36 protein-coding genes and 2 pseudogenes are annotated in these 50303 nt (G+C 73.0%); 20 read left to right on the top strand and 18 right to left on the bottom strand.

The window, feature by feature from the left end; all coding sequences use genetic code 11:
• Positions 1-246 precede the first annotated feature (246 nt).
• Positions 247-2421, bottom strand: a complete 2175-nt coding sequence (locus AMK13_RS40430) for an NEW3 domain-containing protein (protein ID WP_079272962.1) — start codon at positions 2419-2421, stop codon at positions 247-249.
• Between the two features lie 402 nt (positions 2422-2823).
• Here AMK13_RS40430 and AMK13_RS40435 point away from each other — a divergent pair, with 402 nt between their 5' ends.
• On the top strand, positions 2824-3630 hold the full coding sequence (locus AMK13_RS40435; RefSeq protein WP_049649304.1) for a DeoR/GlpR family DNA-binding transcription regulator: 807 nt from the start codon (positions 2824-2826) through the stop codon (positions 3628-3630).
• Positions 3631-3654: 24 nt separating this feature from the next.
• Here the strand turns inward: AMK13_RS40435 and galK are convergent, their stop codons facing one another.
• Complete coding sequence (galK, locus tag AMK13_RS40440) at positions 3655-4800, bottom strand: galactokinase (RefSeq protein ID WP_074006476.1); 1146 nt, start codon at positions 4798-4800, stop codon at positions 3655-3657.
• Positions 4801-5065: 265 nt separating this feature from the next.
• Here galK and galT point away from each other — a divergent pair, with 265 nt between their 5' ends.
• Positions 5066-6172, top strand: coding sequence for a galactose-1-phosphate uridylyltransferase (gene galT, locus AMK13_RS40445; protein WP_074006477.1), 1107 nt, complete (start codon positions 5066-5068; stop codon positions 6170-6172).
• 107 nt (positions 6173-6279) lie between these two features.
• Here the strand turns inward: galT and AMK13_RS40450 are convergent, their stop codons facing one another.
• The 5 genes from AMK13_RS40450 to AMK13_RS40470 form a co-directional block, all read right to left on the bottom strand.
• Entirely contained in the window at positions 6280-8115 is a 1836-nt protein-coding gene (locus tag AMK13_RS40450) for an RICIN domain-containing protein (RefSeq protein ID WP_079272963.1), read from the bottom strand.
• An 86-nt stretch (positions 8116-8201) separates the two neighbouring features.
• Entirely contained in the window at positions 8202-10088 is a 1887-nt protein-coding gene (locus AMK13_RS40455; protein ID WP_074006478.1) for a DUF5107 domain-containing protein, read from the bottom strand.
• Complete coding sequence (locus AMK13_RS40460; protein WP_074006479.1) at positions 10085-10930, bottom strand: carbohydrate ABC transporter permease; 846 nt, start codon at positions 10928-10930, stop codon at positions 10085-10087. Before AMK13_RS40460 ends, AMK13_RS40455 begins: the two co-directional genes overlap by 4 nt.
• Positions 10931-10976: 46 nt before the next feature.
• Positions 10977-11942, bottom strand: a complete 966-nt coding sequence (locus tag AMK13_RS40465) for a carbohydrate ABC transporter permease (RefSeq protein ID WP_241853245.1) — start codon at positions 11940-11942, stop codon at positions 10977-10979.
• 2 nt (positions 11943-11944) lie between these two features.
• The gene (locus AMK13_RS40470) at positions 11945-13243 is read right to left on the bottom strand and encodes an ABC transporter substrate-binding protein (RefSeq protein ID WP_079272964.1); all 1299 of its coding nucleotides are present in this window, start codon (positions 13241-13243) and stop codon (positions 11945-11947) included.
• A 282-nt stretch (positions 13244-13525) separates the two neighbouring features.
• Between AMK13_RS40470 and AMK13_RS40475 the strand changes: the two genes are divergently transcribed.
• From AMK13_RS40475 to AMK13_RS40510, 8 genes are all read left to right on the top strand, one after another.
• Positions 13526-14530, top strand: coding sequence for a LacI family DNA-binding transcriptional regulator (locus tag AMK13_RS40475; protein WP_074006481.1), 1005 nt, complete (start codon positions 13526-13528; stop codon positions 14528-14530).
• Between the two features lie 134 nt (positions 14531-14664).
• Positions 14665-15423 carry a DeoR/GlpR family DNA-binding transcription regulator gene (locus AMK13_RS40480; protein ID WP_049649312.1) on the top strand — a complete coding sequence of 253 codons (759 nt, stop codon included), beginning with the start codon at positions 14665-14667 and terminating at the stop codon, positions 15421-15423.
• A gap of 348 nt (positions 15424-15771) precedes the next feature.
• Positions 15772-18438: a glycoside hydrolase family 31 protein gene (locus tag AMK13_RS40485; RefSeq protein WP_074006482.1), complete on the top strand. Its 2667-nt coding sequence runs from the start codon at positions 15772-15774 to the stop codon at positions 18436-18438.
• Positions 18439-18871: 433 nt separating this feature from the next.
• On the top strand, positions 18872-20782 hold the full coding sequence (locus AMK13_RS40490; protein ID WP_143204772.1) for an ABC transporter substrate-binding protein: 1911 nt from the start codon (positions 18872-18874) through the stop codon (positions 20780-20782).
• A 43-nt stretch (positions 20783-20825) separates the two neighbouring features.
• Positions 20826-21770, top strand: a complete 945-nt coding sequence (locus AMK13_RS40495) for an ABC transporter permease (RefSeq protein ID WP_079272966.1) — start codon at positions 20826-20828, stop codon at positions 21768-21770.
• A 134-nt stretch (positions 21771-21904) separates the two neighbouring features.
• Positions 21905-22744, top strand: coding sequence for an ABC transporter permease (locus tag AMK13_RS40500; RefSeq protein WP_074006483.1), 840 nt, complete (start codon positions 21905-21907; stop codon positions 22742-22744).
• Positions 22745-22763: 19 nt separating this feature from the next.
• Positions 22764-24818 carry an ABC transporter ATP-binding protein gene (locus AMK13_RS40505; protein WP_074006484.1) on the top strand — a complete coding sequence of 685 codons (2055 nt, stop codon included), beginning with the start codon at positions 22764-22766 and terminating at the stop codon, positions 24816-24818.
• An 80-nt stretch (positions 24819-24898) separates the two neighbouring features.
• Positions 24899-26014 (top strand): YncE family protein, encoded by a 1116-nt coding sequence (locus AMK13_RS40510; RefSeq protein WP_143204773.1) that lies wholly within the window; start codon positions 24899-24901, stop codon positions 26012-26014.
• A gap of 102 nt (positions 26015-26116) precedes the next feature.
• On the opposite strand, the gene AMK13_RS40515 is transcribed toward AMK13_RS40510, so the two are convergent.
• Positions 26117-26764, bottom strand: a complete 648-nt coding sequence (locus tag AMK13_RS40515) for a hypothetical protein (protein WP_143204774.1) — start codon at positions 26762-26764, stop codon at positions 26117-26119.
• 471 nt (positions 26765-27235) lie between these two features.
• Here AMK13_RS40515 and AMK13_RS40520 point away from each other — a divergent pair, with 471 nt between their 5' ends.
• From AMK13_RS40520 to AMK13_RS40530, 3 genes are all read left to right on the top strand, one after another.
• A complete protein-coding gene (locus AMK13_RS40520) occupies positions 27236-27868 on the top strand; it encodes a S1 RNA-binding domain-containing protein (protein ID WP_338016397.1) in 633 nt (210 codons plus the stop codon).
• A gap of 282 nt (positions 27869-28150) precedes the next feature.
• Positions 28151-28702: a hypothetical protein gene (locus tag AMK13_RS40525; RefSeq protein ID WP_074006488.1), complete on the top strand. Its 552-nt coding sequence runs from the start codon at positions 28151-28153 to the stop codon at positions 28700-28702.
• Positions 28703-29018: 316 nt separating this feature from the next.
• Complete coding sequence (locus tag AMK13_RS40530; protein ID WP_074006489.1) at positions 29019-29951, top strand: TIGR03619 family F420-dependent LLM class oxidoreductase; 933 nt, start codon at positions 29019-29021, stop codon at positions 29949-29951.
• 37 nt (positions 29952-29988) lie between these two features.
• Here AMK13_RS40530 and AMK13_RS40535 read toward each other — a convergent pair whose 3' ends face one another.
• From AMK13_RS40535 to AMK13_RS43930, 5 genes and pseudogenes are all read right to left on the bottom strand, one after another.
• Positions 29989-31467, bottom strand: coding sequence for a carboxylesterase/lipase family protein (locus tag AMK13_RS40535; RefSeq protein ID WP_074006490.1), 1479 nt, complete (start codon positions 31465-31467; stop codon positions 29989-29991).
• Positions 31468-31710: 243 nt separating this feature from the next.
• Positions 31711-31800 (bottom strand): annotated as a pseudogene (locus AMK13_RS42700) (IS5/IS1182 family transposase); the annotation flags it as partial.
• Positions 31801-32018: 218 nt separating this feature from the next.
• Positions 32019-33653 (bottom strand): hypothetical protein, encoded by a 1635-nt coding sequence (locus AMK13_RS40545; protein WP_074006491.1) that lies wholly within the window; start codon positions 33651-33653, stop codon positions 32019-32021.
• 137 nt (positions 33654-33790) lie between these two features.
• Positions 33791-34126 carry a hypothetical protein gene (locus AMK13_RS40550; protein WP_143204775.1) on the bottom strand — a complete coding sequence of 112 codons (336 nt, stop codon included), beginning with the start codon at positions 34124-34126 and terminating at the stop codon, positions 33791-33793.
• Positions 34107-34271 (bottom strand): hypothetical protein, encoded by a 165-nt coding sequence (locus AMK13_RS43930; protein WP_158077808.1) that lies wholly within the window; start codon positions 34269-34271, stop codon positions 34107-34109. The genes AMK13_RS40550 and AMK13_RS43930 overlap by 20 nt, the downstream gene beginning before the upstream one ends.
• A 351-nt stretch (positions 34272-34622) precedes the next feature.
• On the opposite strand from AMK13_RS43930, the gene AMK13_RS40555 reads away from it, so the two are divergent.
• The 3 genes from AMK13_RS40555 (at position 34623) to AMK13_RS40565 (ending at position 37590) form a co-directional block, all read left to right on the top strand.
• Positions 34623-35639, top strand: a complete 1017-nt coding sequence (locus tag AMK13_RS40555; protein WP_241853246.1) for a helix-turn-helix domain-containing protein — start codon at positions 34623-34625, stop codon at positions 35637-35639.
• A gap of 334 nt (positions 35640-35973) precedes the next feature.
• Positions 35974-36786: a hypothetical protein gene (locus tag AMK13_RS40560; protein WP_074006493.1), complete on the top strand. Its 813-nt coding sequence runs from the start codon at positions 35974-35976 to the stop codon at positions 36784-36786.
• A gap of 57 nt (positions 36787-36843) precedes the next feature.
• A complete protein-coding gene (locus AMK13_RS40565; protein WP_074006494.1) occupies positions 36844-37590 on the top strand; it encodes a hypothetical protein in 747 nt (248 codons plus the stop codon).
• Between the two features lie 160 nt (positions 37591-37750).
• On the opposite strand, the gene AMK13_RS44375 is transcribed toward AMK13_RS40565, so the two are convergent.
• Positions 37751-39934: a glycoside hydrolase domain-containing protein gene (locus AMK13_RS44375; protein WP_074006495.1), complete on the bottom strand. Its 2184-nt coding sequence runs from the start codon at positions 39932-39934 to the stop codon at positions 37751-37753.
• Between the two features lie 288 nt (positions 39935-40222).
• On the opposite strand from AMK13_RS44375, the gene AMK13_RS40575 reads away from it, so the two are divergent.
• A complete protein-coding gene (locus tag AMK13_RS40575) occupies positions 40223-41869 on the top strand; it encodes an FAD-binding oxidoreductase (protein ID WP_074006496.1) in 1647 nt (548 codons plus the stop codon).
• A 43-nt stretch (positions 41870-41912) separates the two neighbouring features.
• Here the strand turns inward: AMK13_RS40575 and AMK13_RS43935 are convergent, their stop codons facing one another.
• Positions 41913-42947 carry a hypothetical protein gene (locus tag AMK13_RS43935; RefSeq protein WP_074006497.1) on the bottom strand — a complete coding sequence of 345 codons (1035 nt, stop codon included), beginning with the start codon at positions 42945-42947 and terminating at the stop codon, positions 41913-41915.
• 314 nt (positions 42948-43261) lie between these two features.
• On the opposite strand from AMK13_RS43935, the gene AMK13_RS40585 reads away from it, so the two are divergent.
• Positions 43262-46030 carry a helix-turn-helix transcriptional regulator gene (locus tag AMK13_RS40585; protein WP_074006498.1) on the top strand — a complete coding sequence of 923 codons (2769 nt, stop codon included), beginning with the start codon at positions 43262-43264 and terminating at the stop codon, positions 46028-46030.
• On the opposite strand, the gene AMK13_RS40590 is transcribed toward AMK13_RS40585, so the two are convergent.
• Together AMK13_RS40590 and AMK13_RS40595 are read right to left on the bottom strand one after the other, a co-directional pair.
• Positions 45973-46575: a transglutaminase domain-containing protein gene (locus AMK13_RS40590; protein WP_074006505.1), complete on the bottom strand. Its 603-nt coding sequence runs from the start codon at positions 46573-46575 to the stop codon at positions 45973-45975. The genes AMK13_RS40585 and AMK13_RS40590 overlap by 58 nt on opposite strands.
• Before the next feature lie 128 nt (positions 46576-46703).
• On the bottom strand, positions 46704-47426 hold the full coding sequence (locus tag AMK13_RS40595; RefSeq protein WP_074006499.1) for a DUF4232 domain-containing protein: 723 nt from the start codon (positions 47424-47426) through the stop codon (positions 46704-46706).
• A 527-nt stretch (positions 47427-47953) separates the two neighbouring features.
• Between AMK13_RS40595 and AMK13_RS40600 the strand changes: the two genes are divergently transcribed.
• The gene (locus AMK13_RS40600) at positions 47954-48535 is read left to right on the top strand and encodes a hypothetical protein (protein WP_074006500.1); all 582 of its coding nucleotides are present in this window, start codon (positions 47954-47956) and stop codon (positions 48533-48535) included.
• A 171-nt stretch (positions 48536-48706) separates the two neighbouring features.
• Here AMK13_RS40600 and AMK13_RS40605 read toward each other — a convergent pair whose 3' ends face one another.
• Positions 48707-49906 carry a hypothetical protein gene (locus tag AMK13_RS40605; protein ID WP_079272970.1) on the bottom strand — a complete coding sequence of 400 codons (1200 nt, stop codon included), beginning with the start codon at positions 49904-49906 and terminating at the stop codon, positions 48707-48709.
• 137 nt (positions 49907-50043) lie between these two features.
• On the opposite strand from AMK13_RS40605, the pseudogene AMK13_RS40610 reads away from it, so the two are divergent.
• A pseudogene (locus AMK13_RS40610) lies at positions 50044-50262 on the top strand (IS982 family transposase); the annotation flags it as partial.
• Between the last annotated feature and the right edge of the window lie 41 nt (positions 50263-50303).

Consider the following 50303-nt stretch of genomic DNA (forward strand, 5'->3'; position numbering starts at 1 on the left):
TCAGGTCGAGGTCGCCGGGCTCGGTGTCGCCGCCGAGCCCGGCGATGCGCTCGCCCTCGACGGCGAGGCGGTCGCCCTCGACGACGCCGCCGGGCAGGACCAGCCGGGCACCGGCCAGGGTGGTGCGGTTCGTGACGGTCATGGATGGGTCCTGGATGCCGTTCGCGGGGAGGGGCGGAGTCTCGGGCGGGGGAACGCCGACCGCCCGGCCCACGGGAACCGGTCCGGTGGGCCGGGCGGCGCGGATCACGGCTGGACGGCCAGCGCGAACACGTGGATCGCCGCGGCGCGGGGCAGCGTGACGGAACGGATCGTCTTGCCGGGCGTCAGCGGGACGGTGTTGGTGAAGACGCCGTACCCGGTGCCGAAGTTGCCCGGCCCGGTGGGCGTGTTGCGGTGGTCCGTGGTGAACGCGGTCTTCGCGCCGTAGGCGTCGGTCGGGGTGCAGCACCAGTTGGGGAAGCCCAACTGGCCGCTGCTGGTGGTGCCGTCGGTGTAGGCGATGGTGACCGTGCCGGAGGCGAAGCCCGCTTCGGCGCCGAGGAAGCCCAGCGCGCTGCCCTGGCCGCTGAAGGTGATCTCCTGGCCTGCGGCCGACACGTTGTCGTTGGTGCCGGCGGCCGCGGACGGCCAGGTGAAGCTGAGGCCGTTGGCGTTGATCGTGGCGCCCGCGGTGGCGCCGACCAGGGCCAGGGCCTGCGCCGAGTAGCTGTTCCCGGCGCCGTCGAAGTCGCCGGGAGCGGTGTCGCTCTCGGCGGTGGCGCCGACGTTGTCGAACGCGGCCTCCAGCGACGGGTAGGGCACGGTCCGCACGATCGTCTGCTCACCGCTGACGGTGTCGACCCCGGCCGGCCGGGCCCGGTAGCTCGCGGTGGCGGTGATCGCCGTGGCCGTGGTGCCGGGAGCGCCCTGGGGGCCGTGCACCGTCACCGTGGCCGACGCGGTCGCGCCCGGTGCGATGCGCGGGAGCGTGACGGTCGCCGGGGTGACGGTCCAGTCGGCGGGGGCGCTGATCCGCACGCTGGTGTCGTTCAGCGCGACGGCGCCGTTGTCGGCCAGGGTGATCCGGTACGTCCCGGGCTCCTGGGCCGTGCTGACGTCCTGCCAGGTGACGGCGGTGGCGGGGGCCAGGCCGTGGGTCGCGCCGGGGTGGACCCGGTAGAGCACCGTGGCGTGCGGCGGCACGTTCGCGGAGATCACGCCGGCCGTCCCGACGGCCTTCTTCGTCACCAGGTCGTCGAGCCGGTAGCCGTCGGCGGCGGGCAGGCCCGCCCGGGCGGCGGTCGTGGTGATGGTCTGCGCGGTGTCGGAGGAGTTGAAGAGCGCGACCGCCCGGTCCCCTCCGGCCAGCGGCCTGCTCAGCACGTCGTAGCCGGTTCCGTGCTGGACGACCCGCCCCTGGACGCCCAGCCGGTCCTGGTCGACGGCGATGACGTCGCGATTGCCGAGCAGCTCCAGCGCGGCCGGGGAGAGACGGGTGAGGTCGGTGCTGGAGATCAGCGGCGCGGCCATCACGGCCCACAGCGAGATCTGGCTCTGCATCTCGTCCTGGCTGAGCCCGGAGTCGCCGGTGAGCAGGAAGTCGGGGTCGTTCCACCGGCCGGGGCGCTGCAGGTCGGCCAGTCCGACGTTGTAGCCGTAGTTGTACATGATCGACGCCCACTTCTCGGCGCCACTGGCCTGGCCGAGTGCGATGTCCGCGCCCTCCCGCCACAGGTTGCCGAGCGGCGCGGACCAGCGGATCACCGACTCCCAGTTCGTCGCGCCCTGGAAGTAGGCGGGCGCGGAGACCGAGAAGACCATCCTGCGGTGGGTGTCGAGCAGCGCCCGGCTCATCGCGGTGTAGGTGTCGCGGTAGCTCTGCTCCTCGGTCTCGCCGGGCTTGACCGGGACGTTGCAGCCGTCGAGCTTGACGTAGTCGACGGCCCAGGACGCGAACAGGTCCGCGTCCTGCTGCCAGTGGTCGAGGGAGCCCGGGTAGCCGCCGCAGGTGGCGGTCCCGGCGTCCTCGTAGATGCCGAACTTCAGGCCGAGGTCGTGGACTTGGCGTCCGATGTAGGCCATGCCGTGCGGGAACAGCCGCGGGTCGGCGACCAGGTTGCCCTGGGCGTCGCGCTGCTTGGACATCCAGCAGTCGTCGATGGTGACGGTGTCGTACCCCTTCTTCGCCAGCCCGGTGGAGACGAGGGCCCGGGCGTTGTCGAGGATGGTCTTCTCGTCGATCCCGCACTGGTAGTACGACCAGTCGTTCCAGCCCATGGGCGGTGTGGGGGCGTAGTTCGGGTACTCGGCGACGGTGCCGGACGGGGAGGGCTCCGCGGCGACCGCGGGCTGAGCCAGGAGCGTAGCGGTGGACACGGCGGCGAGCGCCGTACAGCAGGCGACGGTGGTACGGAGCCACCGGCGGAGGGCAGTTGACACGCTTCGACCTCACGGGATCTCGGGGTCAGGGCATGGATGGCTGCTGTTGGTCCCAGCCGGACCATTTGTACGGGGCCCTGCTCGCTCCTGACAAGATGACGGGCAGAATAAGCAATAACACGCACTCAATGGCAAAGTCCGAGCACGAGTGCACGTGGACCCGGCCCGGCCGAGCCGCCACCGGACGCAGGAGCGCGACCGGCCGACCGGTCGGGTCGGGGCCCGTTGGGGTCCTGGGATACTGGATCATGTCGCGGCCGACGGCTCCCCGGTCACCGACGCGAACGCCCCGGCGCCCCGCCCGGCCCTCGGCAGTGGCACCGGTACGTCCGGACCGCGGCAGGGTCGGCCTGCCGGAGGAAGCGGGAGCGGTCAGGCACCCGTTCGATCGAAAGGGCCTTCGTGGCTGATCAGAGTTTGCTCGCCCCGCAGCGCCAGGCGCTGATCCTGGAGGCCATCCGCAAGGCCGGCGCGGTGCGCGTCGCCGAGCTGGTCGAGCAGTTCGGCGTGTCGGACATGACGATCCGCCGCGACCTGGACGCGCTGGTCCGCCAGGGAGACGTGCGGAAGGTCCACGGCGGGGCCATCGCGGTGGGGACCGCCAGCACGGACGAACCCGGCTTCGACGTGAAGTCCGGGCTGGAGGAGAGCACCAAGGCCGCGCTGGCCGACGCCGCCGCGCAGCGGGTGGAACCGGGCAGCGTGGTGGCGCTGTCCGCCGGCACCACCACCTACGCGGTCGCCTCCCGGCTGCTGGAGGTGCCGGGGCTGACGGTCGTCACCAACTCCCTGCGGATCGCGGACCTGCTGTGGGCGGCGGAGAGCGACGGAGCGGAGACCGTTCCGTCGCTGCTGCTGACCGGTGGGGCGCCGACACGCTCCGCGGCCCTGGTGGGGGCTCTCGCGGACCAGACGATCCGCACCCTCCACGTGGACCTGCTCATCCTCGGCGTGCACGGCGTCAGCGAGCAGGCCGGACTCACCACCCCCAACCTCGCCGAGGCGCAGACCAACCGGGCCCTGATCGCCTCGGCCCGCCGCACCGTCGTGGTCGCCGACCACACCAAGTGGGGCGTGGTCGGCCTGAGCAGCTTCGCGGCCCTGACGGAGGTCGACTGCTTCATCACCGACGACGCCCTCCCCGCGGCGGCCCGCAACGCGCTCGCCGAGGCGGTCGGCGAACTCGTCGTGGTACCGGCCGCCGGCTGACCGGGGGCTCCGGGCCCCGCCCGGTCAGGCCAGTCGACGCGCCCCCGCCGAGGGGACGGCGGTGAAGGCGACGGGTGCGGCGAAGCCCGCGGAGCCGAAGGCCGACCGCACCGCGTCCGCGACCGCTGCCACGTCCGCCGCGGCCACCAGCGCGATGACGGAACCGCCGAAGCCGCCGCCGGTCATCCGGGCGCCCAGCGCCCCGGCGGCCACGGCGGCCTCGACCGCGAGGTCCGTCTCGGGGCAGGAGACCCGGAAGTCGTCGCGCAGCGAGGCGTGTCCGGCCGTCAGGACCGGCCCCAGCGCGGCGGTCCGCCCGCTGTCCAGGTGCTCGATCACCTCGGCCACCCGCCGGTTCTCGGTGACCACGTGCCGCACCAGCGGGGCGAGTTCCCCGGGGAGGCGCTCCAGGGCCGCGGTGAGGCCGGCGGCCGGCAGGTCGCGCAGCGCGGCCAGGCCGAGCAGGTCGGCGGCCCGCTCGCAGCCGGCCCGCAGGGCGGCGTAGGCGCCGTCGCCGAGGTCGTGCTTGACCCGGGTGTCGATCACCAGCAGCCGGAAGCCGGCCGCCTCCAGGTCGAGCGGGACGTGGCGCCGCTCCAGCGTCCGGGTGTCGAGGAGCAGCGCGGCACCGTCCGTGCAGCAGGCGGAGGCCATCTGGTCCATCACCCCGCAGGGCACGCCGACGAAGGCGTTCTCGGCCCGCTGGGCGACCAGGGCGAGGTCCGGCGCGGACAGGCCGAGCCCGTACAGGTCGTTCAGGGCGGCGGCCGTGGCGCACTCCAGGGCGGCGGAGGAGGAGAGCCCGGCACCGGCCGGCACGTCGCTGTCGACGGAGAGGTCGGCGCCGCCGATCGCGTGTCCGGCCTCGGCGAGGGCCCAGAACACGCCGGCCGGGTAGGCGGCCCAGCTGGTGACGACCCCGGGGGCCAGGCCGTCGAGCGCGAGGTCGGTGACGGTGCCGTCGCCCCGGGTGCTGTGGAACCGCACCCGGCCGTCCGCGCGGCGGCGGGCGGTGACCCTGGTGGTGTGCGGGAGGGCGATGGGCAGGACGAAGCCGTCGTTGTAGTCGGTGTGCTCACCGATCAGGTTCACCCGGCCTGGCGCGGCCCACACGCCGCTCGGCCGGGCGCCGTGGACGGCCTCGAAGTCGGTGGCGGCCCGGTCGATCATCTGCTCGGCTCCCGTACGTCGTGCGCGTGCGTCGTGGCGGCTCCCGTCGGTGCCTCCTTCGGCGGACGGGAGCCGATTTCGACATAATCAAACACCATCGGCCGCCGCAGTCAACACCTGCGGGTTTCGCATCGCGGCGCGGACCGGAAACGGTGCCCGATGCCTCGTCGGCAGGTCTACACCTGTTGACAAACGATCGAATATGTTTGATTCTGTTGGAGATCGGCGCAGACTGGCCGAACTCCCCCGCAGAAGGAGCACGGCGGTGCACAAGACCGCGACCAAGTTGGCCGACGGCCGCGAACTCGTCTACTACGACCAGGAGTTCGGCACGAACCGGAACGCCGTGGACGAACGCCCGCTGGAACCCTCCGCGAGCCTCTCCGAGACCCGCCTCGACCCGGTGCTCGGCGAGTGGGTGACCGTCGCCGCCCACCGCCAGCAGCGGACCTACCACCCCCCGGCCGGCGAGTGCCCGCTCTGCCCCTCCCGGAACGGACGGCTGAGCGAGGTCCCGGCGGCCGACTACCAGGTCGCGGTCTTCGAGAACCGCTTCCCCTCGCTCGCCCCGGACTCCGCCGCCCACGTCACCGCCCACGAGGACGACCCCCTGCGCACCCTCCGCCCGGGCACCGGCCGCTGCGAGGTGGTCTGCTTCGCCCCCGACCACGACGCCTCCTTCGCCGACCTGGACGAGGCCGGGGCCCGCCTGGTGCTGGACGCCTGGACCGACCGCACGGCCGAACTCTCCGCCCGGCCCGAGGTCCGGCAGGTGTACTGCTTCGAGAACCGCGGCGAGGAGATCGGCGTCACCCTGGCCCACCCGCACGGGCAGATCTACGCCTTCCCCTTCGTCCCCTCCCGCACCGCCCGGATGATCGGCCGCGCCGAGGCGTACCGGGCGAGCACCGGGCGGAACCTCTTCGAGGACCTCGTCGCCGCCGAACGGGCCGCCCCCGAGCGGCTGGTGCTCCGGGGCGGGCACTGGACGGCCTTCGTGCCCTTCGCCGCCCGCTGGCCGTACGAGGTCCACCTCTACCCCAACCGCCGGGTGCGCGACCTCACCGCGCTGAACGAGGCCGAGCGCGCCGAGTTCCCCGGCCTCTACCTCGACCTGCTGCGCCGCTTCGACCGGCTGTTCCCCGCTCCCGCCGGCTCCGCGCCGAACCGGACCCCGTACATCTCCGCCTGGCACCAGGCGCCGAAGGACGGCGGCGACGAACTCGCCCTGCACCTGGAGCTGTTCACCGTCCGGCGCGCTCCCGGCAGGCTCAAGTACCTGGCGGGTGTGGAATCCGGACTCGACGCCTTCGTCACCGATGTGAGTCCGGAGGCCGCCGCCGAGCGGCTGCGCGAGGCCGCGGCCGACTGACCCGGCCCACAGGAGGGCCCCGGCACGGCCGTCGATCGAGCCGTGCCGGGGTCGGGGTCAGGAGGTCGACCACCGCCGCGGCGGCGATCCGGTGTCCGGCTCCCGCGTCACCGCGGCGCCTGCGGAACGAGGGCGAGGGTCTGCTCGGCCGCCGTGCGGCCGCCGCCGACCGTGGAGCCGGTGGTGTCGCTCCAGGAGCGGGCGGGCACGGTCTCGGCGAGTCGGCCCGCTGTGCCGGACATGCCGATCACCAGACCGCTGTAACGGTTCACCAGCTGGCACCGGCCCTTCCCGGCCTTGCTGGGGAGGATGAACCACTGCTGCCCGACGGTGGCGCTCCCGCCGACGGCGCCGGTGGCGGTCAGCGCCGCGCCCCAGGCCCGGCCCGTAGTCGAGGTGGCGTCGACGCCCAGCAGCCGACCGGTGGCGGCGTTGACGATCCGGTAGGAGCCGTCGCCCTCGGCCAGGAACCGCCAGGACTCGCGGGCGGAGCCGGCCGCCCTGGCCGTGGAGGTGACGGCGGAGCCGCCGGCGCTCTGGGCGAGGACCCGGCCGTTGCCGCTCTGGATCCGGTAGGTCCTGGCCAGGTCGACCGGCGGGGCGGCCGGCGCGGACGAGCCGACGGTGAGCTCGACGTACTGGCCGTCCGAGCCGGCGCAGGCGAAGGAGCAGTACGACCGGAAGGTCCTGCCGACGATCGTGGTGCCGGTCAGGCTGGCGCTGTCCAGGAACCAGCGGTACCAGGAGGCGGTGTGGTAACCGCCGGTGTCGCCGAGCAGCGTCCACTTCTGGGTGGCCAGGTCCTTGGTGGCGTAGATCTGCTGCGGGGCGTTGCCGCTCTGGTCGACGGCCTGCGGAGTGCCGATGTAGAGGCCCAGGTAGGCGTCGTAGGCGATGTTCATGACGAACAGCGGCGTGCTCGGGGCGAGCGTGCCGGCCGCGATCTGCCGGCTGACGGTGCCGGGGTTGGCCGGGTCGTACTCCTTGGCCGGCGGGAGGTACCCGGTGGGGTTGGCGCCGTCGGCGGGCACCATGTCGCTCTCCAGGCCGCCGGCCCCGGGCTGCGACCACGCGCCGTCGTACCACTTCTGCCAGCTGCCCGGCGCCATCTTGGCGGACATCGGGGCCCGCGCGACGTGCTGCTGGAACGCGCCCCAGCTGCCGCCCTTGTCGACGATCCGGGAGCCGTAGAAGACGTAGAAGTATCCGGAGGCGGTGTCCACGAACAGTCGCTGGTCGCCGTCGCCGTAGGAGAAGGTCTGCTGCGGGAAGGCCGCGGTGTCACCTCGCGTGGTGCTGCGGGGCGAGGTGATCACGTGGTCCCTGATCGTCCAGGTCCGGCCCTGGTCGGTGGAGACGGCGTAGTCGATCGCGTCGTAGTGCAGGCCGTCGCCGAAGGGCTGGGGGGTGAACTCGTTGTGCACCAGCCCGTACCAGTCCCCGCTGTCCGGGTCGACCCAGACCCCGGCCAGGTCGCAGTAGTTCCGCTGGGCGTAGTGCGAACCCTGCGGCGCGTAGCTGGACTCCCGTCCGGTGGGGCTGTTGTTGCAGCGCGCCGTGGTGTCGTCGTTGCGGTCCGACGGGTCGGCGGGGTTGACGGCGTCGCTGATCGCGGCGGACCTGGTGGCGCTGTCGAAGTCCCGGCCGGTGAAGAAGTCCCACTGCCGGGAGTCGTTCGCGCCGTACAGCGAGTGCGACTGCTGGAAGTAGAACGTGCCGTCCTTGTCGGTGTAGGGACTGGCCTGGGTGTCGTCGGGGTAGGCGTACGAGCCGGTCCTGCCGACCGAGACCGTGTACGTCGCGGGGGCCGGCCTGCCGGCGGCGGGTGAGTCGGCGGACGGCCTGTCGGCGGACGCCGGTCCGGCGGCCAGGGTTCCGGCGGCGAGCGCCGCCAGGGCGGTGGCGGCGAGGACGCGGGCCCATCGGGTGGGTAGAGGTGGCACTGGTACTCCTCTTCCGTGGCGGGGCGCACGGTTGCGCCCCTGCTGTGGGGGTGCGGAACGGGAGAGTGGTCCGGGGCGGCGGGCGGTCAGCCGTCCGCCATGCGGAAGTCGTACTGCGGGGGCACCGGTGTGCCGGGGTGGACGGCGAGCCAGAGGGTGTCCAGGGAGAGCTCGCCCTCGCGCATGGTGTCGACCTGGATGCCCTCGGCCAGCAGCCGCCGGACCCGGTCGTCGTCGCCGAGGGCGTGCGCCGCCTCCGCCTCGGCCAGCCTGATCCGCCCGTGCGCCCGGTCGGCCGGGGAGAGCGCCTCGATCAGCGCGAGTGCCTCGGCGGGGCGCTCGGCGCGCCGCAGCGACTCCAGCGTCTCGATCGTCAACTCCCGTAGTTCCGGCCGGAGTCGGTGGGACGAGAGCAGGAGGTCGGCGGCCTCCCGCGGTTGCGGGGCGAGGAGGGCGAGCGCGCGCAGCGCCCACGGCGAGGCCTGGACGGCGACGGAGCGTTCGAACGCCTCGCGGGCGGACTCCCGTTCCCCGTCGGCCAGGCGCAGCAGCCCGAGCTGGTACAGCGCGTGCCAGTCCGTGGCGTTCGCCTCCAGCAGTCGCCGCCAGTGCGCCCCGGTGACCGGCTCGGCCGGCGGGTCGCAGACCGGGAGCGTGCCGGTCCTCAGGAGCCGCCGCCAGGGTTCCTGGGCGGCCGCCGGCTCGCCGAAGGGCAGGGCGGGCGAGGCGGGCAGGGCACCGGCCTCGATCTCCAGCGCGGCCCAGCCGTCGCCCTCGGACAGCACCTCCTCGGGCGCGCCGAACTCCCCGGCCCGGGCGTCGGCCCGCTCCAGCTCCAGCGGCGGGAGCAGCCGGTCCAGCGCCTGGCCGGCGGCCTTCCGGGCGGCGTCCCAACTCCCGTGCACCGCCGTGGGATCGGCCTGCAGCAGCCCGTACGCCTCGGTCCACGACCAGGTGGCGCCGGCGGGCATCGCCAGGTGCTCCAGCTGGGTGCGGGCCAGGCCCGCCTGGATCTCCAGGTAGGCGGAGTCCGGGCCGGAGAGCCACTCCTGCCAGTGCCTGCCGCCGGTGCCGGTGCCCCAGCAGAACAGCTTGCGTCCGCGCAGCCGGGCGGTGGAGGTCTGGACGAGCCCGGCGCCGGTGCCGTCCAGCGCGGCGATCCAGGGGCGTTCGCCGCCGGGGAGGTCGAGGAAGTAGTCCGCGGCGCGCGCCGCCCGGCCGGGGTAGCTGCGGTCGGCGCCGTCGGCCTCCGGGAAGGCCACCCGGCGCAGGTCGCTGACGTAGTCGCAGTGGAAGGCGTGGTCGGCCGGGCCGAGGACGCGCACGTCCCGGTCCTGGGGCACCGCGATGTTGGACCACCAGTAGACCGGTGTCTCGCTCGGCGCGGGGTTGTGCACGGCGATGCGGACGTAGAGCACCGGGGAGCCGGCGGGCAGCCAGCTGTCCATCCGCAGCACCAGGCGCCGCAGCCGCTCGAAGGCGTACATCCGCAGCACGGGGGTGCCGTCGGGCGCGCGCACCCGGACGGCGTGCAGCGGCTCGCAGGTCAGCGGCCAGTGCCCGGTGGCGCCGAGGTTCCACTCCACCCCGCCGGCCAGCCAGGCGTCGCGCAGGGCGAGGTTGGCGGGCTGCAGGATCCGGTTGCGGTGCAGCAGCTCCCGCCCGGTGGGGCGGTGGACCAGGGACCACAGCCGCCCGCCGAGGGAGGGCAGGAAGGTCGCGGTGAGGGTCTCGTTCTCCAGCACCACGCACGGGAGTTCGCGCTCGGTACGGACGCGGTCGTACCCGCTCTGTCGGGTGTACGGCAGCAGGGTGTCGGGCACCCCGTAGGCCAGGTTGCGGCGCATCTCGTCGTCGACCCCGGCGCCGGCGCCGGTCTGCCGGGGCAGGCCGTGCAGGATCGGCAGGGTGCCGCCGACCGGATCGGGGGTCCCGTCGATGCGGAGCGGGTCGGTGCGCAGGGTCGAGGTCACTTGCCGATCCCAACTGTCATGCCCTGGATGATCCGCGAGCCCATCCAGGAGAAGAGCGCGATCATCGGGGCGAGGATGATGCAGACCCCGGCGAACATCGTGCCGAAGTCCAGGCCGTTGAACTGCTGTGCCGCGACGAACGAGGAGAGCGCCACCGGGAGGGTGGTCGTTCCCTGGCTGTTCGTCAGGACGAGGGCGAACAGGGTCTCGTTCCAGGCGGTGATGAACTGCAGGAGGAAGGCGGTGACCAGTCCGCCCCGGGCGACCGGGAGCACCACCTGGACGAAGGTGCGCAGCGGGCCGGCGCCGTCCAGGACGGCGGCCTCCTCCAGCACGCCGGGGACGCCGCGGAAGAAGCCGGTCAGCAGGAAGACGGTGAACGGCATCGCCAGGCCGACGTAGACCAGCCCGAGGCCGAGGTCGCTGTCGGTCAGGTCCACCCGGGACAGGCCGACGAACAGCGGCACCACCAGGACCTGGCCGGGCACGCCGAGGCCCATGGCGAAGCTCATCGTCAGTGCCGAGGAGGTCCGCGAGCGGCGCCGGGCGAGGGCGTAGGCGCAGGGGGCGGCGAGGGCGACGGCGACCACGGAGGAGAGGCCGGCGGTGAGCACGCTGTTGAGGGCCGCCCGCGCGAAGCCGCCCTCGTCGAGCGCGGTGGTGTAGTTGCCGGTGTCCGGGCTGGTCGGCAGGCCGAAGCCGTGCCGCAGGATGTCGGGGCCGCTGCGCAGCGAGGTCAGCAGGATCCACAGGAGCAGCAGCAGGTCGGCGGCGACGACGATCCAGACGGCGGCCGTGCCGATCCTGCTCGCGGGTCCGGTGGGTCGGTTACTGCGTCGCACGGGAGGGACCTTTCCGGTTGGGTGCGGGGGGCCGGGACGCGACGGGTCAGTACTCGACCGGTTCGCGGCGCAGCAGGCGGCGCAGCACGACGGTGATCAGGGTGACCATGGCCAGGCTGACGATCGCGGCGGCGGTGGCCGTGCCCAGCCGGGGGACGGTGCCCTGCGGGAAGGCCTCGGCGTACACGTACACGGCGGTGTTCCAACTGCTCACCGGCGGATAGGCGTTGGTGCTGCCGCCGTAGAGCAGGATCAGCTCGAAGATCTTCACCGAGCTGACGGTCCACAGCACCGCGCAGACCGCGATGACGTCCCAGGCGCACGGCAGGGTGATGTGCCGGAAGCGCTGGAAGGGGCCGGCACCGTCGAGTTCGGCCGCCTCGTAGAGGTAGTCGGGGATCTGGTCGACCGCCGCCATGATGATGGAGGTGTAGTAGCCGGTCGCCGTCCAGACCAGGGTGCCCAGGACCATCGGGAGCAGGTTGTCCGTCGACAGCCACTTGGGCGGTGTGGTCACCCCGAAGACCTTCAGCGCCTGGTTGACCGGGCCGGTGGGCGAGAACAGGAATCCGGCGGCGATGCCGAAGACCATGCCGTTGACCAGCGAGGGGAAGAACAGCACCGACCGGGCGAAGAGCCTGGCCCGCATCTCGCGCAGCACCAGGGTCAGCGCGAAGCTGAGCACGAAGGTGATCGTGCCTCCGACGACCATCAGTTCGAGCGTGTTGAACAGCGAGGTGCGGAACCTCGGGTCCTGGAACAGCAGGAGGTAGTTCCGCGGGCCGCGCCACTCCATCTCGCCCATGCCGTCCCACGCGTACAGGCTGGTCCACAGGGCGTAGCCGACCGGGGCGACGAACAGCACCGCGTACACGATCAGCGCGGGGGCGGTGAAGGGCCAGAACACCCGGCGGCGCTGGCGCTCCAGCGGGCCGACGCCGGAGCGGACGGCGCGCTCGGGCCGGCCCGGGGCGGCGTCCGTCCGGGGCGGCTCCTCGATCGTCGTCGCCACCGTCAGCCCTGGGTCTGCCAGTAGGTGACCTGGTCGGCCTTGCACTTGGCGACGAACCGGTCGGCCGTGGTCCTGCCGTGCCAGAAGTCCAGGTAGTTCTCGTTCAGGACCTTGGGCAGCCAGCTGCCGGCCACCCCGTCGAAGGCGAGGCGCACGGTCGGGGCCTCCAGGGCCTTCTGGACGTCGGCCAGTTCGGCGGGGGCCGGGACGTCGCCGCGCGGGGTGAGGTTGCCCGCGGTGGTGGAGATCCCGGACAGGTGCTTCTTCTGCAGGAAGAAGGCGATGAACTTCTGCGCGGCGGCGGCGTTCCTGGCCCGCTTGGGGATGGCGAAGCCGAACAGGCCGGCGTCCGGGGTCTTCGCGCCGGGCGGCAGCATCGACGCCGTCCTCCAGCCGGGCGGGACCTGCTTGGCCACCTCGGCGGTGACGTAGTTGCCGTCCATGTAGAAGGCGGCCTTGCCGCCCGCCCAGTTGGTCTCCTGCGCGGGGTACTTGGTGGCGTCGTAGCCCTCGATCAGGTGGCCGCCCCTCACCAGCTGCTCCACCTGCCGCGCCGCGCCGAGGACCGCCGGGTCGTCCCAGGTCGCGCCGGTCCGGTCGGCGGCGAGCCGGGCGACGTTCACCCCCGCTCCGTCGAGCAGGTAGTCGAAGTACAGCGCGTTGCTCCAGGGATCCTCCCCCTCGGAGGCGACGCACGCCTTCCCGGCCGCCTTCAGCGCGTCGCAGGCCTTGAGCAGTCCGGCCCAGTCGGTGGGCGGACTCGGCATGGCGGCGGTGATCGCCGGGTCGGCCGCGTTGTAGAACATGGCGTTGGTGACGACCTCGTACGGGATCACGTAGTGGTTGGAGCCGGACGGGTCCTTCGGCAGCATGTCGAAGTACTTGGCCGGGAGGACCTGGGAGACCGGGACGTCCTCCTCGGGCACCCGCAGCTGCAGCACCGGCGAGAGGTCCAGTGCCTGGCCGGCCGCGGCGGTGGTGCCGTAGACCTTGTCGTCGGACTCGTCCCACAGGTCCGGGGCCCGGTTGGCGGCGATCGCCGGACCGATCTTCTTGGCGATGTCCCGGCCCGCCCAGGTGACGTCCACCTTGGCGCCGGTGGTGGCGGTGAAGTCGTCGATCGCGGCCTTCAGCACCTTGGCCTGCGGCTCGTCGGCGCGCCACATCGACCAGTAGGTGAAGCTGCCGGCGGCCTTCGCGCCGCCCTCCGAGCCGCTGCCGCAGGCGACCGCTCCGAGCGCGAGGGCGACGGCGGTGGCCGCCCCGACGACGCGGGCGGCGGGCATGGTCGTTCTCCCCATGGGTGGTTCCTCTCGGAGGCGCGAGATGCCGCGCGGACGTGTCGTCAGCCGGGGCCCGAGGACGGGGAGCGGCTGGATGGCTGGGACGATACGGTCGGGTTGACCGGTAAATCAAGAGTCCTTGCAAAAACCTGCTCAGGACTACGGGACCTCGACACCGTTCACGCAAGGAACTCTCAAGTGACGAGCCAGGGCGGTGGTTTGATCAATCTTGACGCCCCCTCACCGGTGCCCTACCTTTCACCGAAGGCAAGTTGACCGGTAAAGTCGAAGGATCCAGTCATGGTGACGATGCAGGACGTGGCCGAGCGCGCCGGGGTCACGAAGCAGACCGTCTCCAACGTCATCCGGGGGCGGGGGGCCGTGAGCCCGGCGACCGCGGCCCGGGTGCGCGCCGCGATCGGGGAACTGGGGTACACCCCCAACCTGGTCGCACGCTCCCTGGCCACCGGCGCCACCAGGACGGTGGGACTGTTCGTCCCCACCGTGACGGGCTCCTTCTACCCCGACATCGTCGAGGAGGTCGAGGACGTCCTCGACGCGAACGGCTACCACCTGCTGCTCTGCACCACCCGGCTCGACGGCGAGCGCGCCAAACGGCACCTGGCGGGCCTGACCAGCCGCTCGGTGGACGCCCTGCTGATCGCCGGCGACCGGGACCTGATCGACCACCTGCCGCTGCTGGCCGAGGCCTCCTTCCCGGTCGCCCTGTGCGCCTGGGAGACCGACGCCCCCGACCGCTTCCCGGTGGTCACCATCGACTACGAACGGGCCGGCTACCTCGCCGGGCGCCACCTGCGCGAACTCGGGCACGATCGCGTCGCGGTGCTCGCCAGCCCCGACCACGGCCCGCGGGTCGCGGGCTTCCGGCGCGCCTTCGCCGCCGACGGACTGACCGTCCCCGACGCCGCCGTCCACACGGCGTCCGAACCCACCCCCGCGGGCGGCTTCGCCGCGGCGACGGCGGCACTCACCGCCGACCCGACGATCACCGCGCTCTTCGCCACCCACGACGTCCTCGCCCTGGGGGCACTGGAGGCCGCCCGGGCCGAAGGCCGCTCCGTGCCCCGCGACCTGTCGATCGTCGGGCACGACGACAACCCGGAGGTCGGCGTGGCCCGACCGGCGCTCACCAGCGTGGCCATCCCCAAACGGGAGATGGCCCGGGAGGCGGTCGAGCTGCTGCTGCGCGCCCTCACCCGGTCCGGAAGCCCGGCCAACTCGATCCAGCTGCTGCGGCCCGAACTCGTCGTCCGGGACAGCACCGGCCCGGCCGACGGCCGCTGAACGGACCCGGCCCGGCTCCCCGGCGCCGCCCCGGCCACTGCATCGCGCCCGCGCCCGCGCCCGACGGTGCCACGCGGTTCCGCGCAGTTCCACGCAAAGATCGTCCCTCGCGCGCGCGGCACTAGACTTCCGCCATGCTCAAAGCCGACCGCACCTCCCGGATCCTCACGCACCTCACCGAGACGGGCAGCGCCGATGTGCACGAGCTGGCCGGGCTCCTGCGGGTGTCGGCGGCCACCGTCCGACGGGACCTCCAGGAGCTCCACGACCAGGGCCTGCTGCACCGCACCCGCGGCGGGGCGGTCACCGGCGCCGTCAACCTCGAACTGCCGCTGCGCCACAAGCACGGCACCCGGCAGGCGGAGAAGCGCCGCATCGCCCTGGCGGCCGAGCAGCTGGTGCCCGACGGCGCGGTGGTCGGCCTGACCGGAGGCACGACGACCAGCGAGCTGGCCCGCGTCCTGGCCGAACGCGGCGGGATCACCATCGTGACCAATGCCGTCAACATCGCGGCCGACCTGATCGTCCGGCCGGACATCCGCCTGGTGGTGGTCGGCGGCATCGCCCGGACCACCAGCTACGAACTGGTGGGGCCGGCCGCCGACCGGATGCTCGCGCAGTACCACCTCGACATCGCGTTCATCGGCGTGGACGGCCTGACCCCCCAGGAGGGCTGCACCACGCACGACGAGATGGAGGCCCAGACCGACCGGGCGTTCCTGCGCAGCAGCGCGCGGTCGGTCGTCCTGGCCGACAGCAGCAAGATCGGCCGGGTCACCTTCGCCCGGATCTGCCCGCTCTCCGACGTCCACGACCTGGTCACCGACGGCGAGGTCACGGCGGCGCAGGAGGAGGCGATCGCCGCCGACGGCGTACGGATCCTGCGCGCCTGACGCCGAGGCGCCGTCCTCACGGGCCCGGATCCCGAAGACCCGGCTCCCACCCGCACGCTGACGCCCGGCCGGTCCCACCGGCCGGGCGTTTCTGTCACCGCAACGGTTGACATGAACTCACTAAACCAGGAAGCTCTTTCGCATCTGCGCGAAATCACCTCCAATCAAGCATTTCCAATCAGTCGATCAAGCGCATACGAAGGCGGCAACCGCGGTGGACGACCGTGTGCCGGCGCTCCCCGCGGTGTGCGCCGTCGGCGCCTCCCCGCTCGCCCGGGCGAGTCCGGCACGCCCTGACCACCGGCCCCCCGACCACCCGCCCCTCGAACGCCGAACGGAGACACCACCGTGCGTCCACTCCGGCCCCACCTCCGCAGGGCCGCCCTCCTGGCGGCCCTGGCCGTCCTCCCCGCCCTGGCCGGGCCCGCCCTCCCCGCCCGCGCCGCGGCCCCCGCCTCCGCCGTCCTCGACCAGGGCCACCGGAGCGTCACCTGGCAGAGCCCGCAGTACGCCAAGGGCACCCTCGGCAACCCCGCCAGCTGTCCTCCGGCCACGCAGGACCCGGGCGGCACGGTCTGCGACCACTTCGACCTGACCGTGAACGTGCCGGCCGGGTACTGGGACGACAACCCGGAGGGCGGCGTCCCGGTGTCCGTCCGCTGGCAGAACCCCACCGACGACTTCGACCTCTACGTCTACGACGCCGGCGGCAAGCAGGTGGCCACCAGCGCCGGCACCGCCGACCCGGAGGCCACGGTGATCCCGAAGGCCTCGGGCACCTACCACGTCCTGGTGGTCCCCTACGACGTCCACGGCGGCTCCTACACCGGTACGGCCTACCTGCCACAGACCGCCGACGCCGGCGACCTGACCGGCTTCGGCGGCTCCCAGGGCAGCTACGACATCTCCGCGGGCACCCTGAAGGCCCGGGTCGACTTCCTCGCCGACGACCAGCTGCGCCTGCGCGCCGCCCCGGACGGCGTCCTCACCGATCCGGCGGGCAGCACGATCGTCCGCAAGCAGCCCGAGCCGCAGCGCGACACCAGCACCTTCGACGCCGGCGCGTACTACGGCATCCGCTCCAAGGGCCTGGTCCTGCGGGTCTACAAGCACCCGCTGCGGTTCGGCCTGTACAAGGCCGACGACCGCACCGCCCTCTGGCAGGAGAGCGCCCCGCTGCGCTGGAGCACCGGCGGACTGCGGCAGAGCCTGGAGCGCGGCGCGGACGAGCAGTTCTTCGGCGGCGGCGAGCAGAACGGCTCCTTCTCCCACCGCGACCGGACCGTCCACGTCGCCAACGGCACCGACTGGAACGAGGGCGGCTGGAACAACTCCCAGCCGTTCTACGTCTCCACCGCCGGCTACGGCGTCTTCCGCAACACCTTCACGCCCGGGATCTACGACTTCGGCTCGCCCGTCCGCACCGGGCAGCAGGAACGCCGCCTGGACGCCTACTACTTCACCGGTGACGTCAAGGCGGTGATCGGCCGGTACACCGACCTGGTCGGCAAGCCCTTCATGCCGCCGGTCTACGGGCTGGAACCCGGCGACGCCGACTGCTACCTCCACAACGCCAACCGCGGCGAGCGCCACACCCCGGACGCGCTGAAGGTCGCCGACGGCTACGTGGACCACCAGATGCCGCTGGGCTGGATGCTGGTCAACGACGGCTACGGCTGCGGCTACGAGAACCTCGCGCAGACCGGCACGGGCCTGCGCAGGGACCACGCCCAACTCGGTCTGTGGACCCAGAACGGCCTGCCCGACCAGGCCGAGGAGGTCAAGGCCGGCGTACGGGTGCGCAAGCTCGACGTGGCCTGGGTCGGCAACGGCTACGACTTCGCGCTGAACGCCTGCGACCAGGCCAAGGCCGGCATCGAGGACGGCAGCGACGCCCGCGGCTTCGTCTGGCTGCCGGTCTCCTGGGCCGGCGCGCAGCGCTGCGGCGTGCTGTGGAGCGGTGACCAGAGCCTGTCCTGGGACTACATCCGCTGGCAGATCCCGACCTACGCCGGCGCCACCATGTCCGGCATCGCCTACAACACCGGCGACGTCGGCTCGATCTACCGCCGGGACCCCGCGATGTACACCCGCGACCTGCAGTGGAAGGCCTTCCTCCCGGCGATCATGACCATGGACGGCTGGGCCCGGGACATGACGGGCACGCAGCAGCGGGACCAGCAGCCCTGGCTGGACGGCGAGCCGTACACCTCGATCAACCGCAAGTACCTGCAACTCAAGGAACGGCTGCTGCCGTACATGTACACCCTCTCCGCGGAGGCCGCCCGCACCGGCGTCGGCGCGGTCCGCCCGCTCGCCCTGGAGTACCCGCACGACCCGAACGCCCTCGGCCCGAACGCGACGTACGAGTTCCTGGCCGGGCCCGACCTCCTGGTCGCGCCGGTCTACTCGGACACCGCCGTGCGCGACGGCATCTACCTGCCCGAGGGCACCTGGACCGACTACTGGACCGGCCGCACCTACCAGGGCCCGACCACGGTCAACGGCTACTCCGCCCCGCTCGACACCCTGCCGCTGTTCGTCCGCGGCGGCGCGATCGTCCCGATGTGGCCCAAGGGCACGCTGTCCTGGGAGAACCGCGACCGCTCCGAACTCGGCTACGACCTCTACCCGAAGGCCTCGGGCGACTCCTCCTACACCCTGTACGAGGACGACGGCGTCACCCGGCAGTACGCCGCCGGCTCCTCGGCCACCCAGCAGGTCGACGTGCACACCGGTCGCGCCGTCACCAACATCCGCATCGGCGCCAGTGACGGCGACTACGCCGGCAAGCCGGCCGAGCGCTCGTACCGCCTCACCGTGCACGGCCGCCCCGCACCGCGCCTGGTGGCCACCGACGCGGGCCCGCTGCCCCGGCGGGACTCGGCCGCCGCGCTCGACGCGGCCGACTCGGGCTGGTACCACGACGCCGCCACCGGGGTGACGACGGTCCGGACGCCGTCCGTCCCCACCGGCGACGGCTTCTCCCTCAACCTGGTCCACGGCGGCAACTGACCGCACCACCGCGAGGGGCTTCCGCCCCGGTACGGCGAGGGCCCCGCCTGCTCGGCGGGGCCCTCGCCGGGTTCTCCCACCTCCGCGGGGCCGAGGGGCAGGGGGCTCCGGACCGGCCTCCGCGCACACCGGGCCCGGACGGGGGCAGCAGCCCGTACGGTCCCAAGATCCGTTCCTTGATGGAAACTTGACGAACCGCAGCCCTTCCCGGGTCTTCTCAGTCTCCGCGAAATCCGTCTAACTGTTAGCACCCGGCGGGGCAGGGCCAGCAGCACGCGGCCGAAGCCCACGGACGCCGGTGCCTTCCCGGCGTCGGGAAAGCCGCTCACGCTTGCCCGGTCCCGGCACCGCCATGCCCGCGTCGGCGAACCGTCGGATCGCGCAAGGAAAGCACTCGCTGGTGTTCACGTGGGGTGAGAGGGGCATGCCCAGGATGACGAAGTCCACAGGAGCGCGCAGACTCGCACAAGTGGTGGCGCTGGTCACGGTCGTGGCGACCGCCGCGGCCTGCACCAGCGGCAGCGGCGGCGGGGGCGGCAGCGGCAGCAGCCCGGGGCCGGTCGGGGCCCCGGTCCAGGGCGGCGTGGTGCGGGTCGCCGAGGCGCCCTCCACCTTCCCGGACGCCATCTGGCCGTTCGACTCCGCGGCCCAGGTCAGCACGGTGAACACCAGCCAGTTCCAGGAGCTGTTCTACCGCCCCCTGTACTACTGGGGGCTGAACGACAAGGTCGCCCTGGACCCGGAGGTGTCCCTCGGCGAGGCGCCCGCCTGGAGCCCGGACGGGAAGACCGTCACCATCCGGGTCAAACCGTGGAAGTGGTCGAACGGCGAGGACGTCACCGCCCAGGACGTGCTGTTCTGGATCAACATGGCCAAGGCCGAGACGTCCAACAGCGGCTACTACACCCCGCCGAACCCGGCGATCGGCGCCAAGTACTTCCCGGACAACGTGGCCTCGGCGACCGCCTCCGGCCAGACGCTGACGCTGACCCTCGACACCCCGGTCAGCCAGACCTGGTTCACCGACGACGAGCTCAGCCAGATCACCCCGATGCCGCTCGCCTGGGACCTCACCGGCCCCGGCCAGAAGGGCGGTTGCGCGAACGACGCGTTCGGCTCGGACGCCGCCATGGCCGACTGCGCCGCCGACTACGCCTACCTCAGCGCGCAGTCGACCAAGGGCGGCGACTTCGCGGGCAGCCCGCTGTGGTCGGTGGTCGACGGCCCGTGGAAGCTCAAGACCTACAACGGCACCTCCGGCGCGTACGCGATCGTGCCGAACACCGCCTACTCGGGACCGCAGAAGCCCTACCTCGACGAGGTGGACTTCGTCCCGTACACCTCGGACACCACCGAGTACGCGGACCTGAAGGCCGGCAGCGGCGGCGCCAACGCCATCGACGTCGGCTACCTGCCGGCCGAGGACTCCCCGACCTTCAACGCCAAGAACCCGGACGCCGGCAACCCGCTGAGCGGCGCGGGCTACTACATCCCGGCCCCGACCTACCTGGACGAGATCTCGTACTACCAGATCAACTTCGCCAACCCGGACGTGGGGCCGCTGTTCAAGCAGCCCTACTTCACCAAGGCGGTCCAGGACACCGTGGACCAGCAGGGCATCATCAACGGCATCTGGAAGGGCTGGGGCTACCCGAGCACCGGCGCCGTGCCCAGCCTCCCGGCCGGCAACCCGCTCTCCCCCAAGAGCCAGTCCGAGAAGGCCACCTACGACCCGGCGGCCGCCAAGCAGCTGCTGCGCGGCCACGGCTGGAACACCGACAGCACCCCGGCCACCTGCACGAACCCGGGCACCGGCCCCGACCAGTGCGGGGCCGGCATCGCGGCGGGCACCAAGGCCGCGTTCACCATGAACTACCCCTCCGGCCAGGCCGCCCTGGACACCATGGCGGCGGACATGCGCTCGGACGCGGCCAAGGCGGGCATCGGCATCACCGTCGTCAGCCAGACCCAGAACACCATCGGCAACGAGGGCGTGGCCTGCACCGCCGCCCAGCCGGCCGGATGCCAATGGCAGGCCCTGCTCTACGGCGGCTGGGTCTTCGCCCCCGACTACTACCCGACCGGCGACGCGCTGTTCGCCACCGGGGCCGGGCCGAACGTCTGGAGCTTCTCCGACCCGAAGCTGGACCAGCTGATCGTCAAGACCACCACCGGCAGCGACGTCAACGACCTGTACGCCTACGAGGACTACATCGCGGGCGACCAGCCGGTGATCTACACCCCCAACACGCTCACGGTCAGCGAGGTCACCAGGAAGCTGCACGTCGACGCCGGCGACCCCTTCCAGGGCTACGAGCCGGAGTACTGGTACTACACGAAATGACGGCCACCCGTGAGCGCGCCGCGGCCCCCCTCGGGGGGCGGCGGTGACGGCCTACCTGATCCGTCGGCTGTTCCAGGCCCTCGTGACGGTGCTGATGGTCACGGTCATCTCCTTCGGCCTGATGCAGCTCATGCCGGGCGGCCCGGTCCGGGCGATCCTCGGCTCCCACGCCACCCCGGCCACCATCGCCCACCTGACCCACCAGATGGGCCTGGACCGCCCGGTCTACATGCAGTACTGGACCTGGCTGGACGGCCTGCTCCACGGCGACCTCGGCTTCGACTACATCCAGCAGCGCCCCATCTCCGACCTGCTGTTCAACGCCCTCGGCGCCTCCGCCTACATCGTCGGCGCCTCGCTGCTGATCGCCCTGCTGATCGCGGTACCGGCGGGCCTGCTCCAGGCCACCCGCCGCAACGGCGCGCTGGACCACGCCTTCACGGTGTTCTCCTTCATCGCCTATGGGGTGCCGACCTTCTTCATCGGCTTCCTGATCCAGCAGTGGTTCGAGGACGACCTGAAGTGGGTCTCGGTGCACGACCAGGTGGCCACCTTCGGCGAGGCGCTGACCCACCCCGGGGCCGTCTGCCTGCCCGTCCTGACCCTGACCCTCACCACCGTGGCCGGCTACAGCCGCTACATGCGCTCCGGGGTGCTGGACCAGATCACCCAGGACTACGTCCGGTCCGCCCAGGCCAAGGGCGCCTCCCGGCGCCGCACCCTGTACGGCCACGTCCTGCGCAACGCCCTGATCCCGATGGTCACCCTGGTCGGCCTCTCGATGCCCGCGCTGGTCGGCGGCGCGCTGATCGTCGAGTACGTCTTCAACATCCAGGGCATCGGTCTGCTGACCACCCGCGCCGCGCTGCAGAGCGACTACGGCATCACCCTGGCCGCCACCCTGCTCACCGCGGTGGCCACCGTGGTCGGTTCGCTGCTGGCCGACCTCGGCTACGCCGTGCTGGACCCCCGAGTGAGGCTCACCTGATGGCCCCGACACCCGGTACTCCGTCTCGTCCCCCGTCTCGTCCCCCGACTGGCACGACACCCGGCGCGGCGCCCGGTACGACGCCCGGCCGGCTCGACGCCCCCGGCGGGGAGCCCGCCGGGCGGCCCCGCTCGATGCTCCGGCGCGGCGCGGAGGTCTTCGCCGAGAACCGGCTCGCCCTGGTCGCCGTCGCCGTCCTGGTCGCGATCACCGCGTTCTGCTTCCTCGGCCCGCTGTTCTACCGCGCCGACACCTCGGTGGTGAACCTCTCCGCCGTCACCCTGCCGCCGGGCGCCGGGCACCCGCTCGGCACCGACAACGACGGCATCGACGAGCTCGGCAAGGTGATGGCCGGCGGGCAGACCAGCCTGGAGATCGGCCTCGCCGCCGGCCTGATCGCCGCCGTCATCGGCGCGCTGTACGGCGCCGTCGCGGGCTACCTGGGCGGCTGGGTCGACGCGCTGATGATGCGGGTGATCGACTCCTTCATGTCCTTCCCGCTGATCTTCCTGCTGATCTACCTCAGCAGCGTCTACGGGAAGAGCAAGACCATGCTGATCCTGGAGGTCGGCCTGACCTCCTGGTTCGGCATCACCCGCCTGGTCCGCGGCGAGGCCCTGGCGATCAAGGTCCGGGACTACGTCTCCGCGTCCCGGATGATGGGCGCGGGCGGCGGGCGGATCGTGCTGAAGCACATCCTGCCCAACACCATCGGGACCACGATCGTCAACACCACGTTCTCGATCGCCGACGCGGTCTTCGCCCTCTCCACCCTCAGCTACATCGGCCTGGGCCTCCAGGCCCCCGACAACGACCTGGGCGGCATGCTCGACGTCGGCACCAACTACGCCGGCCAGGGCTACTGGTGGATGATCTACCCGCCCGCCGCCGTGATCATCCTGCTCATCCTCTGCTTCAACGTGATCGGCGACGCCCTGCGCGACGCCTTCGAAACCCGCCTGCGGAAACGGTGAACCGACGGAGGTTCCGGCAGTGGCGCTCCTCGAAGTGACCGGCCTGCGCACCGAGATCCGACTGAAGCACTCGGTGGTGCGGGCCCTGGACGGCGTCGACCTCGCGGTGGACGCGGGCGAGACCCTCGGCATCGTCGGCGAGTCGGGCTGCGGCAAGACCATGACCGCCATGTCGATCATGCAGCTGCTGCCGAACGGCGGCAGCGTCGTCGGCGGCAGCGTCCTGCTCGACGGCCGTGACCTGCTCGCGCTCGGCCCCACGACGATGGACCGGGTACGCGGCAACGACATCGGGATGATCTTCCAGGACCCGACCACCTCGCTCAACCCCACCATGACCATCGGCCGGCAGATCTCCGAGTCCGTCCGCATCCACCGCCGGGCCTCCCGCAAGGAGGCGCACGAACGCGCCGTCGAGGTGCTGTCCCTGGTCGGCATGCCCAGCCCGGCCCGGCGGGCCCTGGTCTACCCGCACGAACTGTCCGGCGGCATGCGCCAACGGGCCATGATCGCCATGGCCCTGGCCAACGAACCCAAACTGCTCATCGCCGACGAGCCGACCACCGCCCTCGACGTCACCGTCCAGAAGCAGATCCTCGAACTCATCGACCACCTCAAGCAGCAGCTCGGCATGGCCGTCATCCTGGTCACCCACGACCTCGGCGTCATCGCCGGACGGGCCGACCGGATCGCCGTCATGTACGCCGGGAAGGTCGTCGAGACCACCGGCACCGAGGCGCTCTACGGCAACCCCCGCCACCCGTACACCGAGGCGCTGTTCGCCTCGCTGCCGGAACGCTCCGCCCGCTCCGGCGGCCGGCTCTACTCGATCCCCGGCCTGCCGCCGGACCTGACCACTCCCCCGCCCGGCTGCCGCTTCGCCGCGCGCTGCCGCTACGCCACCGAGCAGTGCCACGCGCAGGATCCGCCGCTGTCCGGGGAGGTCCCGGAACACCGCTACGCGTGCTACTTCCCGGTCGGCGAGGCCGGATCGGGCGTCCGGCCCACAGCACGGACGACGGCTGTACAGGCTCCGGCGGTGACCGACGAGGTGACGGCAGCGGCCGACGGCCCGGCGGCCGAACCGCTGCTGCGCGTCGAGCACCTGGTCAAGCAGTACCCGGTCACCAACGGCCTCGTCCTGCGCCGGACCGTCGGCGCCGTCAGCGCCGTCGCCGACCTCTCCCTGACCGTCCGCCGGGGAGAGACGCTCGGCCTGGTCGGCGAGTCCGGCTGCGGCAAGACCACCGTCGGCAAACTCATCGTCGGCCTGGAGAGGCCCACCAGCGGCAGCCTGGTGTTCCAGGGCCGCGACCTCGCCCTGGCGCCACGGGCCGAGCGGCGCCGGCTGCGCCGCGACGTCCAGCTGATGTTCCAGGACTCCTACGCGGCCATGAACCCGCGGATGCCGGTCCACTCGATCATGCGCGAACCGCTCGACATCCACCGGGTCGACGGCCCGGCCGAGCGCGACCGGCGGATCCGGCAGATCTTCGACCTGGTCGGCCTGCCGCTCACCGCCCTCGACCGCTACCCGCACGAGTTCTCCGGCGGCCAGCGCCAACGCATCGGACTGGCTCGCGCCTTGGCCCTCAGCCCCCGGCTCATCGTCGCCGACGAGCCCGTCTCGGCCCTCGACGTGTCGATCCAGTCCCAGGTGCTCAACCTGATGCGCGACCTCCAGGGCGAACTCGGCCTGTCGTACCTGTTCATCTCGCACGACCTGTCCGTGGTCCGCTACCTGTCCGACCGGATCGGCGTGATGTACCTCGGCAAGCTGGTGGAGATCGGCCCCGCGCCGTCGGTGTACGCCAGCCCGGTGCACCACTACACCCGCGGCCTGCTCGACACCGTCCCCGTCGCCGACCCGGCGGTGGAACGGGCCAGGAGCAACCGGGGCGTCGCCGGGGAACTCCCCTCCGCGATCGACCCGCCGTCCGGCTGCCGCTTCCGCACCCGCTGCGCGGCGGCGCAGCAGATCTGCGCCGAGGTCGAACCGCCGCTGACCGCCTACGGCCCCGACGACCACCTGGCCGCCTGCCACTTCCCCCTGCGGCCCTCACCACCCGGGTGAAGCCGCACCCCGGACCGGCTTCGTCCCGTAGCGTTTTCCTTCCACCGCGGGGACCCGCGGTGTACGAAGGGGAGGGTTACATGAACTCGCTTGTCTCGACGGCCCGCTGGTTAGGCTCCCTGGCGGTGGCGGGAGCGCTGCTGCTCACCGGGTCCGGCTCCGCCGGCGCCGCCACCCACACCTCCGGCGGCCCGGTCCCGGGCGTCCCGCAGACCGTCGAACTGGACTCGTCCCCCGCCTCGGTGGCCGTCAGCCCGGACGGGCACAAGGCCTACGTCGCGGTGAAGGACACCACCAAGGGCGCCAAGGTGAAGGTGGTCGACACCCAGAGCGGCGCGATCACCGCGGTGGTGACACTGTCCACCGGTCTCGGCGCCGGCCCGGGACCGCTGGCCGTCAGCCCCGACGGCTCGCGCGTCTACGTGCTCTTCTCCACCGCCCGCAAGGCACCGCTGTCCAGCCTGGGCGCCATCGACACGGCCACCGACACCGTCGTCTCCAGCACCGAGGCACCCGACCAGCCGCGGCCCGACGGCACCTTCCCCGGCGCCCTCACCTCCCTGGCCGTCAGCCCCGACGGCGCCACCGTCTACGTCGGCCAGGACGGACCGGCCCGCTACCACCGCCCGGCCGAGCCGGGCGCCCGGGTCCTGTCCTTCTCCCCGCAGCAGCAGGCCTACACCACCGCCATCCCGGTCCCCGGCCACTACCTGGGCTCGATCGTCACGCCCCCGAACGGCGACACCGCGTACACCGCCACCGACGAGAACCTGGTCCGCCTGGACACCAGCACCGCGACCCCGACCATCACCGGAACCACCGCCGCCACCATCGGCTCCCGCCCGATCCTGGCCCTCTCCCCGGACGCCACCCGCCTCTACGGCGTGGGCAACAACGGCACCGGCTACGCCGTCGACCTCGCCACCGACACCCTCACCACCCTCGACCTCGCCCCCGGCCAGTGGCTGCAGAACCCCTCGGTGTCCGCCGACGGCACCCGGCTCTACCTGGTCCTGCAGGACCTCACCAGCGGCGACAGCAAGGCCTCGGTCCTCGCCCTGGACACCGCGACCAACACCCTCGTCCCCGCCGAGGAGATCACCGGCCTCAACTGGGTCACCGCCCTGGCCCTCGGCCCCGACGCCCACACCTTCTACCTCACCGTCAACTCCACCCTGCGCATCCTCGCCCACTGACCGCACCCACCCCGCACCCCGCCCCGCCTTCGGGGCGGGGTGCCCCGGCCAAGACCCCCGACCCCAAGGGGTCCACCGGGGGTGACCACTGCCGGGAATGAGTCAGTGGAACACGATGGCGTGGCCGCCCTCGATGCTTGCCAGGCACGCCCGATAGAGCTGGTACCAGGTGAAGCGCTCCGTCGCGAACGGTCCGTCCACCGCGAGGTCCCGAGCCTCCCAGGCCTCCCCCGAACCGGAGTGAACGCTCTCGTCGTCGAGGTTGATGCCGATCGACGGCGCCAGGTCCGACAGTTCAGCCAGCAGGCGCTGACTGGAGCCGACGATTCCGGCGCCCTCGACTCCCGCCTCATCAGGGAGGAAGAGCGGATCCTCGAACTCGACCGGCACGTAGTAGCCGGAGCTGTCGGAGTGACAGAGCAGATGGGAGGCCAGCCTCGACGTCTCATCCTGGATCTTCTCGCAATCGCGGTCGAACTGGCGCCCGCTGACCTCCAGAGCCGACGTGACAGGTTCGCCGAGGTTCACGAGCACCAGGATGCGGCGCAGCTGGGTCAGGTACCCATAGGGAAAGCCACCGGAGAAGGTGCGGGCACGAGGCGGATCGGTGATCTCCGGCTCGTGCCAGCTGACCCCCTCCTCCACGAGCGCCCGGCCGAGGCGGGCGAAGGCCGACCGGTGATGGTCGAGACCTTCCGCATCGTTGCGAGCCTGGTCGTAGAGGAGTCCCACTGATATCGAAAGTCCCATGGGCCAGAGTCTAGGAACACCCCCTGACGGCGACGTTCCGCCGCCGCTCCGACAGCCTTGTCTCGGGGGGGTGAGGAACATCGGAGCGACACTGGCGCAACCCTCCCCCGCTCTCCAGAGTCCGTCGGCCTGCGCTTTCATGGTGGTTGAACCTTCGGCGGTCGTGCTGCCCCGAGCAGGGGCATCAACCCGCAGGCGGACCGGCACGTTCCCGCCCGAACCGAGTCCGACACCCGCCTCCTGGCAACCCGCCCCTCCCTTCGTGAAAGGCTTGCCGCCATGCGCGAAGTACCGGAGGACCGCGCCGTACGGAGCTTTCTGTCAGCGATCCGCGTCGGCGACCTGTGTGGTGGGATCGCATCAGAGGTCACCCGCTCCGGGGTGGCGGTGACGTTGGACGGGTTCCCGGCGAGACAGCTGGGGTTCGTCGGCTCGTTGGACCTGCCCTGGGGGCGGCCTCGGAGCGAGGGTGTGGAGGTCGGTCAGCGGATCACCGCCGAGGTCATCGCCGTCGACCCGCCCGCGCGCCGCGTACGGCTGTCCATGGCAGCCACCGGGAACCCGGAGTTGTGGGCCTTTCTGAAGCGGCTCGCCCCAGGCCAGATCCTCGCCGGCACGGTCGCGTCGATCGAGTCGTTCGGCGTGTTCGTGGCGCTGGACGACGGGCCCGGCCATCCGGTCTTCCCGGGGGTCGGGTTCATCACGATCCCCGAACTGTCCTGGTGTCACTTCGAAACGGCCTCCGACATCGTCCGGGTCGGCGAGCGCGTCTCGTGCGGATTCCTCCACTTCGACACCACGAACGGGGAGGCCAGGCTGTCCTTGCGCGCTACGCGGCCGGACCCCTTCCAGGACTTCGCCGACGGAGTCGCCGCGGGCCGGACACTGCGCGGAAGGGTCACCCGGCTGATCCCGTTCGGCGCCTTCGTCCAGGTCGCCGACGGGGTCGAGGGGCTGATCCACCTCAAGGACCTCGCACGGACACCCGTACGGACGCCACAGGAGGTCGTAGGAGTCGGCGACGAAGTCCTGGTCGTCGTCACCGACATCGACCGAGGACGCCGAAGGCTGGCGCTGTCGCGGCAGGAGCCCCCCTCCCGCTGATCGTGATCGTCCCGGGTGCGGCGCACTCGGCGCGTAGCCGGTTGGCGCGCCGCCAGCCGCGTGCCCCTCGGTCTCCCACAGGCGCCGGGCTCAGAAGAGCACGTCCTCGCCGCCGGGCTCGGGTATCCCGATCACACAGGTGGACCCGGGGTCGTCGGGCACGGAGCGAGGGCGCGTCGGGGGTGGACAGGAAAATCGGGCGCTCGTTCGTACCGCCTCGGGTACCGTGGCGCACTGCCCTGTCGGGAAGGGCCACAGCGAGGCGGGGAGGAACCGGTGGAGATGGACGAGGCGGCGCGGGCCGCATGGTGGGAGAGCCTGCCCGCGGGGATCCGCGACGAGATCGACGGGTACGTCCTCCAGGACTCCCTCTTCCACGCGCTGCGGACCGTCGTCGATGTCGGCCGCGTCCCCTCCGGCATCGGCATCCGCATCGCGCAGGACATCGTCAACGACCGCTACACCCACCACGGCGACCGGATCGCCCGGAGCCCCGACAGCCCCCTCGACCTGGAGTCCCTGGCATTCCGTGTCGCCGGCTGCCCCGGCCGCGTCGTGGCGATCGAGGCGGTCTGGGACGGCGACACCGTCCACGACTGGTTCACGGTCCTGCTGGCGATCACCGAGGACCCGGTGCGGGAGCACCCGTTGGCCACCGTCTACTCCACCACGGCCAGGCGCTACCTGGACGGGGAAGGGGTCGGCAGCGGACAGCTCGTGTGCGCCGCGGCCGCCGAACACGCGGGCCGGGCCCTGGCCAAGCACCTGTCGGTCCCCTTCCACTTCGCCAGCCCTGACACCCCGGACGACGAGGCTCCCCGCTGGCGGGGCTGAGAGGTGCGGCGCTGTCGGCCGGAGCTCGGCCGACAGCGCCGCTCAACGTCGCCGCCCGCCGGGGCACAGACGCAACCGTCTCGAACCCGGCCGGACCGCCGAGCTCGCACAGGCCCTCGCCGACGCCCGGGCGGTGCTCGAAGCCTCCCCTCCGGACCCGGACCCGGACCCGGACCCGGCCCCGCCGGAAGGCGGCCCGTTCGGACCTCGCGTCCCGGCAGCAGGCAGCTGAACCGCGCGCGCCCTGACCGGCGCGCGTCGTGCGGACGGGGGTACAACGGCTGCGGCCGGGGGCGTGGGAAGCCAGGATCGAGCCATGGCCATTCGCTTGGGACTCGGGCTGCCGCAGATGAAGTGGTACGACCTCGCGCGTGCTCCGGCGGCGGTGGCACGGGCGGCGGAGCGGATCGGCTACGACAGCCTGTGGGTCTTCGAGCGGGTGCTGGTCCCCGAGCGGCCGCGGCAGGGCCTGTACGACGTGCCGGGACTGGCCTGGCCGGACTCCTACCGGTCGGTCGCCCATCCGCTGGTGGTGCTCTCGCTCGCCGCCGCGGCGACGGAGCGGGCCCGGCTCGGCAGCAGCGTCCTGGTCGCGCCCCTGCACGGGCCGTTCCAGCTGGCCCGCGCCCTCGCGACGCTGGACGCGGCGAGCGGCGGCCGCGTGGTCGCGGGGCTGGGGACGGGCTGGTCGCTGGACGAGCACGCGGCGGCCGGGCACGCGCCGTTCGAGGAGCGCGGAGCCGTCCTGGACGAACTGCTGGACGTCTGCGCGGCGGTGTGGGGCCCCGACCCCGTGTCGTACCGGGGCAGGCACGCCCTGGTCGACGAGGCGGAGGTCGGGCCGAAGCCCGTACGCCCCGTGCCCGTCTACCTGGCGGCGTCCGGCGGCAATGCCCTGGACCGGGTGGCCCGCCGCGCCGACGGCTGGCTGCCGACAGGCATCACGCCCGGGCAACTGGCCGTCCTGCGGCGTGAGATCGGCGAGCGAGCAGCGTTGTACGGCCGCAATGCGGGCGCGATCCAGGTCTGCGCGAGGGCGAACGTCCGGATCACCGAGGCCCCGGTCCGCGATGCCGAGCGGAAGCCCTTCGTCGGCACGGTCGAGCAGATCGTCCAGGACACGGCCGGCTACGCGGCCGCGGGGGCGGACGAGGTGTTGCTCGATCTCCAGACGAACGCGCGGGATGCCGACGAACTCGCCGATCTGGCGGCCCGGGTGCACGCGGACATCCGCGGCGCGGGGATCTGAGACCCCTGGAAGCCGCCGTCGCCCCGCCGTCAGCGGCTCACCGGACGCCTTCCCAGAGCGACCGCTCCCGGCCGCCCGGGTCCTGCCTCAGCCGGAAGGCGTCACCGGTCAGGTGCAGCACTGAACGGTCCGGGCCGTAGGAAGGCCAGTCGGGCTCCGGCCGTCCCTCGCGGGCGAAGGCGAGCCAGGCGGCGCGCATCCGGTCGGACAGCTCCTTCGGAGGCTCCGCCCCGAGGAGCGGGTCGGTGGTTCCGAAGACCAGGCCGATCTCCGCCATGTGGCAGGCGCCCAGCCGGCCGTCCAAGGCGGTCGAGGGGTGGGCGAACTCGTAGACGAAGGTCCGTGCGCCCAGGGCGGCACGGGCCTCCGCCACGCGGACGGCCGGGATGCGGTAGGAGTAGTCGGTCATCACGGCCGAGAACAGGTCCCCGGGCGTGGCCTCCGGACGGCCGGCCCGGTAGGCGGCGGCCGCCTGCGCGGCGTCAAGCCCGAACGAGGCCAGGAATCCGTGCAGGACCTCGTCCGTGATGCGGTCGGCCATGCCCAACGCGACGAGGAAGAGCCGGAATTCGTCGGTGGTCGTACCGGCGAGCAGGTCGATGTCGCGGCCCGCCCCGGCCGCGACGGCGTCGACGGGCCGGGCGCGCAGGGTCGTCCCGTCGACCACCGGCAGCACCGTGGTGCCGCCGCCGGCGGACTCGCCCCACCGGCCCGGGGCCGTGTCCCGGGCCATCTCCTGGCCGAGGGCGGCGTTGGCGGCGATCAGCCGTTCCGGGGGCACGGCTGCCAGGGCCTCCGTGGTGTGCTCGACCCCGGCGATGGCGGCCAGCCGCTCGGTGATCCGGCGCCCGGTCTCCAGGGAGTGGCAGTGGTGCCCGGCGCCGCTCTGGGTGATCGCGCGGTGGAACAGCCCCTCGGCCCGCTCCATGGTCATCAGCGCCGTGATGCTGATGGCTCCGGCCGACTGGCCGAACACAGTGACGTTGTCCGGATCGCCGCCGAACGCCGCGATGTTGTCACGGACCCACTCCAGGGCGGCTATCTGGTCCAGCAGGCCGAGGTTGGCCGTTCCGTCGGGCAGCAGCAGGAAGCCCTCGGCGCCCAGGCGGTAGTTGAGCGTGACGCACACCGCGCCGTCCGCGGCGAGCCGGGTGCCGTCGTAGCCGGGCAGCGAACCGGATCCGTTGCGGAACGCCCCGCCGTGGATCCAGACCAGGACCGGAAGACGGCCGGCGGCACGCCCCGGTGCGGGGGACCACACATTGAGGTTGAGACAGTCCTCCCCCGTCTCCACGGGCTCCACCAGGAGTTCGGCCATGGCGGAGGAATAGCCGGGCTGCGGCGCGGCCTGCCCCGGGCGGCCGCAGTCGTGCTCCCCCGCCCAGGGCTCGGGCGGCCGCGCCGGACGGAACCGGAGCGGCCCGAAGGGCGGTGCCGCGTACGGGATGCCCAGGAAGGCCGCGACGCCTTCGCGCTCCTGGCCCCGCACCTTGCCGTACGCGGTGGAGACGGTCACGCTCGCCAAAGCAGCACCTCGCGGAGTTGTCGATCAGCCGATGCGCCACTCCACCACGGAACGCCCGGGAAGGTCATCTCCATTCGCGGTGCAACCGATCAACCGGCGGGCGTGCTGGTGGTGTCGGGTAGCGCGGGGACGGCTTTCGGGGAGCTTGGCGGGGTGGACCTGGTCCATGCCTCCCTCGGGCAGGCAGCGGCGGGGGGAGGCGATCCACCCGTCGTGGAACTCGGAGAGGACGTTGCCGGGCGTGAGCACGATCGACAACGGCAGGCCCCGGCCGTCGACGGCGAGGTGGACCTTGGTGGTCGGCCCTCCCCGCGACCGACCGAGAGCCTGCCGCGCCTGCGAGCGGGTGCGGCCACCCGACTCCCCGCCGGGTGGCCGTCCCTGGGGAAGGCCAAGCCGACTGGCCGCCGGCACCGGGGCGCGGGTGAGACCGTGCCACGACCTCGGCCGCGGGGAAGCCGTGGCGCGCAAAAGCGGCAGTGTCCTGCGGGTTCCCTTCCGGGAGCCGCAGGACACTGCCGGCCTGGTTCTCCGCGAAGTGGTTATGCCACGCCGAGCAGCCAGGGCTCGGCGGGCTGGGCCATGTTGGTACCGCTACCGGTGGCCAGCCACAGCCTCCCGTCCCCGCCCTTCCAGGCGACCTCGTAGCTGCCGTCGGCCATTGTGACGAGCGAGGGGCTGGAGGAGCTGCCGTTGGCGCCGACGCCGAGCAGCCACGGTTCGGCGGGCTGGGCCATGTTGGTACCGCTACCGGTGGCCAGCCACAGCCTGCCGTCGTCGCCCTTCCACGCGACCTCGTAACCACCGCCCGGCAGGGCCGCCAGCGACGGGCTGGTGGTGTCGGCCACGCCGAGCAGCCAGGGCTCGGCGGGCTGGGCCATGTTGGTGCCACTGCCGGTCGCCAGCCACAGCCTCCCGTCCCCGCCCTTCCAAGCCACCTCGTAGCTGCCGTCGGCCATCGTGACGAGCGAGGGGCTGGAGGAGCTGCCGTTGGCGCCGACGCCGAGCAGCCACGGTTCGGCGGGCTGGGCCATGTTGGTGCCACTGCCGGTGGCCAGCCACAGCCTGCCGTCGTCGCCCTTCCACGCGACCTCGTAACCACCGCCCGGCAGGGCCGCCAGCGACGGGCTGGTGGTGTCGGCCACGCCGAGCAGCCAGGGCTCGGCGGGCTGGGCCATGTTGGTACCACTGCCGGTCGCCAGCCACAGCCTGCCGTCACCGCCCTTCCAAGCCACCTCCCAGCCTCCGTTGGTCAGGGCGGTGATCGACGGGCTGGTGCCGGGGAAGACGCCGAGCAGCCACGGTTCGGCGGGCTGGGCCATGTTGGTGCCACTGCCGGTGCCGATCCACAGCCTCCCGTCGTCCCCGGCCCAGGCGGTGGCCCAGCTGCCGTCGGTCATCGTGGCGATGGACGGCTTGGAGTTCTCGGCGACGCCGAGCAGCCACGGCGCGGCGGGCTGGGCCATGTAGGTACCGCCGCCGGTGCCGATCCACAGCTTTCCGTCGGTGCCGCGCCAGGTCGTGACATATCCGCCGCCGGGCGTCACTGACAGGCCGGAGGAACTGCTGCGCGGCACGGGTGACGCGGGCGGGGTGACGGGGGCGTTCGACAGGTTCTTGTAGCGCAGGGCGACGTAGCCCGAGGTGGGGTGGCCCTCGATCGACGAGGAGTGGATGTTCGCCTTGCTCGGGCCGTGGGTGGGGTCGTTGCGGTTCGACTCGGCGTAGTAGAGGAAGTCCCCGGCGGCTTTGTCGGTCCAGCCGGCGAACAGGAAGATGTGCTCGTGGGGGTAGGCCATCGCATCGCCGGGCTGGAGGTTGGCGAAGTCACCGACGGCGGTGTCGTAGGTGGTGTTGGGAGAGCCGTCGGCGTTGGTGAAGGCGGGTCCGCCGTCGGTGACGACCAGGCTCTTGTCCAGGTGCCAGGCCATCGAGACGAACCCGGAGCAGTCCTCCCGGTAGTCGCGGCCCTGCGGGTCGGGGGCGGAGCCCTGTTGGTTGTAGGGGACGTGCTTGTCCACCCAGGACTGGGCGCGGGAGAGGACCTCGACGGAGGAGATCTGGCCGCCGATCGAGCTGGCGGCCTGAGCGGGAGCGGCCAGGGTGAGCAGGCTCGCGCCGAGGGCGGCGGCGGTGGCGAGTGCCAGGGAGGCGCGGCGGGTCCTACGAGCAGGCATGGGGATGTCCTCACGGGTGTGTGGAGAAGACGGAGTGGCCGGGCACCGGGCGGGCACGGCGTGGTTCCGTTCGTACGGGCGAGTGGCGTGGACGGCTGTCCTGCAGGAACAGCGGTCGGCCGGACGGACGCGGGTGATCAGCGGCCGGGGACGCTCGGCGCGGGGGCCGGCGGGAGGTAACGCAGTTTCAGCACGGGGGAGTTGCGGTAGCTGCGGGCGACCAGGGCGGCGGCGCGGTCGGTGGTGGCCTCGGCTCCGGGCCCGGTGGGCGGGAGCAGGAAGAGCAGCAGGTCGAGGCGGCTGGGCTCGGTGCGGGCGCTGGCGTGTTCCAGGCCGTCCTCGGGCGTGGTGTGGGCCCACAGGATGTCGAGGGCTTCGGCGGCCTCGGTCAGGGGGTCCGGGACGGTGCCGGGGCGGTGGTCCAGGCTGAGGTAGACGATGTCCATCAGCGGGTCAGCCCCACTGGAACTCACTCGGGTCCACCTGAGCCGCGGACGTGGCCGGAGCGGCGGCGGTCGGAGCGGCGGCGAGGGTGCCGTCGGCGGCCGAGGGCAGCAGGGCGACGGCGGCGGTGAGGGCGGCAGCCGCGGTGGCGACGGCAAGAGGCAGGCGGATCATGGTCGTTGTCCTTCACGAGGCGAGGGGACGGGACATGGGCCGGGTCGGCGCTCCGCGGTGGCGCTCGGTCCGTTCGCCGCCGCGGGTGCTCCCCGGTGGCGATGGCTCAAGCTTCGCCGCCCGGTGGTGGCGGCGGTAGGACTTCCGGCTGTCGCCAAAGCGCCAGGCGGGATCCCGACAGGATGACGGAGCCGGGCACCTCCGGTCCGGCCCGGTTCGTCCCGGGGCAGACCCACGCAACAGCCCTGGAGCCCGGCACTACGGGCAGGCCCACCAAATGCCTCGCGCGTACTCAAACGCCCCAAAGTGGATCTTGAATGGGATGTGAAGGGCCTGCCATCATGGGCCGCGATGCCGAAGCGCCGCCGCGTCTTCACGGGGGGCAACACCACCATGCTCGAATCCTTGGGGCTGTCCGGCGCCGCCGCCGCCGTCTACCGGGCCATGCTCGACCGGCCCGGTGCCGGAGTCGCCGCACTCGCCGCCGACCTGGGCCTGACCGCCGGCCAGGTGCACGCCGGCCTGGAGGAGCTCGCCGCCCTGCTGCTGGTGCGCGCCTCCAGCGAACACCCCGGCCGGATGCGCGCGGTCAGCCCCGAAGTCGGCCTCGCCGACATGCTGGCCCGCCAGGAGGCCGAACTCGCCGCCCGCCAGGCCCAGCTCGCCGCCTCCCGCGCTGCCGTCACCCGACTGGTCGCCGACCGCGCCGAAAGCCGGACCGCGCACGGCGAACGCCTGCTCGGCATGGACGCCATCCAGGCCCGCCTGGAGGAACTGGCCCGCGGCGTACGGGCCGAGTGCCTCGGCGTCCACCCCGGTACCGGCCACCGCCCCGAGGACCTGGCCGCGGCCCAGAGCGCCAACGCCGGAGCCCTGGCCCGCGGCATCGTGATCAGAAGCCTCTACCAGGACGCCGTCCGCAACGTCCCGCACACCGTCGCCCACGCGAGCTGGGTGCTCGACCACGGCGGCGAGATCCGCACCGCCCCGGTCATCCCGCAGCGCCTGGTCATCGTCGACCGCGCCCAGGCCCTCGTCCCGATCGACCCCGCCGACACCCGCAAAGGCGCACTCCACGTCACCGAACCCGGCCTGGTCGGCGCCTTGTGCGAACTCTTCGACCAAGCCTGGGCCACCGCCGTACCCCTCGGCGCCACCCGCGCCCAGGACGCCGCGACGGGCCTGAGCGACACCGAACGCGAGCTCCTGCGCCTGCTCGGCTCCGGCCTCACCGACGACACCGCCGGCCAGCGCCTCGGTGTCTCGTCCCGCACCGTCAACCGCCTGATGGCCTCCATCATGGAACGCCTGGATGCCAGCAGCCGCTTCGAGGCAGGCATCAAGGCCGCCCACAAGGGCTGGCTCTGACACCCGACCACCCGGCTGCTCATCCTCCTGCTGATTGACGGCCGCACCGCCGTCCACCCCGAGCCCCGGCATACCGCGGGCCGGCGCGTCCACCAGCTCGGCGGGCCCGGAAAGCCGAGCGGATCCGTCGAGGAGCAGGATGAAGTCGAGGAGCGGGGTGAAGCAGGTCCCGGCCGGGAAGCGGGCGGGAGGGCGCGCGTTCCGTTCCGGCACCGAGGGGGCCTGCCGGTCGCACGTGGCGGTTCGTACGGCGGCGGATTCGGCCGCGCCGGAGGACGGACAGGATGATCCGGCCGCGCCCACGACCCGTCGACCGAGACGCTAGTGTGTGCGGATGAGTGAGGAGCCGCAACCGCAGGTGTTCCCGAACCTTTGGGCTGACGCCGGCGGTCCCGGCGGCCACGGTTCGCCCCGCGATCGCTGCACGTGCGTCGAGCACGTCCGTACCAGGCCGCAGGGGCCGACCCGCTTCCACCGGGAACGCCAGGACACCACCGCACCGGGATGGATCCGCCTTCTCGAACTGGTCGAAGAGGCGGCGGCCGACGGACGTGAGGTCTTCAAGCCGCTCGTGGACCTCACGGCGGAACAGCGGCGCCAGGTCGTCACGCTCCCGCCGACCATCGCCAAGCTCACCTCGGTCAAGCACCTCGTGCTGTACGGCAGCAACCTGGTGCGCATCCCGCCCGAGATCGGCGCGATGCGCGGCCTTGAGGAGTTCACCCCGTACACCTCCTACCGCCTGCACTGGTTCCCGTACGAGATCACCCGGTGTGCCAACCTGCGTCGCAGTACGGTGAGCACCCGGGCCGTGTACGGGAACTACAAGCGGCGGCCGCCCTTCCCGCAGCTGCCGACGGCGGCCGCCGCCCGGGGCGTCGACGTCGAGGGCCTCGACCCCGGTGTGTGGGGTGCCTCGGCGATCCGTACGTGCAGCGTCTGCGACCGGCGCGTCGAGGGCGTGAACCTCCGTCAGGCCTGGATCTCCCTGTGGACGTCGGGCGCCGACGTCCTGCCGCTGCTGGTCAACGCCTGTTCGACGGCGTGCATCGACGCGCTGCCGGTGCCAACCGAGGGCTACGTCCAGGTGCCGCACGCCGGCGGGCCGGGTGTCGAGCAGCCGACGGCCGGCCGTCGGCCTCGCTGACGCGGTGCGGCCACGACCGCCGGGGCGGGGCCCACGACGCAAGGTACGGTCCGTCACATGTCGAAACACGGACGACGGATCCGCCTGACCGCCGGGGCTGCCATAGCCCTGCTCGGCGGCGGCTTCGCGATCAACGCCTGGATGAACCGGGTTCCGGAGACCAGGGTCTACGAGGGCACCGTGGCCGGCCAGTTGCTGCTGGTCGGCTCGGACGGCCGGACCCTGACACTGAGCATCGGGTGGGGTTGTGAGAAGCAGCCCGAACTCGTGGTCCGCGAGTCCGCCGACGCGGTGAAGGTCTCCCTGCGGCACACAGTCCCCCCGGGGTTCTGCGACCCGGGTGGCATCGGACAGATCACGACCCACCTGAACAGACCGCTCGGGACCAGGGCGCTGAACGACGCCACCGGCAAGCCCGCCGTCCACTTCGACGAGCGCGACCTCCTGCGGCCCGTGTTCCTGCCGGAGAACTACTCCCCCTATCCCGCGGGCAGGATGGTCCACCTGCCCGGTCTGGCCCCGCTCCCGACCGACACTCCGGCCTGGGCCAGCGGGTACCGACTGGGGACGGGCCCTGAACAAGGCAATCTGATCATCAGCCAGACCCTCCGGAACAGCGCACCACCGGAGGGCCGGGCCGCCCTGGTCAAGGGCCACCCCGCGGCCATCACGCAATCCGATCCGAACGGCGGGCCCCGTTCGCTGACCTGGTCGGACGGGACCTACACCTTCGTCGTCACGACCGGCGCTCCCCCGCGGCTCTCGGACGAGGAACTCGTCCGCGTCGCCGAGAATCTGCGGTGACCGACACCACGACGTCATCCGGCGGCCGTCCGTCAGGCCGACCCGGCGGAGTCGCGGCCGCTCCTTCGCCGGTCAGGGCGGAGAGGCTTCATCGAGTCGGACGCCCCCGCCTCCGGGACGTGCCGGGGGCGGGGGCGTCGGGTGCGGGGTGGGCCCGGGGTCAGCTCCGGGTGGCCACGAGCTGGCTGGAGCCGTCCGGCAGGCCCGCGATGGCGGCGCGCAGGGCCGGGAAGGTGCTCGCGCCGTACGGGCCCTGGACGGCGGCGAAGCCGGACCAGGAGCCGTTGCCGAAGCGGGTCTCGTGGTAGACGTTGCCGTCGTTGCCGACCACCGCCACCTGGGACGAGCCGTCCGGCAGGCCGGCGATGCCGACCGTCCGCGCGCCCATGGTGGGCGCACCGACGCCGGAGAGCGGGGCGAAGCCGCTCCAAGTGCCGTTGGGGAAACGGGACTCGTGGTAGACGTTGCCGTCGTTGCCGATCGCCAGGACCTGCGAGGAACCGTCCGACAGGCCCGTGATGGCCACCCGGCCGGCCGCCATCCGCGAGGTGTTCACCCCGGGGAGCGGGGCGAAGCCGCTCCAAGTGCCGTTGGGGAAACGGGACTCGTGGTAGACGTTGCCGTCGCTGCCGATCGCCAGGACCTGCGAGGAGCCGTCGGACAGGCCGGCGATGGCGACGTCCCCGGCCAGCATGCTCGGTGTGCCGACCCCGGACAACGGGGCGAAGCCGCTCCAAGTGCCGTCGGGGAAACGGGACTCGTGGTAGACGTTACCGTCACTGCCGATGCTCACCACCTGCGAGGAGCCGTCCGGCAGGCCCGCGATGGCGGCCCGGCGGGCCTGGGTGGCGGGCGTGCCGTCGTCGGGGAGCGCGGCGAAGCCGCTCCAGCTGCCGTTCGCGGCGCGGACCCCGTGGTAGAGCCGGCCGTCCAGGCCGATGCCCAGCTCCTGCGAGGAGCCTCCCGGCAGCCCGGCGATCGCGGCCTCCGAGCCGCGGAAGACGCCCGCACCGCCCGTCAGCGGGCTGAAGCCGGGCCAGGCGCCCGAGCTCTGGCGCACTCCGAGGAAGAGCGCGGAGGACAGGGAGGGCGGGGCGCTGGTGAGCTGGATGTCGACGTAGTCCTGGTCGATCGCTATGGAGTAGCCGCCCCAGCTCTCCGGGTTCGCCGGCGAGGCGTACTGGTGGGCGCGCTGGTGGTTGGACCAGTAGCCGGCCGGTATCGACGGGTCGGCGGTGTCCTCCTTGCCGTTCCAGTTGGCGCTGAAGACGGCGTCGGGCATGGTGTAGGCGCTGTTGCCGGCGTTGGCGGCGAGGTCCTTCATGCCGGACGAGGAGCTGCTGTAGACGCCGGAGTTGTAGCCCCAGGCGTGCAGTTCGTTGGTCCAGGCGGTGAGGAAGGCGAGCACCGTGGCCGAGTACTGCGGGGTGGTGTAGCCCTCCATGTCGTAGTAGAGGATCGTGCCGGGGCCGAAGCCGAGGGCCTGGGCCTGGGCCACCGCGTCGTCGGCGGCGTTGGCGCCCTCGGTGGCGGGGTAGGCGATCTTCGGGGCCTGCACGCCGACGTACAGCGGCATGAAGGACCAGCCCGCGGACTGCTGCTGCTGGACCCAGGAGGACGTCAGGTTCGGCTGGGCGCAGCCCCGCCTGACACCGCCGATGTAGATGCCGACCGCCCGGTACGGGGAGGAGGTCATCCACGCGTTCATCGCGGCGCCGGAGGGCGCCGTGCAGGCGTCGAAGCCCTTGCCGGTGTAGTTCGTCGCCGACGCGGGCACCTGGGCCGCGGCGGCCATCGGTACGGCCATGGCCCGGCTGGACGGCGCGGCGGCGGACTTGGGCGTGGCGGACTTCGCGGCGGGGGCCGTCGGGGCTGCGGCGGACGCCGGCTCCGGTCGGTGTTCCGGCGCGGGGGTGAGCCCGGCACTGGTGATGATCCGCCGCACCAGCGGCTGGTCCGTGTCGTACGTACCGGTCACCGCGACGACGCCGTCCTCCGCGCGGATCGTCTGCGCGACCGGGTTGGAGCCCTCCCGGTCGGGCGCGGCGCCGGCGGCGGGCTCGACCAGCAGGGCCTCCGAGCGGCCGGTCAACCGCGGCGGGCAGACCTGCTGTTCGCCCGGGTGGCCGAGGTACACCGCGTGCTGGTCGAAGCGGACACAGGCCTGCGGGTCCGCGGCCAGGTCGACGACCGGCCAGGCCGTGGGCACCTGGAAGACGCGGCCCTGGTAGGTCACCTTCTTGGTGTCCGGGCTTCCGGCGGGGGCGGCTACGGCGGAGCCGGCGGCGGGCGCCGCCATGAGGACGGCCGCCGCGACGGCCGCGGCGCTCCGGAGCGCTGTCATACGGGTCTTCACCCAGATATCTCCTGACACGACGAAAGGCCGCATGCCGACAGGTCGGCCGCGCGGCACGGGCACGTCACCCTATCCGCGCCCTCGGACAGGTGGTGTCACAGGCCCCTCCGGTCCGGCCGACCGTCCGTCGGCCGTCGCCCCGGGGCCCGTTCCCGCGCGTCGGGCCAGCCCGGCGGACAGGACACGTTCTGTTCTCAACTCCGGTCGCGTGTGGGACCGTTGGCAGCGGTAGTCGGCACGGAGAGACCCGGATCGCGGGGGAACGGGGTGGTGGACATGACGGACCGACCGGGCCCGTACGGACCGAACCGCCGGGGCCTGCTCGCCTCGGCCGGCGCCCTGCTGGCCGGCGGCGCGGCCTCGGGCCTGCCGGGGGCCGCGGGGTCCGCCGGAGGAGCCGCTCCGGCGCAGGCCCCGGGCCGGGGCGCGGCGGTGATCCGGCGGGGCGACCCCCGGTACGCGAGCCTGCTGCGGGGCGACAACTTCCGCTTCGCCGGCGACCCGGACGAGATCCGGGTCGCCGCCACCACCGAGGACGTCGTACGCGCCGTCACGGAGGCGCTGCGCTCCGGGCGGAGGATCGCGCCGCGCAGCGGCGGCCACTGCTTCGAGGACTTCACCGCCGATCCGGGCGTCCGCCTGCTGCTGGACCTCTCCCCCATGGACGCGGTCGGCTACGACCCGGAGCGGCGGGCGTTCGCCGTCCGGCCCGGCGCCACGCTCGGGCGGGTGTACCGGGCGCTGTTCACGGGCTGGGGCGTGACGGTCCCGGCGGGCGCGTGCCCCGAGGTGGGCGCCGGCGGGCACTTCGCCGGTGGCGGGTACGGGCCGCTCTCGCGCCGCTACGGCTCGGTGGTGGACCACCTCCACGGCGTGGAGGTGGTGGTGGCGGACCGGGCCGACCGGGCGCGGACGGTGGTCGCCACCCGTGAGCCGGACGACCCGCACCGGGACCTGTGGTGGGCCCACACCGGCGGTGGCGGCGGCAACTTCGGCGTGGTCACCCGCTACTGGCTGCGCTCCCCGGACGCGACGGGCGACGACCCGTCCCGGCTGCTGCCGCCCTCGCCCCGCGAGCTGAAGGGCTACCAGGCTGTCTGGGCCTGGGACGAGCGGATGACGGAACAGGCGTTCACCACCCTGCTGCGCAACTTCGGCACCTGGCACGAGCGTCACAGCGAGCCGGGCTCCCCGTACGCGGGCCTGTACGCGATCCTCTCGGTGGCCCGTCGCGGCGGCGGCCCGATCACGATGTTCGTGCAGGCCGACGCGGCCGTCCCCGACCTGGACCGGATGGTGGCCGAGCTCGTGTCCGCGGTCGGCGCGGGCACCGGCGTCGAACCCGCCGTCGACCACCGGACCGTACCGTGGCTGCACGCCCTCACCTGGCCGGGCGCGGGAGCGGCCGGGGACATGTTCAGCCGGCGCTACAAGCTCAAGGCGGCGTACCTGCGCCGCTCGTACACCGACGCCCAACTCACCACCGCCTACAGCTGGTTGACGGACGGCGCCGCCGTCTCGCACGGCGGTCTGCTGTTCGTCGGCTACGGCGGCCAGGTGAACGCGGTGGCGCCGGGGGCGACCGCGACCGCCCAGCGGGACGCGGTGATGAAGGTCGTCTACCAGACGGTGTGGACGGACGAGCGGGAGGACGCGGCGAACCTCGCCTGGGTGCGGGGGTTCTACCGCGCGATGTACGCGGACACCGGCGGCGTGCCGGTGCCCGGCGAGGTCAGCGACGGCTCGTACATCAACTACCCCGACGCCGACCTCGCCGACCCGGCCTGGAACCGCTCCGGCGTCCCGTGGCACACCCTCTACTACAAGGACGGCTACCCGCGGCTCCAGGCCGTGAAGGCCCGCTGGGACCCGTACGGGCTCTTCCGGCACACCCTCTCCGTCGAGCCCCGGCCGGCCCCGTGACGCCGCTCCGGAACAGCCGGGTCCCGGAGGGGCAAACGGCGGGTCAGCGGACGGTCACCTGCCAGGCGCTGTAGGCCGTGGCCATGCGGCCGGCGATGCCGGGGCAGTAGTAGGTCGACGGGTTCATGGTGGCGGCGGGGAAGACGGTCGAGTTGGAGGGGCCGGCGTCGCTCCAGGCGCCGGTGGCGGGGGTGCGGACCTTCAGCCCGGTGGTCTCGACGACCCGTCCGCTCAGGTCCTGGCAGACGCCCACGTTGCCGGAGGCCGTCCGGTCGGAGTAGTACTCGAACATGTCCCAGCCGTAGTCGAGGCCGGTCTGGTCGGTGCCCCGGCTGGTGAAGAACGGGTCCCAGGTGCTGGTGGCGACGTTGTAGAGGGAGGCGCTCCAGGTATTGGTCCGGGCGTCGGTGAGCTGGACCTGGACGCTGTAGGCGGAGCGGCCGTTCACGGTGGCGCCGTACTTCCGGAGGAAGGCGGCGTCGATGTCGACGGTCGCGCCGACCGCCTGGGAGGGGTCGGTGGTGCACCAGTCCCAGGCCCATATCTGGGCGCTGTCCCGGGTGTGGACGGTGACCATCTCGATGCAGGAGTTGCTGCGCGGCTTGGTGGTGGGGGCGTAGAGGAAGTCGTTGGCGCCGCTCAGGCGCAGCGCGTCGTCGAGGGTGTGGGTGGCGATGACGGCGTCGTAGCCGGTGTTGCCGTTGGGGCCCAGCTCGGTGCCCCACCACCGGTGGGCCTGGGCGGCGATCGGTGCCGGGGCGGTGCGGTTCGTGGCCGTCTCCGAGGGCCGCGCCTCCGTGGCGAGGCCCGCGCGCAGCTCGCGGAACCGCTGGACGGCGGGCCGGTCCTGCGGCCTGATGCCGGCGTCGCCGAGGACGCGGCCGGACACGGGGGCGCCCGTCGGCGCGTCGGCCCGCGGGGCGGCCGGGTGGGCGGCGTGGGCCGGAGCCGACGCCGGGACCGGGGTCGCCTGGGCGCCAGGCGCGAGGGCGGTTCCGGCGACGGCGAGGGCACACGCGCCGGCGGCCGCGGCCGCGGTCCTCAGTACGGACGAACGGCGCGATAGTGTCGTGCTCATGACACTCCTAGGTGTGGGGGAACCCGAGGGGGGTGGCAGCCGCCGCCCGCCGGGGAGCGGACCGGAAGCGTGGGGGGATCCGGTCACCGGCGAACGGAGCGGGTGGCCATCAGCCTGGGCCAGGCCCCGGCACGACACAATCCGGCTGCCGGAACTACCCATACTCAATCAATCCACCCGGCCTGAACGCCGGTTGCCCACCCGGGCGTCCGAACCCCGAACCGCGGGCATCCTCACGATCGGGCCCGGCGGGCGGGCGCAGCCCCGTACGCACCGCCAGGACGTACGCACCGTCAGGACGAGCGGAGGCGAGCGTGAGCGACCCCTGGAAGGCCGTGCTCCACGGTTCCCTCGCCGACCCGGCCCGCCCCGGGACGGTCCTGCTGGTGGAGGGCCCGGCCGGCACCGGCAAGTCGCACCTCGTGGCAGGGCTCCGCCGCCGACACCCGGCCGGCTCCGGCTGCCTGACCCTGACCTGCCCCGGCCCGTCCGACGACGACGACGCACAGCACGCCCTCGACGCCCTCACCCGCGCCTTCGGCGACCCGACCCGGACCGCCGTCCCGACCCTGCTGGTCGTGGAGGACGTCCACCGGGCCGACGAACGCACCAGGTGCCGGATCCGGCACCTGGCCCGCATGCTCCCGAACGGCTGCGCCCTGGTGCTCACCTGGCGGCCCGAGAACCTTCCGGCCGACCGGCCCCTGCTGGGCGAGCCGCTCACCTGCCCGCCCGGCACCGCCGTCCTCCGGATCCGGACCGGTCCGCTCCCGGCCGCGGCGGCACGGGAGTTGGCCGAACGGACCCTGGGCACCCGGTGCCCGGACGATGTGATCGAGCGGCTGTACGCGGTCACCGGCGGCGTCGCCCAGGTGCTCGTGGACGTCCTGCCCGTCCTGGCCGGCACCGTCCTGGCGGGCACTGCCCCGGACGGCCCGACCGTGGACGCCGTCGAGGCGCTGGAGGCCCCACCACGCCTGGCCGAGACCGTACTGCGCCGACTCGCCCACCTCCCGTCGGACGCCCGGCGGTTGGCGCACGCCGCGGCGGTGCTGGGCGAACCGGCCTCCGAAGCCGAACTGGCAGCCCTGACCGACCTGACGGCGGAGACGGCGCGCGGCATGCTCCTCGCCGCCCTCACCGCGGCCGTGCTGACCGACCTCGGCCCCCGGCGGTACGGCTTCCGCGTGCCGCTCGCCGCCCGGGCCGTGACCGCGAGCCTCCCCGCCCCCGAACGCGCCGACCTGCACCACCGGGCGGCGCAGGTGCTGAGACGGCGCGCCGACGTCCCCTGGCCGCAGGTCGCCGGGCACCTCCTGGCGGCAGGGGTCCGCCGCGGCCTGGTCCGGGCCGCCGAGCGCGCCGCCGAGACCCACGCCGCCGCCGGACGGCACCGCGAGGCCGCCCGGCTCCTCCAGGACCTGCTCGCCGACCGCCGGATCCCCGGCCCCGCCCGCGCGAGGCTCGCCACGGCGGCTCTGCGCCGCATCGCCGGGTTCACCCTCCAGGACGCCGGCGCCCTGCTCGACACCCTCACCGGCGCCCCGCTCCTGCCCGGCCCGCTGCGCGCCCAGGCCCGGGTGCTGCAGGGGCTGTCGCTGTGCACCCCGACGACACCGGACCACGACGGCTGGCTGCACCTGGAGCGCGCCGCCAGGACCCTCCCCGACGAACCCGGCCTCGCCGCCCGCGTCCTGGCCGCGATGTCCATGCCGCACTGGCCCGGCATCCCGCTCGCCGAGCACCGGCAGTGCGCGGAACGAGCCGGCGCCGCGCTGGCGGGCACCACCGACCCCGTTCTGCGGGCCGCCGTCAACGCCAACCTCGTCGGGCTGCTCCTGACCCTCGGCGACCCCGGGGCCGAACAGGCGCTCCCGGCCCGGCCGTTGGGGGAGGACGAGGGCAACGGTGACGCCGCGTCGGCCGGTCACCGGGCCCGCGCCCTGTGCAACGCCGCCGACGCCACCCTGTGGCTCGGCCGCTACCACGACAGCCGGGCTTTCCTCGAACGCGGCGCGGCCCTGGCCGGACGCCACCACGCCGGCCCCCACGTCGCCCACGGCATCCGCAGCATCCGGCTGCTCCTCGACTGGGCCACCGGCCGCTGGACGGGCCTCGCCGACCGGGCCGCCGACCTGGTCGCGGACACCGCGCGAACCCCGGTGCTCGGCCACGAGGCACGAACCGTCCTCGCCGCGCTGTGCCTCGCCCGCGGCGAGTGGTCCCAGTGCCGGGCCTGGCTGGCCGGCGGCCTGGCGCCGCACCCGGACCAGCAGTTGGCACCGGTGGCGGCGCTCTCCTCGACCGTACTCGTCCGGCTGGCCCTGGCCCGCGGCGACCACGACGACGCCAGAGCGCACGCGACGCAGGCCTGGGGACGGTTGCGGAGCAAGGGCATCTGGGCCTGGGCGGCGGAACTGGCGCCCTGGGCCGTCACGGCGGCGCTGAGCGCCGGCGACCCCGCCACGGCCCGGACGATGGCCCGGGACCTCCGCACGGCCACCGGCGCGCCGCACCTGCCGCTCGCCGCGGCCGCCCGACGGTGGTGCCGCGCCACCCTGGCCGAGCACGACGGGGACCTCGCGCGCGCCGCCGACGGCTACCGCGCCGCCGCGGACGCCTACGCCGCGCTGCCCCGCCCGTACATGGCCGCCCTGGCAGCGGAGGCCGCGGCCCGCTGCGCCGCGGGCGAAGGCGAGGGCGCCGACCGCGACACCGTCGACCGGCTGACCGACGCCCTCCTCATGCTGACCGGGCTCGGCGCCACCCACGACGCCGCCCGCGTCCGCTCCCGCCTGCGCGCCCTCGCACCCCCGCGCCGAGGCCGGCCCGCCCATCCCGGGCTCTCCCCGCGCGAACGGGAGGTCGCCGAACTCGCGGCCGGAGGCCTGACGAATCGTCAGATCGCGATCGCACTGCACCTGTCCACCAGGACCGTCGAGAACCATGTGGCCAGGGTTCTGCGCAAGCTGTCCGCGCCGTCCCGCCGGGACCTCCCCGCGAGGCTCTGGCGCGCCTCGGCCGATCAGGCCCTGAGCCGCCCGGTCGACCCGCCGTCGACCGGCAGCTCGCCCGGGAGGTAGCCGTAGCCGGCCCGGCCCGGCACCGCCTCGGCGAGGACCCGGACCAGCGCGGCCGGCGGCGTCGCGAAGATCCCGGGGTAGTCGCACTCCCCCAGCTCCGGCCGCACCGGCCAGGCCAGCCGCTCCCGCTCCAGGTCGTACCGCGCGTCGACGCCCTCGCGGTTGCCCCGGGCGTCCAGGCGAGCCCAACGGCCGTTCAGGTGCACGGCGTTGAGGGCGTGCAGCACGAAGTCGCCCTCGCCGTCCGTCAGTCGCTGGTAGCACAGGCCCGTCGGCACGCCCTGCGCTCGCAGCAGCGCCGCCAGCAGGTGGGCCTTGCCGTGGCAGATCGCGTTGCCCGCGGCCAGCACCTCCGAGGCGCGGAACGCCCCGCTGTAGTCGCCCGCGTCGGCGGAGTGCCGGACCTCGTCGCGGACGTACTGGAAGGCCGCCTCGGGGGTGGCCAACTCGGCGGCCAACCGCCGCAGTTGCCGGTCCTGGTGGTCGATGACCCCGTCCGCCACGAGGTAGGCGGCGAGGTCGTCGGTCTCCGGTTGCAGGATCATGCCGCCCATCGTGCCCCGCCCCACGGGCCGCACGGGCGGAATTCCAGCCCGTGGACAGGGCCTGGGGCCCGGGAGCGGGGCGGCCGGAAGCGGGGCGGCCGGAAGCGGCTTCGGACGTACGGCCGGGTCTACTTGGGGGCGGCGGTCATGGAGGCGACCGCGTCCGCCACGCTGCCCCGGTAGTTGCCCATCTTGGGGTTCAGGACGTGGGCCCCGGCGGGGAGCGGGAAGTTGCGGGTGTTCGCGAGGGGCATGTTGGTGCCCTCGCCGTCGACCAGCACGTTGATCTCGTTGATGCCGGGGGCGGTGCCGGTGGTGGCGCCGCTCGGGTCGAGGTCGATCACCGCGTAGGCGCTCCGGCCCGCCGGGACCGGGAACCGCTCCGTGCCGCTGGCGAGCACCGGCTTGAGGTTCTTGCTCTGGTCCCGGGCGGCCGAGTCGCCCAGGTCGACGCCCGGGGAGGAGCTCAGGCTGCAGGCCTTCGCGCCGGTGTTGCGCACCTCGATCACCCACTGGTTGGCCGCCCCGGCGCGCGCCGACGCGTTGATCGAGAGGTTCTGGATGTCGCACGGCTGGGCGGCGGCACTCCCGCCACCGGCCCCGCCACCGCTCGACGGGCTCGCACCGGCCGGCGTGTGCGCGGCGGTGGGCGCCGCCGAGCCGGCGGGAGCCGGTGCGCCCGGAGCCGGTGCGCCCGCCGAGGGAGCACCGGCGGCCGCCTTGGTGGGCGCGGAGCTCGCCGAGCCGGCGGGCGCGTCGGTGTTCTCAGGCCCGCAGGCGGTCAACGCGAGCCCCGCCCCGACGACGAGGACGGCGGAGACGAACAGCGGGCGACGGCGACGGACGGACATGGTGGCTCCCCGATGGCGATGTGGACTGCTTGATCGAACACACCACAGGACGGCCGGACGACGGCATTCGGTGCCATGCGCAGCGTCACAATCGCCAGGACATGACAGGGACTGGACTGTGACACTCGGTCAGCCACAAGGCAGTTGACGGCACCCCTGGCCTGCCGGTACACCCGGTCCCGCCAGCGCGGCCTGCCCGACGTCTACGGGAGGAGGCGCGTGCCTCCCGGCCATGTCGTGGTGGCGGGCCCGGGTGAGGCGGATCCGCGAGAGGGCAGGGCTCCGGCCGGCACGACCGGGGTTCCCATTCGCCTCGCAGGAGGTGCGTCGGGGGATTCCCGTTGTGACGATGGCCCCACGGGTCGGGCCCACGGATTGGCTGCGTGAACGGCCCCCGACTGCCCACCGGTACCTTCGCCGGGCCGACGCGTTCCGCCCGGCGTACCCGGGGTCGTCTGCTGCCCGGGGACGTGCCGAGCCCGTCCCCTCCCACCATTCCCATCCGTCGAGAGCAGAGGGAAACCCGCATGTCCGTACGTCGAAGCGCCCTGACCGTGTCCGCCGTCCTCGCCGCGCTGGCCACCGGCGTGGCACCGGCCGCCGACGCCGCCCCGGCAACCGCCTCGGAGATCCTGAACTGCACCGTGAACGCCGCCGTCACCTTCGACCCGGCGTTGTCGGCCGGCCCGGAGGCCACCACCGTGACGATCGGGGGGACGGCGACCGGGTGCACCGACTCCCAGAGCGGCCCGACGGCCGTGGTGGGCGGCACCGTCACGGCGACGCTCACGTTCGGCACGCTCAGCTGCAACCCGCTCACGGTGCCGGCGCTGGTCCCGGGCTCCACGGCGACCTTCACCTGGAACCTGCAGAACGGGACGCAGGCCAGCAGCACCATCACCGACATCGCCGTCGTCGAGGTCGACGGAGCCGGCACCCTCACCGGAACCGTCACCGGCTCCTCCTCGCGCCTCGCCGGGGAGACCCTGACCGCGGTCCTGAACATCGACAGCGACCAGCCGATCATCGACAACTGCATCGACGTCCTGGCAGGCATTGGCCAGCCAATCGCCCACTCGACCCTCACCGCCGCCACCGCCTTCAGCTGACCCCGCGCCACCACGGACCCGCGCGGTTCCGCCCACAGAGGACATCACGGCACGCCGAGGTCCTCCGGATGCCGCACGCGCCGACCGGTCTGCCGTTTCCCGGGAAACGGCAGACCGGTCGGCGCGGGGTGTCCCGGGAGGCCTAGACGAGTAGTTCCGGAGTCGGGCGCTTCAGTCCAGGACGACCGTCACGCCGCGCTCGTCGAGGATCTCCAGGACTCGGTCGAAGTAGGAGCTGCTCGCGCCGCACCCGACGGCCTGGTCGGCGAAGGCACGACGGGCGATGTCGGAATCGCGCCAGATCAGAGTGAACGGTGGAACGACCGCCGGCCCGCCGCCGAGTCGGTCCCGGAGCCAGAAGAGGTCTCCGCCCAGTTCCCGGCCGGGGCCGAGGACGGCCTCGCCGATGGCCAGGTGAAGGCCTGGCACGTCGGTGGCGAAGCGGCCGTCGAGGTGGTACTCGCCACCGGAGCGGCCGATCCCGGGGCCGTACGGGCCACTGGTCGTCAGCCGCAGCCACGCGTAGCGGCCCCGGGTGGTGAGCGGCGCCCAGAGGTTGGGCCGGCTCGGTTCGCCGTCGTACCAGGTCTCGTGAATCGCGCGGGCCTCCAGGGGCGGGCGGTCGTCGCGACGGTCCGCGAGCGTGAGGTCCAGCAGGGAGCTGCCCACGACGGAGGGCCGCACGTCGGCGATGTCGACGTCGACGCCGTAGTAGTACATGACCCGACCGTTGCGGTCCAACGCCACCAGCCACACGCACTCCCAAGGCCGGGGGTGCGGGTCCTTCAGCCGTTCCAGCAGCGCGTCGGTCGGCTCACAACCGATCAGGTGGATCGGGTTTGTCCGCGGGGGGCGCTGCGGGTACAGCCCCCGCGCTTCGAGGCAAGTGCCGAGCGGTTCGTCGCTCCGCCGGCGCGCCGACCTGATTTCGAAGCGGTACGAGGTCGGGGCCTCTGGCACGGCCAGGGCCCTGTCCATGGTGTTCGCGACACCGGCGCCGAGGACCAGGTCGATCCGGTCCGGGTCACTGGGCGTGGGGCTGTGGGTGATGACGGAGACGTCGACGAGCTCGACGTCCGTCGGCGATGTCCTGTCGTCCGCGTCGAGGACGTCCACGACCAGGTCCCCGAGCAGCCGGCCCTCCGCAGCGGGTCGGGTGGCGAGTGCGGCGAGCCGACTGTCACTGGGGCAGCCGCGCAGCGTGACGACCTCCCGGGGCGGCGGCACCGGCGCCACGTACAGCCCCTCGACGTCGACGCAGCGCGCGAGGAGCGCGACGCGTTCGGTGTCCTCCAGGCTGGAATCGTCCTCGACGAGCAGGTAGCGCAGCGGGAGATCCCGCTTCCAGCCGAGGAACTCCGTGACCCGCATCCGACCTCCGGTACTCGAACCCTCCGAACCGGGCCACCCTACGGCCCGTCGGTAAGATGATCACCCGGGTTTTTCGCCGGTGAGACCCCCTCTCAGCCGAGCCGATGCGCACCGCCATGCGATGGATGCGCGGCGTTCGACCCGGCGAGGGACTGCTGAAGTCCGTCCGCCAGCTCGTCGAGTCCGTCAACGACACCCTCAAGGGCCAACTCGGGCTCGAACAGCACGGCGGGTGCACCATCGAAGGAGTCGGCGCCCGAGCTGGCCAGCGGCTGCTGGCGATGACCTGCGCGATCTGGCACAACCGCACCACTGGCCGACCCGTCACCCGCTCATTGATCGTCTACGACCACTGACCGACTTCGGAACTACTCGTCTAGGGCCTGTGTGATGTTGT

This window comes from Streptomyces sp. CB02056 (genome assembly GCF_001905545.1).
Classification (GTDB): Bacteria; Actinomycetota; Actinomycetes; order Streptomycetales; family Streptomycetaceae; genus Kitasatospora.

What these genes read in the sequence shown, in the direction of transcription:
- AMK13_RS40565 (WP_074006494.1), top strand. Translation starts at nt 36,844, where the DNA reads ATGTCGAAACACGGACGACGGATCCGCCTGACCGCCGGGGCTGCCATA.
- AMK13_RS40595 (WP_074006499.1), bottom strand. Translation starts at nt 47,426, where the DNA reads ATGTCCGTCCGTCGCCGTCGCCCGCTGTTCGTCTCCGCCGTCCTCGTC.
- AMK13_RS40515 (WP_143204774.1), bottom strand. Translation starts at nt 26,764, where the DNA reads ATGGGACTTTCGATATCAGTGGGACTCCTCTACGACCAGGCTCGCAAC.
- AMK13_RS40590 (WP_074006505.1), bottom strand. Translation starts at nt 46,575, where the DNA reads ATGATCCTGCAACCGGAGACCGACGACCTCGCCGCCTACCTCGTGGCG.
- AMK13_RS40530 (WP_074006489.1), top strand. Translation starts at nt 29,019, where the DNA reads ATGGCCATTCGCTTGGGACTCGGGCTGCCGCAGATGAAGTGGTACGAC.
- AMK13_RS40500 (WP_074006483.1), top strand. Translation starts at nt 21,905, where the DNA reads ATGCTCCGGCGCGGCGCGGAGGTCTTCGCCGAGAACCGGCTCGCCCTG.
- AMK13_RS40555 (WP_241853246.1), top strand. Translation starts at nt 34,623, where the DNA reads ATGCCGAAGCGCCGCCGCGTCTTCACGGGGGGCAACACCACCATGCTC.
- AMK13_RS43935 (WP_074006497.1), bottom strand. Translation starts at nt 42,947, where the DNA reads ATGAGCACGACACTATCGCGCCGTTCGTCCGTACTGAGGACCGCGGCC.
- AMK13_RS40525 (WP_074006488.1), top strand. Translation starts at nt 28,151, where the DNA reads ATGGACGAGGCGGCGCGGGCCGCATGGTGGGAGAGCCTGCCCGCGGGG.
- AMK13_RS40470 (WP_079272964.1), bottom strand. Translation starts at nt 13,243, where the DNA reads ATGGGGAGAACGACCATGCCCGCCGCCCGCGTCGTCGGGGCGGCCACC.
- AMK13_RS40600 (WP_074006500.1), top strand. Translation starts at nt 47,954, where the DNA reads ATGTCCGTACGTCGAAGCGCCCTGACCGTGTCCGCCGTCCTCGCCGCG.
- AMK13_RS40560 (WP_074006493.1), top strand. Translation starts at nt 35,974, where the DNA reads ATGAGTGAGGAGCCGCAACCGCAGGTGTTCCCGAACCTTTGGGCTGAC.
- AMK13_RS40475 (WP_074006481.1), top strand. Translation starts at nt 13,526, where the DNA reads ATGGTGACGATGCAGGACGTGGCCGAGCGCGCCGGGGTCACGAAGCAG.
- galK (WP_074006476.1), bottom strand. Translation starts at nt 4,800, where the DNA reads ATGATCGACCGGGCCGCCACCGACTTCGAGGCCGTCCACGGCGCCCGG.
- AMK13_RS40545 (WP_074006491.1), bottom strand. Translation starts at nt 33,653, where the DNA reads ATGCCTGCTCGTAGGACCCGCCGCGCCTCCCTGGCACTCGCCACCGCC.
- AMK13_RS40605 (WP_079272970.1), bottom strand. Translation starts at nt 49,906, where the DNA reads ATGCGGGTCACGGAGTTCCTCGGCTGGAAGCGGGATCTCCCGCTGCGC.
- AMK13_RS43930 (WP_158077808.1), bottom strand. Translation starts at nt 34,271, where the DNA reads ATGATCCGCCTGCCTCTTGCCGTCGCCACCGCGGCTGCCGCCCTCACC.
- AMK13_RS40480 (WP_049649312.1), top strand. Translation starts at nt 14,665, where the DNA reads ATGCTCAAAGCCGACCGCACCTCCCGGATCCTCACGCACCTCACCGAG.
- AMK13_RS40575 (WP_074006496.1), top strand. Translation starts at nt 40,223, where the DNA reads ATGACGGACCGACCGGGCCCGTACGGACCGAACCGCCGGGGCCTGCTC.
- AMK13_RS44375 (WP_074006495.1), bottom strand. Translation starts at nt 39,934, where the DNA reads ATGACAGCGCTCCGGAGCGCCGCGGCCGTCGCGGCGGCCGTCCTCATG.
- AMK13_RS40510 (WP_143204773.1), top strand. Translation starts at nt 24,899, where the DNA reads ATGAACTCGCTTGTCTCGACGGCCCGCTGGTTAGGCTCCCTGGCGGTG.
- AMK13_RS40490 (WP_143204772.1), top strand. Translation starts at nt 18,872, where the DNA reads ATGACGAAGTCCACAGGAGCGCGCAGACTCGCACAAGTGGTGGCGCTG.